A 54,044-nucleotide genomic window follows, 5' to 3' on the forward strand; every position below is an offset into this window, starting at 1 on the left:
GTTCTCGAGTACGACGATCGACATCGGTACCGGTTCCTCTCGAGGTCGAACGAGTTCCGGCCGAGGTGATCAGCACGGAACTCGCACTTTGTGGGGCGTGTGTGAGCAAGTGTGCGCTGACTCACAAGTAAAGGCAGCTGCCAAAAAGGTGAAATCTTTGATCCCCGACGCGCCGAGTTGTACAGTACTGCCCATGACGATCGCTGTGCGGTGGATGTTGGCGCAGCCGGATCTCGCGCTGGAACTCAAAGGTGGGGCGCAGGGTGTCGGTCGCGAGATCACATTTGCGCACGCCACGGAGCTGCTCGACCCGTTTCGATGGTTGACCGGCGGCGAATTCATCCTCACCACCGGCATCCGATTGCCGTCCACTCAGCAAAAGCGCGGCCGCTATCTCCGGATGCTCGATGCGGCGGGTGTGGCGGCGGTGGGATTCGGAACCGGGCTGTCGTACCCCGAGGTCCCGGCCGATCTGGTGGCCGTCGCCGACGAGATCGGACTCCCGCTGATCGAGGTGCCGCTGCCGACGCCGTTTGCCGCCGTCGTCAAGCGTGTGATGAGCCGGTTGGCAGAGCAGGAATATGAAGCTGTCCTCCGGGCGTCGCGGGCGCAACCGCGGATGACGCGTGCCGTCATTTCCGGCGGAACTGCCGCAACCGTGCGTGAACTGGCGATCGCAACCTCGGCGACGGTGCTTCTTCTCGACGTCGCCGGACGAGTTCTCGAGAGCTCACCTCAACTGCCGACGGACGACGTGATCGACGAACTGCGAGCAACTCTCGGGGGCGGCGCATCCAGCAGCGTGACGCTTGCAAGGTCTGGAGCGTCGATCGCGGTGCAGCAGATCAGCGTCGGGCGAACGCCGTACGGATACCTGGCGGTGATCAGTGCTTCGGCGCTCAGCTACGTCGATCAGATACTGCTCGGTCACGCGAACTCGTTGCTGGCGTTGGACTTCGAGAAACCTGCGCGCTTGCGCGCCACTCAGGATCAGTTGAATTCGCACGCCCTCGGGCTGCTGCTCACCGAAGACCGCGACCCGGCACCGGCGTGGCAACAGATCCGGCAGGCCGCCGACGGCGAGGGAATGATCCGAGGGTTGACAGTTCTTGCCGACACGTCCGACGTAGCGGGACGCGTCGGAGTCGAGATTGCCGAGTTCATGAACAAGGCAGGGCGGCAGTTGTTCTCGCGAATCAACGACACTCGCGTCACGGTGCTGCTGCGTGGAACCGACGACGTCCAGTTCGCCCGAGAGCTACTGGGCGGGGTATCGAGGTCGGATCTTCGCTCACTTCGTGTGGGCCTGAGTGCGCGGCGCGTGGTCGCAGCGCTGGCGGTCGCCGTCGAACAGTCCCAGCTGTGTGCGTCTGCGGCGGAAATAGGTGGCGAGCCTTTGGAATTCGCGGCGCTGACCGGAAGTGTGCTGCTGTCTTTCGATTCGACGCGTGAAGTACTCAACACGCTGGCGGAAACGATGATCACACCGATCGAGGACTACGACCGTGACAACGGCACCGAACTGCTGGCGTCGCTGCGGGCATTCCTCGAGGCCAACGGGCACTGGGAAGCGGCAGCCATCACGATGAGCGTCCACCGGCACACGCTGCGAAGCCGAATGGCGAAGGTGGAGAGCTTGATCGACTGTCGACTCGAGGTAGCGAGAGTTCGTGCGGAACTGCTGCTCTCGATCATTGCCCGGCAGTCGTGACTGCCGGGCAACGATCGAGACTTGGCAAAGCGGCCGTCAGGCCTTGCTGCGGGCGATGATGTCGGCGGCGGTTCGCTGCCCCATCCGGACAGCACCGTCGACGTGCTGGTACCCCTCGGCCGCGATGTCGGAGCACGAGAAGTGGATCGGGCCGACGGGTGTGCGGGAATCCGCGCCGTATCGGTGCAGGCCACCGAGGTCGAAGCTGGCCGCGTACGCACCGCGGGTCCATTCCTCCGAGCCCCAGTCGGATTCGTAGTACACAACCGGTTCTTCGGCCTTCGGGCCCAGATAGCGGGCAAGTGAGGCCAGAATCGTGGCCTTACGCTCCTCGACGGAAAGCTCGAACATCGCGTCGGCCTTCTCGTCGGAGACGAAAGCGACCAGGGTGCCGCGATCGTCCTCGTGGTTGGTGTTGTCGTACACCTCCTGTACTACCTCGGACGCGCCGAAGCCGGTGCCGGAGAGGCCGTCTTCGCGCCAGAAAGGCGTCTCGTACACCGCGTGCACCTTGATGACGAGGCCGAGGGACTGGTGCTGGTGCATCTGGTGCTGACGACGCGGCAGCGGGGGATCGTACGAGATCCGGGAGTAGAGGTTGGGCGGTACGGCCAGGATCACTCGGCTTGCCTCGACGCGAACATCGCCGTCCGCCAACACCGTTGCACCGGACTCGTTCCACTTCACCGTTCGCACGGGTGCGTTGAGGAAGACGTCGTCACCGAGGGCCTCCGCCATGCGGATCGATACCTGCTGCATTCCGCCGATCACTCGCTTGTCGAGGATGAAGTCCTCGTCGACGAGGTGGGAGAACGAGCCTGCGGAAGCGGCCATGAGTACGGCCTGCAGGGCAGAGAACGAGTGGGCGGGCTTGGTGAGCATGCCACCGGCGATGAAGAGGCCGATGTTGTCACGTGCCTCGGCGTCGTCGGACTGATTGATCAGCCACTGCTTGAAGGAGACTGTGTCGAGATCGCGGGCGAGGGGATGTGCCCACGGTTCCTCGGCGCCGATCTGTGCTGCGAGATCGTCCATCTCGTCGATGAGACGGTCCATCTCCTTCTTCGTGGTGTCGTTCGTGGGGAAGGAATCACCGGTGTACTGCGTCCGCTCACCTGCCGACGAGATGTAGACGGACTCGCCCTCACGGTAGCGCTCGAAAGTTTTCAGGCCGAGTTCGTCGAGCAAGGAGATCAGCGCGGTCTGGTCGGGGGAGACCCACTGGCCGCCGATTTCCAGAACTGCTCCGTCGATGGTGTCGGTCCACGTGCGGCCGCCGACGCGGTCGCGCGCTTCGATCACAGCGACGGTCAAACCGGCCTTGCGCAGCGCGGTTGCAGCTGCCAGGCCAGAGGGGCCGGCGCCGACGATTGCAACGTCTCTCTGGAGAGTAGGCACTTGCGAGCTCCTTCATGTTGAGCACCGCTCGAGTCGAAAGCTGCCGACGAGCGAGTGCACGGGTGTCGGTTTTCAGTCTGTCCCGAGGAGACGCACACCACACCTGACGAAACGGAGTGTTCGATCGGTGATCTTGTGCCGTTTAGGCGCGGCTAGCCGTTGATGACGTGGCGATCGCCGAGCGGTCGACTCAGCGGAACGTCCAGGCTGCCGAACACGGCAACCAAGATGCACATCTTGTCCGCGGCCTCCGGCAATGCTCCGGTTCGGAGCGTGACGATCACCGTCGTATCAGTCTCTTCGACGGTTGCGTACGCGCCGTAGCACTCCGGAGTGCCGGTCACGAAGTGGACTGCCACCGTGTGATCGTCGACCTCGGACCACGATTCGAACATGGTGGCCGTCGCACCCACGATGTCGGTGCGGCTGTCGAACTCCGTGCCCATCTCGCTGTCGTCGACCTCGTCGGGAACGGGGGTTCCGAGCGACCAGTCGGCGGGACTTGCTTCGTTGGCCGCCATCGGATTCGGCGCAGCAACCGGCCCCGTTGTCTGGGCCCCGACGGAGCATCCGGCCACAGCAAGGCAGGCCAGAACGGCGAGGGTTAGTACACGCATGAATCCACCGTAACCCTGCTCAAGCGAGTAGCGCCGTGACCAGCGCAATCGCCGGTATCGACGCCAAAGTGGTGACAAAGGCGCTGTCTCGGGCGAGGACCATTCCGCGCCTATATCGGCTTGCGTAGATGAAGACGTTCTGTGCCGTCGGCAACGTCGAGACGACCACGATGGCGAACAACTGATGGCCGTCGATGCCGAGGAGGAAGTGCGCCATCAGGTAAGCCAGCACTGGTTGGACGACGATCTTGAGGGTCGACGCAAGCGCGACGTCCCGGCGCGGACTGGAGCCCTTCTCGAGTACTCGTACGCCGTACAACGAGAGCCCGAATGCCAGCAGTGCGCCGGGGACCGACGTGGCGCCGATCAATTCGAAAGGCTGCATCAAGGGTCTCGGCGGTACCCAACCGATCAACGCCACGATCAACCCCGCAGCGCCCGCGAGCACGATCGGATTCTTGAACGGAGCGGTGACAGTGTCGATCAGTGACAGTTTTTCGGCTTCGCCCCGCAATGCCGTGAGATCGAGGATCGTCAAGGCGATCGGGGAGTACACGACGATCTGGAAGAGCAGGAGCGGCGCGACGAACGTGGCATCGCCGAGCACGAACACCGCGATCGGGATCCCGAGGTTGGCCGAATTCACGTACGACGCCGACAGCGCGCCGATAGTCAGTTCGGGCAGCGGCCGGTTGAGCCAGATCTTTGCAACGACGACGTACAGAGCGCCGACGGCAAAGGCAGTAGCCGACGCAACCGCGAGCGTCGGCGAGAAGATCACCGACAGATCGGACGACGCGAGGGTGGTGAACAGCAGGGCAGGCGTCGCGACGAAGAAGACGAGTCGACCGAGAACGAACTGTCCTTGGCTACCGAGGGTGCCGAGACGGCCGAGCAGATACCCGACCGCGATGACGACAAAAATGACGGTGAAACCCGCAACAACTCCCGACACGCTGCGGGCACCTCTCGACTGGAATGAACGACTTCGGGAAATCTTAGTCCGGGCAACAAAAAGGCCGCGCAGCCGATTGACTGCGCGACCTCTTCGGTACTTCTACGTGTGACTACCGTGCGGCGGTGAAGGGGAGCAACGCCATTTCGCGTGCGTTCTTCACTGCAACGGCGACCTGACGCTGCTGCTGCGGGGTCAGGCCCGTGACGCGACGGCTGCGGATCTTGCCGCGGTCCGAGATGAACGTGCGAAGCAAGTTGATGTCCTTGTAATCGACATGCGTGATCTTCGCTGCGAACAACGGGTTCTTCTTGGGCTTACGACCCTCTACGGGGCGTGGCTTCTTCGACGGTGAACGCTTGACTGCCATCCGACTTCCTTACCAGCTCGACTTGTGTACGCCAGGCAGTTCCCCACGGTGCGCCATTTCTCGCACGCGAATCCGGGAGAGCCCGAACTTCCGCAGGTGGCCGCGCGGACGTCCATCCGCAGCGTCTCGATTGCGCAATCGTACCGGACTGGCGTCGCGTGGTAGACGTTGCAGGGTCGCTTGGGCCTTCGCGCGCTCCTCGGGTGAGCTTTTCGGGGAGCGGATTGCCTCCTTGAGCGCCGATCGCTGCTCCGCGTATCGCTCGACGATGACCCGTCGCTGGTTGTTCTTGGCGATCTTGGACTTCTTGGCCATGCCTACTTCTCTTCTCGGAAATCGACGTGCTTGCGCACCACGGGGTCGTACTTCTTCAGTACGAGGCGATCGGGGTCGTTGCGACGGTTCTTGCGGGTCACGTACGTGTACCCGGTGCCCGCCGTGGACTTGAGTTTCACGATCGGGCGGATCTCGTTGCGTGCCATCTGCTCAGACCTTCTCGCCGCGCGCGCGGATCCGGGCGACGACGGATTCGATGCCGTCGCGGTCGATCGTCTTGATGCCCTTGGTCGAGAGGGTGAGCGTGATGCGACGACCCTCGCTGGGCAATACGTATGTCTTGCGCTGGATGTTCGGGTTCCAGCGACGATTCGAACGCTTGTGGGAGTGCGAGACGGATTTTCCGAACCCCGGCACACGTCCGGTCACTTGGCAGTGAGCCGACATGGGTGTTCCTTTCAACTTGCAGATGACAATCATTTTCGACAATGCGGTGAGATCAATGTAGCGTTCATCCCCGGTAATGACAATCATTCCCAGAAAGGTCCGCTGTGAACACGATCCTGGACGGCAGGACTCCGCTGGTCCTGGTCGCCGGCATGAGCGAATCCACTCCACACACCGCACGAGCGTTGCTGCGAACCGGAACTGTTCTGGTTCACCACGACCTGAGCCACGTCCGTGAAGGGGTGGTCCGGCGGACGGTCACCTCGATGACCGGGGGCACCGGGTCTGCCGGGACGGTGTCCGAACGCGAGACGATCCTCGAGCTCGCGCACGGCTGCGTCTCCTGCACCCTGCGCGAAGACTTGCTGCCGCTGCTGCGTCGCCTTCACTCGCACAGTTCGGTTCAGCGGATCGTCTTGCTGCTTGACCGCCAACTCGAACCCGAAGCGCTGTGCTGGGCGATCGAGCATGTCGTCGTGACGGGCGTCGTCGGCCAATTGGACGGACCGGCGCAGCGTGACTGCCGCGTCGACGCCGTCGTGACGTGCATCGACGCCCAGACCTGGCTTGCCGACGCCACCGGCGACGACGCCCTCGACGACGACCGCACCCTGGCTCAGGTCATCGTCGGGCAGGTCGACTTCGCCGACGCTCTCGTACTGCGCGGGTCCGATGGACTCGACGGCTGGCAGCGGTCCCGCTTGAACGCGGTTCTCGCGCGCATTGCTCCGCGCGTACCCGTCTTCGATGAGGGAGACGACATCGAGGCACTGCTCCTCGAGGTGCCTGCGGATGCGCGACGCGGTGAGCTGGCCGACGCTCACTCACCGCTGTTGCGTCGTCAGCCGCCGCTCGACGACGACGGCGGAGTGATGCTCGTCGAGTTCACCGCGAACCGGCCGTTCCACCCCGAGCGTCTGCACGAGGCGATCGACGTCCTGCTCGAAGGTGTCGTCTATTCCCGCGGGCGCGTCTGGGTGGCGACTCAACCGGGCGAAGCGCTCTGGCTCGAATCGGCGGGCGGTGGCCTGCGAGTTGCCAGCGCGGACACCTGGCTGGCCGCGATGACGCCGCAGCAACGCGAGCGCGTTCCAGCCGAGCGCCGTGCGCTCGCGGCCCTGAAATGGGACGAGCGTTTCGGCGACCGTGACACCTCGATGGTCGTTCTGACGTGCGGTGCGAACCCGCTCGAGATCGACCGAACACTGCAGCACGCCCTGGTCACCGACGAGGAGTTGGCCGACGAAGCGTCGTGGACCACCTGGGAAGACCCGTTCGGAGAGTTCCACGAAGACCCGTGCGACGAATCCGAATCACCCTATGCCGAAACCGAATCAACGCGAGAGGGAAACGAATGAAGAAGCAGATGCACCCCGACTACCACCCCGTGGTGTTCCAGGACGCCAGCACCGGCAAGAGCTTCCTGACCCGGTCGACCGTGACGAGTGAGCGCACCGTCGAATGGGAAGACGGCGGCACATACCCGCTGTTGGTCGTCGACGTCACGAGCGACTCGCACCCGTTCTGGACCGGAGCACAACGAGTGATGGACACCGCCGGACGCGTCGAGAAGTTCGAGCGTCGCTACGGAAAGCGCAAGGCACTCTGATGGCCGTTCCCAAGCGGAAGATGTCGCGTTCCAACACTCGCAGTCGCCGTGCCCAGTGGAAGGCGACGGCGCCCGATCTGGTCGAGGTCACGGCCTTCGGCCAGACCCACCGGGTTCCTCGGCGACTGGTCAAAGCAGTTCGACTCGGGGTGATCGACCCGAGCCGCATCTGACCGTGCGATCCTTGGCCGGTGCTGCTGAGGATCCTCGAACTGGTGGGCATCGTGGCGTTCGCGGCCTCGGGTGCCCTGGTGGGCGTCACCAAGCGACTCGACATCTTCGGGGTGTGCTCGGTGGGTGTGTTCACCGGCATCGGCGGCGGTATCGTCCGCGACGTCCTCCTCGGCGTCCATCCGCCCAGCTCGCTGAGCAGTTGGCCGTACTTCGGAACGGCCGCCGCCACCTCACTCGCCGTGTTCTACCTACACGAGCCGCTCAATCGACTGCGTCGTGAAATCCTGGCGCTCGACGCACTGGGGATGGGCTTGTTCGCGAGTACCGGCGCCGTCATCGCGCTGGACAACAACGCCAGTTCGCTGGCGGCGACATTGATCGGCGCGACCGCGGCGATCGGCGGCGGAGTGATCCGCGACGTCCTCGTCAACGAGGTACCGCTGCTCCTGCACAAAGACCTGTACGCGGTTCCCGCACTGCTCGGTGCTGCGTTGGTGGTCACAGTCTCGCAAGCCGGACTGTCCACCAACGCCGCTCTGGTGTGCGGCACGGCGTTCGCCGCGGTGTTCAGACTGCTTGCGTTATGGCGTCATTGGAGCCTGCCCGGGCCCAGGCGAACCCGGGACTGACCGCGACACGCCGGAGGCCGGAATCGGACCCTCTCAGCCGCATCTCAGCACTTCAGTCCAAACTGTCGGTATGCGTATTTTGGTGGTCGACGACGACCGGGCGGTTCGCGAGTCGCTTCGGCGGTCGCTCAGCTTCAACGGCTACACGGTCGAGCTCGCGGTCGACGGGCTCGACGCACTCGAGAAGATCCTCGCCAACCGGCCAGACGCCGTCGTGCTCGACGTCATGATGCCGCGACTCGACGGACTCGAAGTGTGCCGTCGTCTTCGCAGTGCCGGCGACGACCTGCCCATCCTCGTGCTCACCGCCCGCGATTCGGTCAGCGAGCGAGTCGCCGGCCTCGATGCCGGAGCGGACGACTACCTGCCCAAGCCCTTCGCTTTGGAAGAGTTGCTTGCCAGGTTGCGTGCACTACTTCGCCGCACCGCGCCCGATCTGGACGCCGATTCCGAAATGATGGCGTTCGAGGACCTCACCCTCGACCCGGTCACCCGTGAGGTCAAGCGCGGTGAACGATCGATCAGCCTGACCCGCACCGAGTTTTCCCTCCTCGAAATGCTCATGGCCAACCCGCGTCGCGTGCTCACCCGTGGACGCATTCTCGAAGAGGTGTGGGGGTACGACTTCCCGACGTCCGGCAATGCGCTCGAGGTGTACGTCGGCTACCTGCGTCGCAAGACGGAAGCCGACGGCGAACCGAGGTTGATCCACACCGTCCGCGGAGTCGGCTACGTCCTGCGGGAGACGCCTCCGTGATCACCGCTCCGTTCGGCAAGAACGCCGAACCGAAGAAATCCTCCACCACCCAAGCGTCCGTCGAAATGCGCCCGCCGATGCCACTGACCCGTTCGGTGTCATTGCGTTGGCGTGTGACGCTCCTCGCTGCGTCGGTGGTGGCCATTGCCGTCGCAGTCATGGCGATCGCGGCGTACGCGGTGGTTTCGCGTGCGCTCTACGCGGACGTCGATCACCAGTTGCGTACCAGGGCGGCGGTGCTCATCGACAGCAATGTCGTGCGATTCGATCCTCGCTACATCTCCGGTGCGACGCTGTACACCACCGACATCAGTGTGGCCCTGATCTTCTCGGACCTGAGCACGTACCAGCCGCCCGGTTCCGACGTGCCGATCGGTGAAGCCGAAGATGCCGTAGCGCGTGGCGAATCGGATTCTTCGCTGCGAACCGTCGACGGTCAGCGAGTGCTTGCTCAACGGACGCATGACGGAAGCACTTTGGTGATCGGTCAGCGGCTCGCGCCGACCGTTGCGGTACTGGATCGGCTGGCCTGGGTGCTCTTCGTGGTCGGCGGGTGTGGCGTCATACTTGCTGCGGTGGCGGGTACTACCGTGGGCCGCACCGGTTTACGGCCCATCGCCAGGCTGACTGCCGCCACCGAACGCGTTGCACGGACCGACGATCTGACGCAGATCCCCGTTACCGGCAGCGACGAATTAGCGCGCCTGACAGAGAGTTTCAACACGATGCTGCGGGCGCTCGCCGAGTCCCGTGAGCGTCAGTCGCGCCTCGTCGCGGACGCCGGACACGAGTTGCGCACACCGTTGACTTCGTTGCGTACCAACATGGAATTGCTGATCGCGTCCAGTCGCCCAGGTGCGCCGCAGATTCCCGACGAGGACATGGCGGAACTTCGTGCCGACGTCGTCGCGCAGATCGAGGAACTGTCGACTCTGGTAGGTGACCTTGTCGATCTGGCCCGCGAAGACGCGCCCGAAACCGTGTACGAGCGCGTAGACGTCAGCGACGTCGTCGAGCGTGCGCTCGAACGAGCGCGGCGCAGGCGCAACGAAATCGAGTTCGAAGCGGTCACCACTCCGTGGTACGTCTACGGAGATCAAGCGGGCCTGTCGCGTGCGGTGCTGAACGTCCTCGACAACGCTGCGAAATGGAGTCCGAAGGGCGAACAGGTACGCGTCGAAATGCGTCCGGTCGGCCAAGGATTGTTGGAATTGACCGTAAGTGATGCGGGACCCGGCATTCCGGAGGAGGATCGGGAGTTGGTGTTCGATCGTTTCTACCGGTCGACCGCGGCACGTTCGATGCCGGGATCGGGTCTGGGACTTGCGATTGTGCGTCAGGTTGTCGTCAAGCACGGCGGCACCATCGCGATCGACGAATCCGATCGTGGGGGAGCGCTTGTTCGTATCGTGCTTCCCGGCGAACCAGGGCCGAGCGCCGAGTAGCGCGTTCTGTAGACCCGTTGGTCCCGTGCTTCGGTGACTGACGTCACGAGTTAATGCGTTCGGCCCGAGAGTCTTTCGGGCCGAGCCGACAACACCGGATTTTCACGTCGAACTCTGGGTAAAGTGACAGGCACGTCTCAGCGCCTTCTCAGCAGCGCAAGGCAGCATTGTCGGCAGAACAGTTGTGACTGCCCGTCCGGTGGTCACCGTAGACGAAAGCGAGCCGATGACCGAGGACCGTAACGTCGGGCCGACCCGGCCCGAGCAGCCCAACAGCGAGCCCACCGCCCAAGCGCAGCCGCAAGCACCTCAAGTGCAGCCGCAGCAGCCTCAGGGGCAGGCGCCTCAGCAGCCGTACCAGCCGACCGAATCCTTTTCTCGACCCACCGAAGCCTTCGGGCAGGCGCAGCAGCAGCCCACGCAGGCTTTCGGCCACCCGCACGGTGCCCATGAGGCCGCGTACCAGCAGAGCGCCCCGTACGGCGCACCCAACCCTGGTGGCCCCAGCGGTCCGAACGGCCCGGGCGGCCACAACCAGATCCCCGCACCGCTACAGGGGCCGAACTCCGGTTCGACCACCACCAAGCCGAAGTCGGGACGCATGGCGCTGGTTGCCGGCGCTCTCGCCCTGGTCCTGGTCAGTGGTGGTGTCGGTGGCGTGGTCGGTGCCGTCGTCGCGGACCGCAACGGTGGAACCGCGACGGTCACCAACTCTCTGAACGCTCCGAAGCCTACTGCGACCAACACGTCCAACGCTCCCGCCGGCTCGGTTCAGGCCGTTGCCTCGAAGGTGGTGCCCAGCGTCGTGCAGATCGAGGTGGCCACCGCGCAGGGACAGGGCGGTGAGGGTTCCGGTGTCATCCTGTCCTCCGACGGTCTGATCCTGACCAACAACCACGTTGCCGGTGCTCAGGGAGCGCAACTTCGCGTCGCGTTCTCCGACGGAACCAAGGCCTCGGCCACCCTTGTCGGTGCCGATCCCGTCTCCGACATCGCCGTCATCAAGGTCGACGGCCGCAACGACCTCACGCCCATCGATCTCGGGAACTCCGGCGACGTTCAGGTCGGACAGCAGGTTGTGGCCGTCGGGTCCCCGCTCGGCCTGGCCGGCACGGTCACCGAGGGCATCATCTCCGCACTCGATCGCCCGGTGTCCACGAGCGGCGAGTCCGGCAACCAGAACACCGTCATCGACGCGCTGCAGACCGACGCAGCGATCAACCCCGGCAACTCCGGCGGCGCCCTCGTCAACATGGACGGCCAGCTGATCGGCATCAACACGGCGATCGCCTCGCTCGGAGCCTCGTCGGGTACCCAGGGCGGTTCGATCGGCCTCGGGTTCGCCATCCCGATCGATCAGGCACGCCGCGTCGCCGACGAACTGATCAAGACCGGCAAGGCGACTCAGGCCATGATCGGCGTGACCGTGCCGTCGCAGGACAACGCCGACGGCGCAACCGTCATGGATGTCACTGCTGACGGGCCGGCCGCCAAGGCCGGTATCCCGAAGGGTGCAGTCATCACCAAAGTCGACGATCGTGTTGTCGCAGATGGCGATTCGCTGATCGCGGCAGTGCGTTCACATGCTCCCGGCGACAAGGTCTCGATCACGTACAGCGACGGCGGGCAGACCAAAACCGTCGACGTCACGTTGGGAACCGCGGCAGCGCAGGGCGGCCGATGATGTTCGGCGATCAGCAGACGATCGACCCGATCTTCGGCCAGATCGCAACGGCGTCGGGATCGGACACTACGGTAGGTGTCATGGAACTCGAAGCCACATCGGCCGGCCGCGCTCTGGTCGTCATCGTCGACGATCGCACAGCCCACGGCGACAACACCGACTCCATCGGTCCACTGGTTACGGAACTGCTGAACGAAGCGGGTTTTCTCGTCGATGCGACGGTCGCCGTCGCCGCCGACGAAGTGGAGATCCGCAACGCTCTCAACACCGCAGTCATCGGTGGCGTCGACCTCGTCATCTCGGTCGGCGGTACCGGGGTATCCCCGCGTGACGTCACTCCCGACGTGACCGCAGAGGTTCTCGATCGCGAGATCCCGGGAATTGCCGAAGCACTTCGCGCTTCCGGTCTGTCGGCCGGATCGCTCGAAGCAGGCTTGTCCCGCGGCCTCGTCGGGGTTTCGGGAAGCACCGTGGTCGCCAATCTGGCGTCGACCAGGCCGGCAATTCGCGACGGCATGGCAACCCTGACGGCATTGGCGAGTCACGTCATCGCCGAGCTGTCCAGCCTCGAGGGCTGAGACAGCTTGTCGGAGCAACCAGATACCCCGAAGAAGCCGCCAGTCGACAAGAAGCGCCTGGCGCACATCTTCGGGGACGTCTTTCCCGAGACGACGTCGGACGAGCGGGGTCCTGAAGGTTCCTCGCGATCCTCGGACGACGACTGGCTGCGCAGTCAGCGGCCCCCGCACCACGGCGGTTGAGAAGTAAATCAGGCCCTCGGACACAATGTCCGAGGGCCTGATTTGTTCTGTGAGCGCTGCCTATTCGAGCGTCTTGGCGTGAGCTCCCGTGTCGGCGCCACCGGCATTGGCGGAGAGGATGTCGCGGATCTGGATGAGCAGATCGGTTTCGCTGGCTTCCTTGTCCTCGGGCTCGGAGACGAACTTCTTCTTCGCCGCATTCGCGGGAACGATCAGCACGAAGTAGACGACCGCCGCGATGATGATGAAGTTGATGATCGCGGTGACCACGGCGCCGAAGTTCAAGAACGTCTCAGCGGTGTCACCCGTCAGCTGAATGCCCCACCCGTATTCGTTGCCGCCGCCGATCGAAGCGACGAGTGGGTTGATGATGTTGCTGGTGAATGCCGTGACGATGGCGGTGAAGGCTGCGCCGATGACCACGGCGACGGCCAGGTCGAGCACGTTTCCGCGAAGCAGGAAATCCTTGAATCCCTTGAGCATGTCGGTGTCCCCTCGAGTCTCCGATGGCAAGTGCCAGATGGTCCGTTGATACCGAACCGACTGGAAAAATCCTAGAGGAGCTTCGGACGCTTTGTGCGGTCAGCGGAATGTCACGGTGATCGCATTGGACAGGGATGCCGCGGCAACGACGTTGGCTGCCGGTGTCGGCAGAGCCAGCAGAATCACCTGTTCCTGCTGGTTACGTGTACTTTCCGACGTGGTGACCAGAGCGACTACTGCTCCCGCCGCAAGAATCTGCGGGGCCTGGTCGGCAATTGATTCGTTGGGTGTGTCGGGGCGGGATGTGTCAGTGCGGGATGTGTCAGGGCCGACGGTCAGGACGTCGACGACATCCCCGCTGCGCAACATGTCCGCGACGGCTGCATCGGCCAATCGAACGGGGACGATACGGGCGTCGTCGGTTCCTACCGACAACCCGGCCAGCCGTGGGCTGAGAACGCGCACGTCGGTAACGGTTTCTCCGGAGCGAATCGGGCCGGCAACGGTTCTCCCGACTACCAGGTCGGTATCGGAGACAATTCCTTCGGGAAGTTGTTTCGAGTCGATCTCTCGGATCTCGACATCCGAATCCGCGATCACCTGTCCGGGAGTGAGATCGCGACTCGAGACAACTGCAGAGACGGTATCGGTCGCTGGATCGCCTCGGAAGAAAAGAACGACGCCGAGTGCGGCCAGGGCAACGGCTGCGATCTTGCGGACTGTCGCCGTGCGGAACCGAGTGCCGCGCGTCAGTTCGACGACGCGATCGAAGGTGCTCGGGGTGAGATCGAGCTGGGCGCGCAGTGGATCGGAGCGCCTCGGCGAGCGAGAACGTGCTGACGGCATTCATGCACGTTAGGGCCGGAAGCGGTGCTTCCGGCCCTAACGATGTGAAACTGTGGACAACCCGGAGGTTGTGGAAATCAGCTTGCGGCAGCCTTCGCGGGCGCCGGCGTGCTGGTCGACGAACTCGATGTCGAAGAGGAGTCCGACTTGGACTCGGACTTCGCAGCGGGTGCCGAATCACTCTTGGCGGGCTCGCTCGCAGTCCCGGAGCCGCCGCGGCTGTCGGTGCGGTAGAAGCCGCTGCCCTTGAACACGATGCCAACAGAGTTGAACAGCTTGCGGAGCTTGCCTGAGCAAGCTGGGCAGACCGTCAGCGAATCTTCGCTGAAGGACTGGACGATGTCGAAACGGTTGTCACATTCCGTACATGCGTATGAGTAGGTGGGCACCGGGCTTCCTCCGCACTGTGATGTTCGAGCAGCCGCGTATTTACACCGCAGCCTTTAGCACTCTACAAGTGACAGTGCCAACAGCGCTAATCAGGGATCTATTCCCGCAGATCAATCGCCTTGGAGCCGCGTGAGACCGCCGCTCGGCGTCAATGCCCATCCCATCGGAATGTCGTGGTCGTCGGCAGGCAAGGTCTCGACGAGTTCGGAGTCTCTGACAATTGCCACGAGCCGAGTCTGCGGTCCGACCGACCCGAGCGTCCGGTCGTAGAAGCCTGCGCCGCGGCCGAGGCGTGTTCCACGAAGATCCACCGCGAGAGCAGGGATCAGCATGCATTCCACGTCGGACAGGGTTTCCGGTGGTAGGACGGGTCCGGCGGGCTCCCGAATGCCGTACTTCGCGGGGCGTAAACCGTCGGCACCGCTGTATTGAACCCAGGACAACGGTCCGGGTTCCCCGGTGATCGGAAGTAGTACACGCTGCGCGATCTCGGCAACGGCGTCGAGCAAGTCGGTGGATCCTGGTTCGGTGCGGGTGGGGACGTACGCACAGACGGTTGAGCCGTCGACAATCACTGAACGTATGTGCGTGATCAACGCCGCAGTTTCCGTATTTCGAGTGTGCTCGGAGACTGCATCACGTGCTGCGAGTGCGATTTGTCGCCATTGTGCTTTTGTCTGAGGTGTCACCCCGCAACGATATTCGTCGTGCTGACCGAGCGGTAACAAGCGGCGGCTAAGGTGTTGGCATGACAGACGTTGTCGCTAGCAGCACGAGGGCCTTCCGTACGGCCGTGGTTCCCGCAGCCGGACTTGGTACGCGTTTCCTGCCTGCCACCAAGACGGTTCCGAAAGAATTGCTGCCGGTCGTGGACACACCGGGTATCGAACTGGTGGCGGGTGAAGCTGCGGACTCGGGAGCCGAGCGGCTCGTCATCGTGACGTCCCCGGGCAAAGACGGAGTGGTTGCGCACTTCGTCGAGGATCTCGTGCTCGAAAGCAAGCTGGAAGCGAGCGGAAAACTTGCTGCCCTGGCAAAGGTGCGCAAAGCGCCGGGTTTGCTCGAAGTCGATTCCGTGATTCAGGAGCAGCCCCTCGGCCTCGGGCATGCAGTCGGTTGCGTCGAGTCGGTTCTCGACGACGACGAAGATGCCATCGCGGTCCTTCTGCCCGATGATCTCGTACTCCCGCGTGGCGTCCTGGAGATCATGGCGCGAGTTCGGGCCAAGCGCGGCGGGTCCGTTCTCTGTGCAATCGACGTTCCCAAGGACGCAGTGAGCGCTTACGGCGTCTTCGACGTCGAAATCGTTCCCGACGCGGTCAATCCCGACGTCCTCAAGGTCGTCGGCATGGTCGAGAAGCCGGCTGTGGAAGACGCGCCGTCGACCTTTGCCGCTGCGGGTCGCTATCTGCTCGATCGTGCGATTTTCGACGCACTTCGTCGCATCAAGCCGGGAGCCGGCGGTGAGTTGCAACTCACCGACGCCATCGCTCTCCTGATTTCCGAGGGTCATCCGGTTCACGTGGTGGTGCACCGCGGAACGCGTCATGACCTGGGCAACCCCGGCGGGTACCTCCGCGCTTCGGTTGACCTGGCACTCGACAGCGACGATTACGGTCCGTCCTTGCGTAAGTGGCTCGCGGATCGGCTCGACCGCTGAGCGTGTCGCCACGGTGGTTGATCGCCCGATAACGCAGTATCAATGTGCTTGTCCCTTTTCGAAGGCAAGGCATCATGAGCTGACGGATATCACCGAATTTCCAGACACAGGAGGACGCGGACCAGATGCGGTCGGTTGAGGAGCAGCAGACCAGGGTTACCGCTGCTGCAGTGGCACCCCGTCCGGTTCGGGTCGCCATCTCGGAGGCGCAGGGACTGCTGTGTGCCGAGGAAGTGGTGACCGAACGCCCATTGCCGGGATTCGATCAAGCTGCCATCGACGGTTACGCGGTTCGCAGTGTCGATGTCGCCGGCGCTGGAGCCGACCTCCGCGGCGAGGACGGCGAGCCTACGGACCTCAGCTTGCCGGTGGTCGGCGAGGTGACGGCGGGCTCACGCCAACCGATCCGGTTGCAACCGCGTCAGGCCGTTCGAGTCGACACGGGCGCGCCGCTGCCCACGCTGGCCGACGCCGTGCTCCCGCTCGAAAACACCGACGGTGGTCGCGCTCGCGTTCGGATCTTCGAGCCGGTGCGTTCGGGCGATTACGTTCGCCGTGCAGGTGACGACGTCCAGCCGGGCGACGTGGCCGTTCGGGCAGGCACCATCATCGGAGCCGCACAGGTCGGTTTGCTTGCCGCGGTCGGTCGCGACAAAGTGCTCGTCCATCCGCGTCCGCGTCTCTCCGTCATCAGCGTCGGTGGAGAACTTGTCGACGTGGATCGCACGCCGGGGCCTGGTCAGGTCTACGACGTCAATTCGTATGCCCTCGCCGCCGCAGCGCGCGATGCCGGCGCCGACGTCAACCGTGTGGGAATCGCAGGCAACGACTCGCGCCGTCTTCGCGAAGTAGTCGAAGGACAGCTGATTCGCTCGGAAATCGTTGTCATCGCCGGTGCCGTGGGCGGCGGAGCGTCCGACGAGGTTCGTGAGGCGCTTGCCGACCTGGGGACACTCGAGGTGGAGCGCGTTGCCATGCATCCGGGATCAGTGCAGGGCTTCGGCAAGCTGGGACGAGACGAGGTTCCGACCTTTCTCCTACCGTCCAACCCGGTCAGCGCACTGGTGGTATTCGAAGTCATGGTTCGCCCGCTGATCAGAATCGCGCTCGGACGCCGCCAACCGATGCGGCGAGTAGTGAAGGCGCGCACGGTGGGAACGATCACGTCGATTGCCGATCGCAAGGGTTTCCTGCGTGGTCAGCTGATGCGTGACGAAGCGACGGGGGAGTACCTGGTGCAGGCACTCGGGGGTGCGCCCGGTGCGTCCTCACATCTCCTCGCGACCTTGGCGGAAGCCAATTGCTTGGTTCTTGTCGATCGAGACGTCACCGAAGTGCACATCGGTGAAGAAGTCGACGTAGCTTTTCTCGCCCAACGTGGGTAACGCCGACCCGAGTGGGGTGTGATGTCAGTCCATCCAGGATGGCCGGAAGATCTCGGCCCACTGCGAGTGCCCGCGGGAGTGGTGACCGTCCGCCCCGTGAAGCTCCGTGACGCTGCTGTGTGGAGTCGCCTCCGCATTCGCGATCGCGAGCACCTGGAGCCGTGGGAGCCCACCGGAGAGTCGCCCTGGGATGCTCGCCACCACATCACTGTCTGGCCGTCCCTGTGCGGGAATCTTCGCTCCGAGGCGCGCAAGGGCCGGATCCTTCCCTTGGTGATCGAACTCGACGGGAAGTACTGCGGGCAGGTCACCATCGGAAATGTCGTGCGCGGCGCTCTGCGGTCCGCCTGGGTGGGCTATTGGGTCGCCTCGCACGTCACCGGTGGGGGCGTAGCCACAGCGGCCGTGGCGCTCACACTCGATCACGCATTCTCGAAGGTCGGTCTGCATCGAGTGGAGGCGACCGTTCGGCCGGAGAACGCGTCGAGTCGCGCAGTCCTACGAAATGTTGGGTTCCGGGAGGAAGGTCTTCTCAAGCGCTATCTCGATGTCGACGGCCAATGGCGTGATCATCTTCTGGTCGGAATGACCATCGAGGAAGTACCCACCACCGTCGTCGACAGATTGGTGCGGTCCGGACGCGCTTCGTGGGTGTGACCAATACGGCGCCACGAGCGTGAGAAACGCGAGCTAAACGGCAGTTACCGCTGAGTAGTCCTACTTTCGGCCGGAAAAATGTGGTTTTTGATTCAACCAGAACTTGAGACTTTTGGGACTGAACCGGAAGTTCAGTTCGGTACGCGTGTGACACATGAGTATGGTGGGGTTCGGCGCGTCGGCAACGATGCGAGGGCGTCGGCCGTTAACCTTGACTCGTCAACGGCTGGCATAGGTGCTGGTAGGTGATCGGGAGGAGGCCGCGGCATGCCTAGCTCATTCGTGTGGATCGGGCTGGTGGCCGTGTGGCTGTTCGTCCTGGTGCCGATGCTTGTCAACAAGCGCCCCAGGATCCGGCAGACGAGTGACGCGGCGCTCGCGACTCGAGTACTCCACCGCGGCGACAGCAACCCTGTTCAGCGCGGGCCGGCAGCAGGACATCGAAGCGATCCGAACTGGCAACCAGAACCAGTGCGCAGCAGCTACGACGCGGAGGACCAGATGGACACTCACGCAGAAGACGACTACACCGGCGGTCGTGCACCGGTCGGAGAATTTGTTCCCGTTCGGCGCGGCCGAGGCGGATTCGACCCCGAGGCGGATGCCATCGCCCGGGAGGCGCGGTACGCATTCCGTCAGCGGACATTGCTGGGCCTGGCATTCGTCGCGATTCTCTCGGGCGCTCTCGCATTGATCATCTCGCCGATGGTGTGGTGGTTGTTTGTGCTGACCGTGTGCGGCCTCGGTGGGTACATGGCGTACCTACGTCGGCAGGTTCGGATCGAGCAGGAGATTCGCCGTCGTCGCACCGAGCGCCTCAACCGATCGCGACTCGGAGTCGAATCGCACACCGACGAAGAGCTGCGCCTGATTCCCGCGCGATTGCGCCGGCCAGGAGCGGTTGTTCTCGAGGTCGACGACGAAGATCCGGCGTTCGATCACTTGGATCACTACGAAGAAGAGGTCAGGCACACCGAGATGCGTCGCGCATCCGGTCAGTGACCTTCTGGGCCGATCTTGTCAGGTCGAAAGTTCGTGTCGGGTGATTCCAACGGGAGTATTCGTTCCTGTTAGAGTTGCCGAGCACCGCTGAGGCGGTGGCACGGGGCTGTGGCGCAGTTGGTAGCGCGCTTCGTTCGCATCGAAGAGGTCAGGGGTTCGATTCCCCTCAGCTCCACCAAGAAGTACCAGCAAAAAGGGTCTTTCAACGAAAGTTGAACGGCCCTTTCCTGCATTTTCAGAGCCTGCCCGAATTGTGAAGATTTAGCTCGAGTGTGCGCCGTTTCATACGATTGCGACCGCTGATCCGGACCGTTGAGCTTCCAAGTGAGGGATGATCCTTGGGCGGATACATGTTTGCCGGAAATGTAACGAGGGTGTGTCCGGTGCGATAGGCACGATGAGTCTGCCGCAGTTTTCCGCAGGTCGGACGTATGTGTCGGGGAGGAATGTCGATGAGCCAGCCACGACGGCTAGCGATGATGCTTGTTGCTGTGATGTGCCTGATGGGTATCGGCGTCCTTGCCGTATCGGTCTTCCCTGCCATCGTCGCCGCCCAACCTGGCGGCAACAGTGGCGGTGGAAACAATGGCAACGGAAACGGCAATTACGGCAACAACGGTGGCAATAACAACGGCAACAACGGCAACGGTGGCGGTAACAACGGCAACGGTGGCGGTAACAACGGCAACGGCAACTATGGCTGGCATTGCCACCATCACAACTGCGGTACAACCGTAATTCCGACGCCGACCACGACGACTGAGCCCACGACCACTGAGCCCACGACGACGACTGAGCCCACGACGACTGAGCCCACGACGACGACTGAGCCCACGACGACTGAGCCCACGACGACTGAGCCGACCACGACGACTGAGCCGACCACGACGACTGAGCCGACCACGACGACTGAGCCCACGACAACTGAGGCCTCGACCAACCCTTCGGCGTCGCAACGTCCGAGCAGCAGCGCTTCCCCTGCGACCAACGCAACTTCGCAGACTGAGAGTTCATCTAGCGAAGCAGCCTCCGAGACGACGCAGTCCCCTTCCGAGTCGCAGTCGAGTTCCGAGCCATCCTCGGAGGCAGCGGTTCCGCCGGCTGGACCGTCTGATCCGCAGGGGCCGTCAGCAGGCGGCGGAGCACCTGCACCCTCTGCCGGTGGACCGGCGAACGCTGCGCCGGGCGCAGTCGCAGCACCGTCCGCGCCCGAGGTTCTGGCCGCACCGGCTCCCGTAGCTCCCCAGGTACCGTCGAACGCTCCGAACGTCGCGAGTCCCAGTGAGAACCCGCAGGCATTCCCGACGGCGTTCACTCAAGGCCTTCCACCGATTCTCAACGCTGCCGCCGTCGCAGGCGGTGTGGGCGGAATGGCAGTCGTAGCGGCCGGTGCGGGAGCAATGACTTTCCGCGGAGCATCGTTGCAGAAGGCACGTATGGCTGCCGCACGTGCCGAATTCCTGGCACCCGGATCACAGGGAGGTGCGTGAGTCGTGCCGGACAGACGTTCACATCGCCGCGTTCTGGCCGCGGTGGATGCCGTATGTGACGCAGCAGCGTCGTCGGAGGCTGTGTCACTGCTTACGGTGGTGCAGACAGTCGCCCGAGAGCGCGGGCGCCCGATCGAGATCGATCTGGAAACCCCTCTCGCCACCGGAGTGTGCGGTCAGCGCCGGGCCTACGACGACCACGACGTCATCGTTTTGGCTCCCGGGCTACCCAATGTCGAGCGGACTCTGGCACATGAGTTGGGGCACATAGTGTTTCGCCACGAGGGTGCCGAGATCGCCGAGGCGACGCTCGAGGTCAGTGATGATTTGATCGCCTACATGTTGAGTCAACGTTCTCTGCGGCGCAACGAACCCGTGCCGATGGATGACATCGCGGAGTGGGAAGCCGAGACGTTCGCGTCGATGTTGATCATGCGTCTGCGAACGATGAGTGGCCGTGGGACACCGCTGTCGGTGTTGCGGTACGACGAGGCGATCGGATGATCTTTTGGGCTGTGGCCCTTCTCGTCTGGGTTGCAGCCGGCGCGAGACTGGGTCGAGTTGTCGCGCGCACCGCGACGCCGTTGCGAATGTCGATGGTCTTCGCAGGCTTCTCGGTCGCATTGTCGTCGACGGTCATGGTGCCGGCGGTGTGGGACATCGTCGATCGAATTGCGCCGGAGCAACATGCCGCAGCGATGATCGTCATCGTCTTGTGGACCGCGTTGTCTGCGGCCAGTGCAGTCGGCGCCGTGTCTGCCTGGCCGGTGATGTCGCGTCCAGCTATGCGCGGCCTCGCCACGGTGCTGTACTCGGTGGGGCTCCTGGTGGCGATCGCGGTTCTTTTCGGATACCCAGCGCCGGCCCTGATCTTTATCATTGTCGCTCTGTCCCTTGTCATTTCGACGGGGCTACGGCACGTTGCCTGGGCGCCGTTGGGTCGCGGTATCGCATTGATCGTGACAGGTTCGTCGGTCTTGCTTGTCGTGGTCGTCGTGATGCTGGTCGAATCGATCGGTGGCACCAGCGCACTCGAATCGGATATCTGGACGGGCGCAGGGGTGTGGTTCATCGCTGCCTCGAGTGTTCTGATAGCGCTGGGCATCACGTGGGTGCTTCTCGAGACGTGGTTGCGCGCACGACGAGACTTGTATCGCCTACGGCGGATGCATGCGCTTCTGGTGAAGCGATTCCCCGAGGTTGTCGACGCGGACAGCGCCGGAAGTACGTCAGTACTCCGGGCATCGGACATGATCGCCCAGATCATGGATGCGATGTACATACAGTCCGGCGCCGGGATGTTCGACGTCGGTGGTCAGGAACCGCCCCGGGCAGTTACCGCCCATGCAGGAATACTTGCGGGGTGGATCGCGGATCCATTGGCCTCGGATGTGTTGGACACCAGATGGATTGCGCCACCGGAGAAGATGTCGGCGCGCCGATGGGTGTTGTTGTTGGCGAAGGAACTCGATGAAACGACAAAAGTAGGTCGACGTTCGTAGTCGACCTACTCCATGTCAATTCAGTGCTTCAGCACATTTGCATCAGCGTGACGCGTCGGGCGGAACCTCTGGCAAACCCTCACTCGCGCGGAGCTTTTCAGCCATCGTGGTGAGCAGATTCTGCGATTCTTCCGACAGGTCGAATGCGCGGCTCGAGAGGCGGCGAAGGCCGTAACCTTGGAGCTGCGAGAGCAGTTCGAGGTCGTGATCGATCTTGGCAGCGTAGATGTCGTTGAAGAAGTAGTCGGGCTTCACCTTGAAGAACCGGGCGAACGCAGCGACTGTCTCGTCCGAGGGGTTGGTGCGCTGTCCCGAGCGGAGCTGCGAGATGTACGGCTTGGAGATCTGATGGCCGTCTTCGATGAGCGCTGCCGCAACCTCGGCGTTGGTGTGGGGTTTGCGCCCCGGAGGATGAACACTGTCGAACAGTTTGTTCAATCGTTCTGCAAAGTCAGCCATTGTGAACCGCCCCGTAATCCTCTCTAGCTAGCAATTGTCCGTTCAGTGAATCCTACGGTATCACGCGGATAACCGATCGGTAGCTCACCGTAGTCTGTTTAGTGGACCAGTTGTCAAATGTGTCCGAGATTCGTTTCGTTCGGCCATTGAGTGCTCAGCTATGTCTCAGCGCACATTGAGTATCGGCCGCACGAAGATTGTGCAGCTACGGTCGCGCTATTTGAACCTTCCATTACTTGGTTAATGTGCCCAGTATCAAACCTTTTACCCGTTTTGGCGATATTAGCTAAGCGTTAGCCTGGTTTTTCATATGTGTTCCGAAAGGAAAACCGCAGTTCAGTGACGGTGTGGAGTGATGCGGTTGCAATTATGGCGACTGTTCGCGATGTTGCTCGAATCACTTCGGGGTTGAACCTTGAACGGTTTGCCGGAATGCAATCTGCGCTAGCTAAACCCCCTGCGTAGGTGCAGAATTGTGATATGAAACACACGATGAGCGATGACGAACTGCGCCGCGCGATCCGTGAAATCCAGGATCGAGCCCACGACGCACGCAAGCGTGGGGACGATGTAGCGGCGGAAGAACTCGACCGTACGGTCAGGGGCTATCAAGAGCAGATGGCTCAGCGTCTGTAGCTGTCGGTGGGTTCGGCGGCTGCCGCCGAGGTCGTGGGTTCTGGCATGCTCACGGCCGCAATGCGTGTTTCGGGGCGGCCGCACAACGCGTGCGTAGACTTTCCCGCATGTCCACAGTACGAGTGCGGGGGAGTGTCGATCCATGTCAGTAAGGTCGCTCGAGGGTAAGAAATGCCTGATCACCGGCGCTGGTAGTGGGATAGGACGCGCAACTGCACTGCGGGCATCCGAGGCCGGAGCCGAATTGTTTCTCACTGATGTCAACGACCGTGGATTGCAAGAGACTGCCGCAATGGTTGGTGCCGGAGGCGGCACGGTCAGTTTGGCCAAGGCACTCGATATCTCGGATTACGACGAGGTCGTGAAATTCGGTACCGAGATTCACACTCAATTCTCTCCGATGGATGTCGTCATGAATATCGCCGGCATTTCAGCGTGGGGAACTATCGAGAACCTCGAGCATCGGCACTGGAAGTCGATGGTTGACGTCAACCTGATGGGACCGATCCATGTCATGGAGACGTTCGTTCCGCCCATGATCCGCGCCGGCAAGGGTGGGCACCTGGTCAATGTTTCTTCGGCCGCTGGGCTCTTGGCACTGCCGTGGCATGCCGCTTACAGTGCGAGCAAGTTCGGCCTTCGCGGGGTCTCCGAGGTGCTGCGATTCGATCTGAAGCGGCACGGAATCGGCGTCAGTCTGGTTGTGCCTGGTGGGGTGAAGACGCCTTTGGTGGGAACCGTGGAGATCGCGGGTATCGACCGGGATGACCCGCGGGTCAAAAAGCTCACGCACCGGTTCGAGAAGCGCGCGGTCTCCCCGGAGAAGGTGGCCTCGTGCATTCTGCGGGGAATCGAGAAGAACACGTACCTCGTGTATACGTCCAATGACATTCGATTCGGATACTGGTGGGCCCGCAAATTCGCCCCGCCTTACGAGTTCGTGATGCAAAAAGCGAACGACCAGTTCAGTAAATTGCTCAAGCGATGAGCATTAACTCCGACGGGACTTTTATCTAGTCGAATAGGGACCAAAGTCATGCCGAAGAGTTTTCACTTCGATATCGAATTCAAATATCCGATCGACGACGTGCATCGAACTTTGACAGACCCGAGTTATTGGAAAGTCCGACTCGGAGACCTTTATGCCACCTCGGACATCGAAGCTGGAGACGGATCGATCGAAGTATCCGTGTCCGAGGAAATCGACTCCGCCTCCCTCCCGACCCTGGTCGCCAAGGTTGCGCCGAGTCGACTGGGTCTGACACGGGTCGACCACTGGGGGCCTCTGTCTGACGGGAAGGCCGCAGGGTCGGTCACCGGGATCGCGCACGGACTGCCGATACGAATCGAGACGACGCTGGGCCTCACCGCCGCCGAGTCCTGCACGCGACTGGTCGTCGACGGGACGGCCGAAGTGAAGATGCCGATTATCGGCGGCCAGATCGAGAAGTTGCTGAAGAAGACCGTCGAGGACTTGCTGGGGCGCGATCGGGACGCTGTCGAGTCATTTCTCGCCTGAGTCGGCGCCGAAATCCACCTCCAGAACGCGTGCACCTGGGCCGGCGGCAGCGAGTTGATCGTGAGGGTTTGCGAGGGCGCATCCCTCCAGTGAGAGACACCCGCAACCTATGCAACCGGTGAGATTGTCGCGTAGTCGTTCCAGTTGCTCGATGCGGAGATCGAGGTGGCGCCGCCATCCGGTCGACAACCGTTCCCAATCTGCGCGGTTCGGGGTACGGCCTTCAGGAAGTGTGCCGAGGGCTTCCCGGATTTCCGACAGTGGAATGCCGACGCGTTGCGAGATTCGGATGAAGCCGACGCGTCGAAGCGTGTCTCGTTGGTATCGACGCTGGTTGCCGCTGGTCCGGCGACTGACGATGAGGCCTTCTCGTTCGTAGAAATGCAGGGCCGAGACGGCGACACCGCTGCGCTCGGAGAGCTGGCCGGGCGTAAGTTCCTTGGCTTTCCACGACGGCATCTCCATGGCGACTACCGGTCCGTCGCCCGGTGGAGGGTGGCGTGGAGATGATGCGTCAGCGGGGTGTCGCCGTGCGCCATCCACAAGTCGTAGGTCAGGGTGTCGCCTTGGACGCGCATGACTCGCCGGACGTCGTGAACCGGTTTTGCGTCGGGCGATGCTGCGAGCGTGAGACGGGTCAAGGCGAGAGTGCCTTCGGAGTCGACGGTGCCGCGATGGATCTCGACAAAACCGGTGGGCTGGCTGACCAGCAGTTCGAGCTCACCACCAGGTGTCGGGCGCAGGTATCCCGATTCCATGTGAAGTGGTCGGCCGTCGGGGAGCCCTCGAGTGCGCGACGAGTAGGTGACAAACGGTTTCGGAGTCGGAGCGAACTCGATCTCCTCGGAGTACTCGAAGTCGTCGATGGTGGGGAAATGTCCGGCTCCAGCGCCGACCCAGCGCCCGGTGAACCTGTCGATTCCGGCGCCGCCCAGCGCCGCCTGATCCGTGCTACTCATTGCGTGGTCCTCTCGCCTGCGTCGGATCAGACGTTACGCGGGAAGATATGGCAGCTGCTCATCCCTGCTGGGTGGGGCCTACGGGATTAGTGTTCACTCATGAACGCTTCTGGCTCCGTCCCCCTCGGTGTCGATTCCGAGGTGGGCCGATTGCGATCGGTCATTCTTCATCGTCCGGGCGACGAGTTGAAACGATTGACTCCGCGCAACAACGACGAGCTGCTGTTCGACGCGTTGCCGTGGGTGGACCGCGCGCAGGAAGAACACGATCAGTTTGCGACCGTCCTTCGTGAGCGCGGCGTCGAGGTACTGCTTTTGTCCGATCTCCTCACCGAGGCGCTCGAGGTCAGTGGCGCAGCGAGGATCCAGGGAATCGCGGCCGCCGTCGACGCACGCAAGATCGGCCACGCGCTCGGACAACACCTGGCTGCGTACCTGCGAAAGGTAGAACCGAAGGAGCTGTCGTCGATCCTTACTGCCGGAATGACGTTCGACGAGCTGCCGATCGACGCCGGCTCGACCTCGTTGGTGCGCAGGATGCATCACGGCGGTGACTTCGTGATCGACCCGCTGCCCAACTTGCTCTTCACCCGCGATTCGTCGTTCTGGGTCGGGCCACGGGTCATCATCACGTCCTTGGCGTTGTCAGCGCGAGCTCGCGAATCCTCGATCACGGATCTGGTCTACGCGCATCACCCTCGATTCAAGGGAGTGCGCCGCGCGTACGAGTCGCACACGGCTCCTGTCGAGGGAGGTGACGTGCTGCTTCTCGCGCCTGGGGTGATCGCGATCGGTGTCGGTGAACGTACGTCACCCGCCGGCGCAGAAGCATTGGCGCGTAGCGTGTTCGACGATGGTCTCGCCCACACGGTGTTGGTTGTTCCGATCGAGCAACGCCGAGCGTCGATGCATCTCGACACGGTCTGCACCATGGTCGAGGCCGACGCGGTCGTCATGTATCCGGCCATTCAGGACACATTGGCAGCGTTCACCCTTCGCAAGGAAGACGACGGGGTGAGTATTCGCGGTGCGACGCCGTTCCTCGAAGCGGCAGCCGACGCCATGGGAATCGGAAAACTTCGAGTGATCGACACCGGACTCGACACGGTCACTGCCGAGCGTGAGCAATGGGACGACGGCAACAACACGTTGGCCGTCGAACCGGGCGTCGTCGTCGCTTACGAGCGCAACGTCGAAACGAATGCCAGGCTGGAGGCCTCGGGTATCGAGGTTTTGCGAATCGCGGGTTCCGAACTGGGCTCCGGTCGCGGTGGACCTCGCTGCATGTCCTGCCCGATCGCCCGCGATCCGCTGTGAGCGGTAGACGTCAGAGAATCTCTTCCACCTTGGCTGCCGGACGCGCGAGCACCGTGCCCTTGTCAGTGACGACGAATGGGCGTTCGATCAGAATTGGGTGCTCGATCATCGCGTCGAGGATCTCGGATTCGGAAGCGTCGGCGAGTCCGAGGTCCTTGTACTGCGTTTCGCGCTTGCGAACCGCTTGACTGGGCTCGAGGCCGGCGTCGGCGATGAGTTTTTCCAGCTCGGATCGGGTAGGCGGAGTATCGAGGTACTTGACGATGGTGGGTTCGATGCCGGCTTCCCGGATGAGCCCGAGAACGGTCCGCGAGGTGTTGCACCGTTGATTGTGGAAGATGGTTGCAGATGCCATGTTCGTCATTCTGCCTCTGCGTCCGAACTCGTGGGACAAACAGGGGAACAACGGGCCGCTCCGGAGTGCTGCACTTGAAGTACCGACGTGTGAGGAGAAAACGATGACGGAACATCGAAGTGTGGACGAACGACGCGTGGTCATTGCCGGTGGGCACGGCAAGATCGCGCAGCACCTGACGTACCTGCTGGCAGGGCATGGTGATCGGCCGGTAGCGCTGATCCGCAACTCCGCGCACGAGGGTGCGGTCCGCACACTCGGCGCGTTCCCCGTGGTGATCGATCTGGAATCCTCCACGGTCGAGGAAGTTGCGAAGGTACTCGACGGTGCCGACGTCGCGGTCTTCGCCGCGGGCGCCGGACCTGGTAGCTCGATCGAGCGCAAGGACTCCGTCGACCGAGCTGCGGCGGTGCTGTTGGCCGATGCCGCCGAGAAAGCGGGAGTACGTCGGTTCATACAGATCAGCGCCATGGGTGCCGGTGACGAAATACCGGAGAACACCGACGAGGTTTTTGCCGCCTACCTGCGGGCGAAGACGGCAGCGGAGGAAGACCTGAAGACAAGGTCTTCGCTCGATTGGACGATTCTTCGGCCAGGACTTCTGACGGACGACGACCCGACCGGTGAAGTATTGCTTGCGCAGCCGCCCGTCGATCGAGGCTCTGTGCCTCGAGCCGATGTCGCCGCGGTCGTCGAAGCGCTCATCGATGCGCCGTCCAGCGTCGGCAAGACATTGGTTCTGACCTCCGGCCCGCATACGATCCGCGAGGCGATCGAGGGCCTGTGACCGAGAAGATACGACGAGGGTGACGATGAAGATCGCAATCGAACACGATTCCTCCACAGCTCCGTACGACCAACTGCGGCAACAGATTATCGAGCAGGTTCACGGCGGCGGATTGATCGCGGGAACCAAGATCCCGACGGTGCGAGCGTTGGCCTCGGAGCTGGGATTGGCGGCCAACACCGTCGCGAAGGCTTATCGCGCGCTCAGCGATCAGGGCGTCATCGAAACGAGGGGAAAGCAAGGGACATTCATCGCTTCGGGGACCGATCCGGTGCAGGCGCAGGCCGAGCAGGCGGCGACCGCGTTTGCGCATAGGGTCCGCTCGCTCGGGTACTCCGACAGTGAGATCGTCGCCATGGTGGAGTCGGCATTGAGAGGTGCGTGACACAATGTTTAAGTTGACGCTTCAACTTAAAGCTGTCAGTCTTGGCTCATGAATTCGTCGATTGCTCGTGACCTCGGACTCCTCATCGCCCGTGTCGGCCTCGGGATCATCTTCATCGCCCACGGTTGGCAGAAGTTCTTCACCTACAAGATCGCCGGAACGCAGGCCGCGTTCGAAGGGATGGGCGCCCCGCTCCCCAAGATTTCTGCGGTTGTGGCTGCATCCATCGAACTCGGCGGCGGAATCCTGCTCATCGCGGGTCTGTTGACCCCGCTCGTCGGCGCGCTGCTGTTCCTCGACATGGTTGGCGCGTTCTTCATCGTGCACGCGGACAAGGGTGTCTTCATCGACAACGGTGGCTACGAACTCGTCGTCGCACTCGGTGTCGGATCGCTCTTGATCGCTGTGATCGGCGCAGGACGCATCAGTATCGACGGATTGATCGGCAAGGGCAACGGTTGGGTTAAAACCCCAGCTTGATCGGGGTGAGAAGGCGGGTTCAACGGACGTTGAGCCCGCCTTCCGGCTTGCTTTTGGCCCATAAAGTGACGAACGTAGTCATCTATGGTGACGAAATCTGATCGATCCGAACAAGATTCCGGGGCCAACGAAGAGCGCCCGGAGACGGGCTTTACTCGAGTAGGCGTTCGGACCGACTACGTGGTGTTTTCCGTGGCGGCTGCCGCGGTGCTGGCTATTGTCGTGTGGGGCCTCGTAGCTCCCGACAACCTCGATTCGGTAACCGGAAGTGTTCTCGGCTGGTTGGTGACGAACATCGGCTGGCTCTTCGTACTCGCAGCTTCGGCTTTCGTGCTGTTTTCCATCTACCTCGCGGTCAGTCGATTCGGCGACATTCCGCTGGGCAAGGACGGTGAGAAGCCCGAGTTCCGAACCGTCAGCTGGATCGCGATGATGTTCAGCGCCGGCATGGGGATCGGCCTGATGTTCTTCGGTGTCGCGGAACCGCTTGCGCACTACGTGACTCCGCCTCCCGGCACCGACGGTGGCGTCGGAACTGCCATGGCCACCACCATGTTTCACTGGGGTCTTCATCCTTGGGCGATGTATGCCGTTGTGGGCCTTGCCATTGCATACGGGTCGTATCGCCGAGGACGCAAGCAACTGTTCAGTTCGGCCTTCATTCCGTTGCTCGGTCGCAAGGCCGAAGGGCCGATCGGCAAGGTCATCGACATCCTGGCGATCTTTGCCACACTTTTTGGTACCGCAGCATCTTTGGGGCTCGGCGCACTTCAGATCGGCTCCGGTTTCGAGGTAGTCGGCTGGATGGAAGAAGCCGGCGTTTTCCTGCTCGTGGCCATCGTTGCGGTGCTGACCCTGGCATTCGTCGCTTCGGCAGTTTCCGGTGTGGCCAAGGGAATTCAGTGGCTCTCCAACATCAACATGGTGCTCGCGCTGATCTTGGCCCTGTTCGTGTTCGTTCTCGGGCCGACCGTGCTGATTCTCAATCTGCTCCCGACGACCATTGGCGCATACGTTTCCGACCTCGCCCAGATGTCCGCCCGCACGGGTGCATCATCGAATCCTGAAACGGGCGCGTGGCTTTCGTCGTGGACGATCTTCTACTGGGCATGGTGGGTGTCTTGGACGCCGTTCGTCGGCATGTTCCTGGCACGCATCAGCCGCGGCCGCACGATCCGCCAGTTCATCGTCGGCGTCATCGCCGTTCCCACGACTGTCAGCTTGCTCTGGTTCGCGATCTTCGGCGGCGCGGGCATCGGCGAGGAACGTGACGGAATCGGCTTGTCCGGCCGAGGCTCGGAAGAGGCTCAACTGTTCGGCATGCTCGACAATCTGCCGTTGGCCGGAGTGACGACTGTCCTCGTCATGCTGCTCGTGGCAGTGTTCTTCGTTTCCGGCGCAGACGCTGCGTCGATGGTGATGGGGACGCTCTCGCAGCGCGGAACGCTCGAACCGAGTCGCTGGGTCGTGGTCTTCTGGGGCATGTTGACCGGTGGCGTCGCGGCGCTTCTGCTGTGGACCGGTGGCTCTGAAGCGCTCGACGGCTTGCAGACCATGACGATCATCGCTGCGGCGCCGTTCGTGCTGGTCATGATCGGACTGTGCTTCTCGCTGTACAAGGATCTTTCGCACGACCCGATCATCATTGCGGCGAAGGAGCAGAAACGTGCTCTCCTACGCCCGAGGCGGGGACGTCGCGTCGGTAAGCCGACAGAGTAATCGTGAAACGAAGGAGGCACCGAACCAGGTTCGATGCCTCCTTCGTCTGTCCCACTATTTCCAGCTAGGCAGCCACAGATGGTTCTGCCACGATTCCGGCGTGATCGGCATGGCGGTGAGTATCGGCCAGAGGTAGACGAAGTTGGCCACGACCAGACCGATGTACAGACTGACCGCAAGAAGTCCGGTGGTACGACGCTCGACGGACGCGCTCGCCTTGCCCAGAACATCGCCGAGGACCAGCGCAAATCCCATGACCATGAACGGGGCGAGTGCAACTGCGTAGAAGTAGTACATCTGGCGGTCGAGCGTCGCGAACCACGGAAGGTAAGCGGCGCCGTAGCCCGTCAGGACCACGGCGTATCGCCAGTCCCTGCGCACGAACGTCTGCCAGATCGCCCACGCCAACATCGGTAGTGCCAGCCACCACATCGCCGGTGTGCCGATCAGCATCACGGCCTTGACGCAGCTGGCGGCCCCGCAACCGGTGACCTGCTCGCCGTCGGCGTAGTAGTAGAGCATCGGTCGTAGCCCCATCGGCCACGTCCACGGTTTCGACTCCCACGGGTGGTGGTTTCCGGCGGAGTTGGTCAGACCGGCATGGAACTGGAGAACGTTTCCGCTGTAGTACCAGAGTGAACGCAGTGCGGAGGGAATGAAGCTCCACGTGCCGCCCTCACCGATCTCGTTACCGACGGCATGGCGGTCCACGCCGGTCTCGCTGGTGAACCAGGCCCAGTAGCTCGCGAGGTACACACCGAGCGGAATGACCACCAGCGCATACAGAGCTGGACCGATGTCGCGAACTGCGGTGCCGACCCACGGGCGCTGCACGCGGTATGCGCGGCGCGCTGACAGGTCGAAGGCAACACTGAGCAATCCGAAGAACAGAATGAAGTACATGCCGGACCACTTGGTTCCGCATGCCAGACCGAGCAGGATGCCGGCGCCGAACCTCCACCACCGGAAACCCAGCCGTGGACCCCAGGCGGAATCGCCGATTCGACCTTCCTCGTACACCTTCGCCATTCGTTCGCGGACTTGATCGCGATCGACCACCAGACATCCGAGGGCGGCGAGGACGAAGAAGGCCAGGAAGATGTCAAGCATCCCCAGGCGTGAGGAGACGAAGGTGACGCCGTCCACGATGAGCAGGATTCCGGCAATCGCCCCGATCAGCGTGGACCGCGTCATGCGGCGGACGATCCGGATGATCAGCAGGACCATCAGCGTCCCGACCAGGGCTGACGAGAATCGCCACCCCCAACCGTTGTAACCGAAGAGTGCTTCGCCGATCGCGATCATCTGCTTACCGATCGGCGGGTGCACCACCAATCCGTAACCGGGATTGTCCTCGATGCCACCGCCGGTCAGAACTTGCCAGCCCTGCGGAACGTAGTGCTTCTCGTCGAATACAGGTGTGCCGGCGTCGGTCGGGTAGGCGAGCATCGTGAAGCGGGTGATCGCCGCGATGGCGGTGATGAAAGCGGTGACGATCCAGCCGCGCAATCTGTCGGTCGGGCCGAAATCAGGATCCGGTACCAGCGGGCCGGGACTACGCACTACCCGATCGCTCGTGGCGGGCGTTGGCCGCTCGTCCGTCTGCACAGTCACCTGGCAATCGTAGGCTGTCAGGTATGACTGGTCGTTTGGTACTCGCCGCAACACCCATGGGAGATGTCGGTGACGCGTCCCCGCGTCTTCGGTCTGCTCTCGCAACCGCCGACGTCGTCGCTGCGGAGGACACACGACGCACCAAGTCTCTGGCGTCCGCGCTCGAGGTCACCATCACGGGGAAGATCGTCAGTTTCTACGACCAGGTCGAGATTTCGCGGCTGCCCGCGTTGGTCGCCGACGTGGCCGAAGGCAAGACCGTCCTGCTGGTCACCGATGCAGGCATGCCGTCGGTCAGTGACCCCGGATATCGCCTCGTTGCCGCCTGCGTAGCCGAGAACCTCGCCGTCACGTGTCTCCCGGGCCCGTCGGCGGTCACGACGGCGCTGGCACTCTCGGGTTTGCCGGTGGAGCGGTTCTGCTTCGACGGATTCCCGCCGCGAAAGCAGGGGCAGCGCAAGACCTGGCTTTCGGCCCTGGCAACCGAGCAGCGAGCGTGTGTGTTCTTCGAAGCACCCCATCGCCTTGCCGACTGCCTCGCAGATGCGGTGGAAGTTCTCGGGCCCGATCGCCGCGCCGCCGTGTGCCGGGAATTGACCAAGACCTACGAGGAAGTGAAGCGCGGCACTCTCGGAGAGTTAGCTACTTGGGCGGCCGAGGGCGTTCGCGGAGAGATCACGGTGGTGCTCGAAGGCGCAGTACTGGTGGCATCTGATCCTGCCGATCTGGTCGACGAGGTGGAAAGGCTGGTCGAGGGGGGAGCACGATTGAAGGACGCGTGTGCTCTGGTCGCAACGGCCGGAGTCTCCAAGCGTGAGTTGTACGAGACGGTCCTGGCCGCTCGAAAGGACTAGCGGGAGCGGTTCACGGCGGGTGCGCCGGGACGCAGGTTGGCGTCGTCGGCTGCGGCCTGGCCGGCGTGCCAGCCTTCGGCGTCGACGGACCGTCCGCGAGTTTTGCGGGTTGTCGGGAACAATCGATCGAATTCGGCGTCGACGGCCTCGGAAGTGGTGGCCAGGATCGGCAGAAGATCCGCGACGTCCATCGATGCCGCGTCGGCCGCTTCGGCGGTGGCTTTGGTGCCGGCGTCACGCAGGCGGTGTCCGATGCGGCTGGCGAACCCGGCCAGGAATCCCTTGCGGAACGAGGTGGTGCGTGAGCCGCCACGATTGCTCGAGTCGGCGAATTGCATTGCACGGGTTGCCTGTACGAGCAAGGAAGTGAACAGCATATCGACTTGCTGAAGGTCGACCGGAGTGCCGACGACGGTCGCGAGTGCAATGTCGCTGAACCAGACAGTCCTGACTCGATTCGATTCGCCGATCTCGGTCAGGAGGTGAACCTTTTCCTTCACGTACGGGTTCTCGATGTGAATGCGTCGGGCATTCACGGATGTGTCGGTGACCCCGGCGCGAGAGTGGAGCAGCGCGGAATCGATGGCGTACCGGGTCATCAACTCCTGAGCCTTCGCGGTGAAAATCTCGGCTTCTTCCGCGAAGTTGGTGGCTTCGGCTTTGGCGAGTAATCCACGAATTCGCTTGAGTACCTTGGCGTCGACCTCGGTATCACCGACGCCGGCATAGGTGGTGTCGGTCCGTTGCGACGGCCAGGTGGATGGTGGCGCGAGCAACACCGTCCACTGAGGTAGGCGCATCCACGATCGCGCGACGTCGACGATTTGCGAAACAAGGAAGTAGGGATCCTGGAACAGAAGGCCGGCCGCGAGGGAGCGAAAAACGTCGTCGTCCACGGTGATTCGAGAAGCGATGCGTCGAGACTTCGCATACTGCTCGCCGATCGTCTGCAACTGCCCCACCCATTCGAGCGGTGCGCGATCGGAGGCGCGCGACGCTTTCGCATCGAACAGGATGGTGGTGGCGGCGAGATCGGCGTCGGACGCTTCTTTGCTTCGACGCGCCAGATGAATCAGATCCGCCGGCTGCCATCCGCGGTCGTACGCCGCGGACAGTTCGGAAACGAGATCTCGCACCGCGGAAACGGATTGAGGGCTGACCTCCTGAGTGGACACCCGCGCTCCGTTCCATGGCAGTGTCTGCGCCGAAGCGCTGGTTCGAATGTATGTTCTATTCGTCGTCATGGCTGGAGTGTGCACGTGGGGTCCGACACATCCGCCTGTAACCGGATATCTCGGACCCCACGTGCGGCACTCTCGCTTAGCTCATTCCTCGACGAAGCGGGGGAAAACTGGCGCCGGAGCAGGCAGTTTCCGGTTGGCGTCGATGCGAACCGCGATGTCGGCGAACTGCCGGTTCTCTTCGCTCTGGCCGAGCAGATCGAGGATGCGTGACGCCGCGTCGGGCATCACCGGCTGAACGAGAAGCCCGACGATACGGACCACTTCGAGCGTCACGTACAGAACCGTCGCCATGCGTGCCGGATCGGTCTTACGCAGAACCCACGGTTCCTGCTTGGAGAAGTACCGGTTGGTCTCGCCGAGAACGCCCCAGATGGCTTCCAGTGCGAGATGCAGAGCCTGCACGTCGAACTCGCTGCGGCACTTGGCGAGCAGGGCATCCACCGATGCCAGCATCGCCAGGTCGTCCTCGGTGAACTCGCCGGGGGTGGGTACCTGGGCGTCGCAGTTCTTCGCGACCATCGTCAGCGAACGCTGCGCGAGATTGCCGAGTTCGTTCGAGAGATCAGCATTCATGCGCGTCACGATCGCTTCGTGACTGTAGCTGCCGTCCTGACCGTACGAGATCTCGCGGAGCAAGAAGAAGCGGACCGCGTCGAGGCCGTACTGATCGACCATCGCGATGGGGTCGACGACGTTGCCGACGGACTTCGACATCTTCTCGCCCTTGTTGTACAAGAAGCCGTGGACGAACACCCGCTCCGGCAGTTCGATGCCGGCAGACATGAGGAATGCCGGCCAGTACACGGTGTGGAACCGCGTGATGTCCTTGCCGATGATGTGCAGGCTCGCGGGCCAGAACTTCTTGAACTCCTCCGAATCGACGTTCGGGTATCCGACGCCCGTCAGGTAGTTGGTGAGGGCGTCTACCCAGACGTACATGACGTGGTCCGGGTCGCCCGGCACCTTGACGCCCCAGTCGAACGTGGTGCGCGAGATCGAGATGTCCTTGAGGCCGCCCTTGACGAAGCTGACGATCTCGTTGCGGCGTGTCGTGGGGGCGATGAATTCGGGGTGCTCTTCGTACAGCGCGAGGAGACGCTCCCCGTACGCCGAGAGACGGAAGGTGTAGTTCGACTCCTCGGTCCACTCCACCGGGGTGCCGGTCTCGGTGGACTGACGGGTGCCGTCCTCCAGAAGCGTGGTCTCGGCTTCGGTGTAGAAGGCCTCGTCCCGAACCGAGTACCAACCCGAGTACGTGTCGAGGTAGATGTCGCCCGATGCGGCCATCTTCTCCCAGATCGCCTTGCTGGCGACCTGGTGATCAGCGTCCGTGGTGCGGATGAACCGGTCGTACGAGATGTTCAGGACCTTGTCGAGGTTCTGGAACACGTCGGAGTTTCGAGCCGCGAGTTCGCGTACGTCGATGCCCTCTTTGATCGCTGTCTGCTGCATCTTCAGACCGTGCTCGTCGGTACCGGTCATGAAGAACACTTCATGACCGTCCAAACGCTTGAAGCGGGCGAGCGCGTCCGAGGAGATGTACTCGTACGCGTGGCCGATGTGCGGAGCGCCGTTGGGATACGCGATCGCTGTCGTGATGTAGAACGGCGATCGTTCCGCGCCTTCCGGGGCGGCGGAGTCCGGGCGCGGGGTCTGGGAGGGTGAGGCAGGCACAGTCATGGTGGGCTTACTCTATCGGGCGTGAGCAAAGACCGTCCCGCCCCCGATGCCCCTGAGCCCTTGTCGCCTCTGATCGACGCCCATACGCACCTCGACGCGTGCGGCGCACACGACGCTGCGACCGTGGCCGAAATAGTCGATCGAGCCGAGGCCGTCGGCGTCGGACGGGTCGTCACGGTGGCCGACGACCTCGATGCTGCACGCTTTGCCGTCGACGCTGCGAACTGGGATTCGAGGGTTTACGCAGCCGTCGCAATCCATCCGACCAGGGCGAACGTCCTGGATGCCGACACCAGGGCCGAGATCGAACGGTTGGCGTCCGATCCGCGGGTCGTCGCGGTGGGGGAGACCGGGCTGGATCTCTACTGGCCAGGCAAGCTCGAAGGGTGCGCCACGATCGAGGAGCAGGTCGACGGTTTCCGGTGGCACATCGATCTGGCGAAGCGTCTCGGTAAGACGCTGATGATTCACAATCGCGAAGCCGATCAGGATCTGCTGCGGGTGCTGCAAGAGGAAGGCGCGCCGGAGACAGTGGTCTTCCACTGCTTCTCCTCGGATTCGGAGATGGCGCGGGAGTGCATCGCAGCCGGGTACGTGTTGAGTTTTTCGGGAACCGTGAGTTTCAAGAATGCGAAGGCGCTGCGTGAGGCCGCGCTGTTGGTGCCGTCGGATCAGCTGATCGTCGAGACGGATGCGCCGTTCTTGACGCCGCACCCGTTCCGCGGTGCGCCTAACGAGTCGTACTGCCTGCCGTACACAGTGCGTGCACTCGCAGACATCCGCGGCGAGGATCCGCAGACGCTGGCGGCAGCGTCCACGGCGACAGCGGAGCGCGTCTACAAGATCTGACGCTATTCTGGTTCGACAGGTAACTCCGCGCCCGGGATCGTCGTGTCCCGGTCCGTCTACTGCGCGGGGTATTTCAGATGAATGACTACAACGTGGTCACAGTCCGCATCGAAACGTGGGAATTAGAGTGCTGTGCACCGTTGCCGGTGGTCGGCGAAAAATCTTCGTGGGCTTTGCACCCGATACCTGACTCGCTGTGGTTCGACGGGTCGGTTCATGGAGGAATCTTTCCCGACGACGTGGAACCTACTGCCGGGATCGTTCTCTCGATCCGACTCGAGCGCGGGGAATTTGTCGAACAAGAACCCAGACACTGGGTGTTGGTGCCTGGAAGCACCGATCATGTTCGAGTCGAGAAGGTCCCACCACATTTTCGCGGAATGTCGTCGCTGGTTGCCGGTCGGCGTGGCTGGATGGAGACGGCCGTTGTCGTCGAATTGGCCACCACCCGTGCGCCTTTCCGGTAGTCCCCACTACCAAAAAGGCGCACAGGGGGCTTGCCCCTACAGGACCTTCGCCAGGAAGTCCTGGGTGCGCTGCTGCTGGGGGTTGCCGAACAGGTTCTCCGGCTTGCCTTCTTCGACGATGTATCCATCGGCCATGAAGATGACTCGATCGGAAACCTCACGGGCGAAGCCCATTTCGTGGGTTACGACGACCATGGTCATGCCCTGCTTGGCGAGGTCACGAAGCACCTGCAGAACCTCTCCCACCATCTCCGGGTCGAGAGCGCTGGTGGCCTCGTCGAAGAGCATGATGTCCGGGCTCATCGCCAGTGCGCGGGCAATGGCCACGCGTTGCTTCTGCCCACCGGACAGGCTGGCGGGCTTGGCATCTGCCTTCTCCGCGAGACCGACCTGGCCCAGCAGTTTGACGGCGATCTCGCGAGCCTGATCCTTGGTCGATCGCCCGGTCTGCACCGGGGCGAGCATCACGTTTTCGACGACGCTCATGTGTGGGAACAGGTTGAAGTGCTGGAACACCATCCCGATGTGCTGGCGCACCTTGTCGATGTCGACGTCCTTGTTCGTGAGGTCGAACTGGTCGACGCGCACGGAGCCGGCGGTGATGTCTTCGAGGCGGTTGAGGCAGCGCAGGAAGGTGGACTTACCCGAACCGGAAGGCCCGATGACGCAGACCACTTCACCGCTCTTGATGTCGACGTCGAGGCCTTTGAGGACCTCGTTGTCGCCGAACGACTTCTTCAGTCCCTTGACCGAAATCTTGACCTCGGTGTCGGACTTACCCATGTTGACGGCTGTTTCGGTCACTTGTTGATCCTCTTCTCGAGGCGGTTCGACAGCTTGGTGAGCGCCATGATGATGATGAAGTACATGACGCCGATGATCAGCCACATGTTGAACGACTGGAAGTTGCGCGCGATGATGATGCGCCCTGTCTGAGTGAGCTCGGCGAGTCCGATGACCGACAGGATCGACGTGTCCTTGAGGGTGATGACGAACTGGTTGATGTACGACGGGATCATCGTGCGAATTGCCTGCGGCATGATGACTTTTCGCATCGACTTCATGTAGCTGATGCCCAGGCTTCGTGACGCCTCCATCTGTCCCTTGTCGACGGACAAGATGCCGCCGCGGACGATTTCAGCCATGTACGCGCCGGCGTTGAGCGAGAGCGTGATGATGCCTGCGGTGAAGGCGGACATCTGGAAATGCAGGGCTGCCGGGATGCCGAAGTAGATGAAGAACGCCTGCACCAACAGCGGTGTGCCGCGGAAGATGTCGACGTAGGTCGTGCCTATACCTCGGACGAACATGTTGGTGGACACGCGGCAGAGACCGAAGATCGCACCCAGGACCAGAGCGATCGCGATCGAGACGACCGAGAGAACGATCGTCAACCACAGGCCCTTGAGGAGCTGGGGATAGGTGCTCTTGATCAAGCCGATGATGGAGTTGTCCGACGTCGACGCGCCCTGACCGAGGTAGGTCGAGACGATTTCGTCGTACTGGCCGTCGTCGCGCAGGTTCTGCAGTCCAGCGTTGAACATCTGGAGCAGTTCGGCGTTCTGGCCCTTGTTGACTGCGAAGCCGTAGCTCGCGCCCACCTCTTTTTCGGTGACCGTCTTGAGGCCGTTGCCCTGGGTGATGCCGTAGGCGAGGACGGGGTAGTCGTCGAAGACTGCGACGGAGTTTCCGGTGCGGACCTCGTCGTACATGCTGGCGGAGTCGGCGAAATAGACTGTGGTGAAGCCGTATTGGTCCTTGATGGACTCGGCGAAGCTGGCGCCCTCGGTGCCGTTCTTGACCGCGACGCGCTTGCCCTTCAGATCCTCGTACGACTTCACGTCGTTGTCGGTCTCGAGGACCGCCATCTGCACGCCCGACTCGAAGTACGGGTCGGAGAAGTCGAAAACCTGCTTGCGGGCGTCGGTGATGGACATGCCGGCGATGACGCCGTCCGCCTGCCCGGCTTGCACGGCCTGAAGCGCAGCGTCGAAGCCGAGCTGCTTGATGTCGACCTTGAAACCTTGGTCCTCGGCGATCGCGTTGAGGAGATCGATGTCGATGCCGACGAGTTTGCCGTCTTCGTTCTCGAATTCGAACGGGGCGAATGTCAGATCGGTGGCGATCGTGTAGGTGCGACCGGGTTGCGCGCTCGCGATTCCGGGGGCGAACAGCGCTGCGATCAGCGCCAGCAGGATGGCCAGGATCGGCCACCTGGCATTACGTGGTCTGTCGAATCTTCTTCGCACTATCGCCCAGCTTTCTTCTGTCGCGCCCGGGATCGCCGGACTGCTTTGAACCAGACGAGAACATACTGCGCCCAGAGCTGAATCGATACACGGGTATCGGAGCCGGAAAGTGCAGAACACACGACACGCCGTTGCCGTTCCGTGACAAAAGTCGCATTTCGTTGTGATTTGGTTGCCGATACAACGCTCGGTCGTTACCGTATTGTGATCGAACGTCGTCTGCCTTGGGATTTCCTGTGTCGCCTTTTGCCAAGATCAACTCCACGAAGTCACCACTTCTCTATTCAGTGGTGGGTGCGTTGCTTCTGACGCTCATTGTCGGAGGTGCGCTCGCCGTGGTTCGGCACAAGACGATCACCCTCGACGTCGACGGCGACATGATTTCGCTGTCCACGATGTCGAGCAGCGTCGGTACCGCTCTCGAGGACGCCGGATACCCGGTCGATCCCAAGGACGCGCTCGCTCCCAGCGCCGATTCCTCACTGTCCGACGGCGATACCGTCGTACTGCGACGTGCCCGTGAGTTGGCGCTGACCGTGGACGGTCAGCCGACGACCATCTGGACCACGGCATTGACGGTCGACGAGGCACTGAAGCAGGTAGATGTTTCCGACGACTTCGCAGTCTCGGCTTCGCGCTCGCATCGTCTGCCCCTCGAACGCACCGAGCTCGACGTCGTCAGCCCGAAGACCGTCAGCGTCAGCGACGGTGGTGCTCCGGCGGCCGAGATCAAGCTCGCCGCCGTAACCGTCGGTGATCTTCTCGCGGCCAAGAATGCGCCGCTCGAGCAGGCCGACTCGGTGGTTCCCACCGCTGACACACCCGTTACCAACGGCCTGACCATCCAGGTCACCCGCGACCGCACGGACACTCGCGTCGAGACGCAGCCGATCGCGCCGCCCGAGAACAAGGTCGAAGATCCCGAGCTCGAGAAGGACAAGACCGTCGTCGAAAACCCGGGTGTTGCCGGCGAGCGCACGGCCACCGTCGAGGTCAAGACCGTCAACGGCGTCGAGGCCGGACGAACCGAACTGTCCGCGACCGTGATCAAGGAACCGGTCGCAGCAGTGGTGAAGGTCGGAACCAAGCAGACTTCCGCGCCCGCTGTGTCCAACGCGTCGACGTGGGACTCCATTGCTCAGTGCGAAGCGACCGGAAACTGGGCCATCAACACCGGCAACGGTTTCTACGGAGGACTTCAGTTCACCCAGAGCACCTGGGAAGCATTCGGCGGCGGTCAGTACGCAGCGCGCGCCGACCTCGCATCACGTGAACAGCAGATCGCGATCGGCGAGAAGGTCCGCGCCGGTCAGGGCTGGGGTGCGTGGCCGTCCTGCACCAGCAAATTGGGCCTGCGCTGACGCGCCCACACTCCACACAGAACTCAGGAACCCATGTCACCGTTCGCCAAGATCAACTCGACCAGGTCGCCGTTGTTGTACTCGGCGATCGCCGCTCTTCTCCTGACGGTTCTCGTGGGTGGCGTTCTGGCCGTCGTCCGGCACAAGACCATCACCCTCGACGTCGACGGTGAGCAGATTCACCTGAGCACCATGTCGACCAACGTCGACGGCGCTCTCGAGGACGCGGGTTACCCGATCGGTGACAAGGACGCGGTTGCTCCGGCGGCCGACGCGTCGCTGTCCGACGGCGACACCGTGGTGCTCCGTCGTGCTCGTGAGATCACGCTGACGGTCGACGGTCAGCCGCAGAAGCTCTGGACCACCGCCTTGACCGTCGACGACGCGCTCAAGCAGTTGGATGTCTCAGCGGATGTGCACGTGTCGGCGTCGCGCTCGCAGCGTCTCCCGCTCGACGGCGCCGCGCTCGACGTCTTGACACCGGTCGTCGCAAAACTGGTCGACGGCGCAAATGCGGCGGCCGACGTGCGTATCGCGGCACCGACGGTGGGCGAGTTCCTTACGGCCAACGGCACTCCGCTCGAGCAGTCGGACACGGTGGTTCCCGCCGCCGACGCTCCGCTGACCGAGGGCCTCGAGGTCACGGTGACGCGCAACCGCACCGAGAACAAGGTCGAGACCTTGCCGCTCGATCCGCCGGATCAGCGCATCGAGGATCCGACGATGAACCAGAGTCGCACGATCGTCGAGAATCCGGGCGTTCCCGGCGTGCGTGACGTGACGTTCGCCGTGAATCTCGTCAACGGTGTCGAGGCCGGACGTACACAGGTATCGGAGACGATCACCACACCGGCGCAGCCGAAGGTCGTGCGCGTGGGAACGAAGCCGGGCACCGAGGTGCCGCCCGTGGAGAACGGTTCGACGTGGGACGCGCTCGCGCAGTGCGAGGCCACCGGCAACTGGGCTATCAACACCGGCAACGGTTTCTACGGCGGCGTGCAGTTCGACCAGAACACGTGGGAACGGCAGGGCGGGTTGAAGTATGCGCCTCGCGCCGACCTCGCAACCCGTGAGGAGCAGATCGCGATCGCGACGCAAACGCAGCGCACTCAGGGCTGGGGCGCATGGCCGTCGTGCTCGGGTCGCCTCGGACTGGGATAAGTTCTACTGGTGTCAGACGCCGAACAATCGAACGAACCCATCGCTACTCCGCGCGGGCAGGCAGCCCTGCTCGGTCCGGTCGAGGTGCGCGCTCTTGCCGAGGAATTCGGTGTCCGGCCCACGAAACAGTTGGGGCAGAACTTCGTTCACGACGCCAATACCGTGCGACGCATCGTCACCACGGCAGGCGTCACTCGTGACGATGTCGTTCTCGAGGTGGGGCCGGGTCTCGGTTCGCTGACGATGGCGCTGATGGATGTCGTCGATCGTGTGATCGCGGTCGAGATCGATCCCAACCTTGCGGCTCGCCTTCCCAAGACGGTGGCCGAGCGAGCGCCGGAGTTGGCCGATCGACTGACCGTCGTCGAAGCGGACGCGATGCGTGTGCTGCCTTCACAGATTCCAGGCGAGCCGACCGCGCTTGTCGCGAACCTGCCGTACAACGTCGCGGTGCCGGTGCTGTTGCATCTGTTCGCGTCGCTCCCGAGTCTGCGGACCGCACTCGTGATGGTGCAAGCCGAGGTTGCCGGTCGCCTGGCGGCTGATCCGGGAAGCAAGATCTACGGCGTTCCCAGCGTCAAGGCCAACTTCTTCGGCGAGGTTCGCCGCGCCGGGGCCGTCGGACGCAACGTCTTCTGGCCGGTGCCGAAGGTGGAATCCGGACTGGTTCGTATCGATCGGTACGCGGAGCCGCCGTGGCCGATGGACGAGAAGCACCGCAAGCAGGTTTTTGCTGCCATCGACGCCGCATTCGCGCAGCGCCGCAAGACTTTGCGTGCCGCGCTCAGTGGTTGGGCAGGTTCGCCTGCCGAAGCCGAGCGACGGCTCCTCGCTGCCGGCATCGAGCCACAGACGCGTGGCGAGATGCTCGACGCAGCAGCCTTCGTTCGGCTGGCTGGAGGCGAATAGCCCCGTGCGCGGTTAAGGAGTGCAGGGACTCCCTAACCGCGCACAGGGGCTCGCCCCCTTACTTGAACCGCCGCAACCTCAGGCTGTTGCTCACCACGAACACACTGCTGAATGCCATTGCGGCACCAGCGAGCATCGGGTTGAGCAGGCCGGCCGCAGCCAGCGGGATCGCTGCCGTGTTGTAGGCGAATGCCCAGAACAGGTTGCCCTTGATGGTCTTGAGCGTCTTGCGGGACAGTCGAATTGCATCGGCTGCCGACCGCAGGTCACCTCGAACCAGGGTGATGTCGCTGGCCTCGATTGCAACGTCGGTACCCGTGCCCATCGCCAGACCGAGATCGGCCTGAGCCAGGGCCGCCGCGTCGTTCACGCCGTCGCCGACCATGGCTACGACGCGTCCTTCCGCCTGCAGCTTCTTGACGGCGTCGACCTTGTCCGCCGGCATGACCTCGGCGAAGACGGTGCTGATCCCGACCTGATCCGCCACGGTGCGGGCAACGGTGGCGTTGTCACCGGTCAGCAGAACCGGTTCGAGGCCGAGTGCCTTCAACTGCGCGATTGCTTCGGCGCTCGTGTCCTTGACCGCGTCGGCGATCACGAGGACGCCGTGCGCCTTACCGTCCCAGCCCACCGCGATTGCGGTGCGCCCGGCCTTCTCTGCTTCAGCTTTCGCGTCACGGAGATTTTCCGGCAACGGCATCGACCAGTCGGCGAGCAGCGCGTCTCGGCCGGCAACAACGGCATGACCGTCGACCATTCCCTGCACGCCGCGACCGGCGACGTTCACGAAATCCTCGACCGCAGGCAATTCGCCCACGGCTTCGGTCGCACCCTTCGCGATCGCAGCGGCGATGGGGTGCTCGGAGCGATGCTCGAGTGCACCGGCCAGCCGAAGGACCTCGTCGACGGTTGTTCCTTCGCCCACCACGGTGTCCAGCAATGTCATCTGACCGGTGGTGACGGTCCCCGTCTTGTCGAGCACGACGGTGTCGACTGCGCGCGTCGATTCGAGCACCTCGGGTCCCTTGATGAGGATTCCCATCTGGGCTCCGCGGCCGGTGCCCACCAACAGAGCTGTGGGCGTTGCCAATCCGAGAGCACAGGGGCACGCGATGATCAGGACGGCGACCGCAGCGGTGAACGCCATCTCGATGGGGTTGCCGGTACCGAGCCAGTAGCCCAGTGTCGCAACGGCAATCGCGATGACGACCGGTACGAAGATGCCGGCGATTCGATCGGCGAGGCGCTGAACTTCGGCCTTGCCGTTCTGGGCGTCTTCGACCAGTGCCGCCATCTGGGCGAGTTGGGTGTCGCTCCCGACTCGGGTGGCCTCGACGGTCAAGGTTCCACCGACATTGACGGTGGCCCCGACGACGGTGTCTCCGACACCGACCTCCTCCGGGACGGATTCGCCGGTCAACATGCTCATGTCGACGGCTGAGCGGCCTTCGGTGATGATGCCGTCGGTGGCGATCTTCTCGCCGGGCCGAACGATGAAGGAGTCGCCCGCTGCCAGTTCTTCGGCGGGGATTCGTACTTCGACGCCGTTTCGCAGTACCGCGACGTCTTTTGCACCGAGTTCCATGAGCGCGCGTAGTGCGGCGCCGGACGTGCGCTTGGACTTGTGCTCGAAGTAGCGTCCGGCGAGCACGAACGTGATGACGCCCGCGGCAACCTCGAGGTAGATGTTGGCGCTGCCGTCCATCCGGTCGACCGTCAGTCTGAACGCGTGTTTCATTCCCGCTTCGCCCGCGGTGCCGAAGAACAGTGCATACAGCGACCAGACGAACGCTGCGATGGTGCCCAGCGAGATGAGCGTGTCCATCGTTGCGGCGCCGTGACGCAGGTTGACCCAGGCAGCCCGGTGGAAGGGAAGGGCCGCCCACACGATGACCGGTGCGGCCAGCGTGAGGGAGAGCCACTGCCAGTTGTCGAACTGCAACGCAGGAATCATCGCCATCGCGATGACCGGCACGGAGAGCAGAGTCGAGATGATCAGGCGGGTACGAAGCTCGCGCAGATCACGATCCTGCGGGGTTTCCGCATCCGGGTCGACGGTGTCTGGCGCGCTGGGCGGTTTCGGGAGCGCGGCAGCGTAACCGGCATTCTCGACGGCGGTGACCAAATCTTCGACGGGTACCCCGTCCGGGAAGGTGACCTTGGCTTTTTCCGTCGCGTAGTTGACGGTGGCTGTGACGCCGTCGATCTTGTTGAGCTTCTTCTCGATTCGTGACGCGCAGGAGGCGCAGGTCATTCCGGTGATCGCGAGTTCGACGCTGCTCGAGTTGGCAGCATTGTCGACCGCAGTCGGTGACGTCATCAGTGCCCTCCCTCGTGATTGTCTGGAACTGAAGCTGCGGAAGTGCCTGCATCAACAGTGAATTCGGCGGTGCGAACCACGCCCTCGTGCTGGAAGTCGAGGAACAGTCGGTATGTGCCTTCGCTCGGCGCCTGTGCGTGGAAGGAAACGTCAGGACCGGGAGAAGTGACGCCGTCGCCCGGTTCACCCTCGGGGTGAACGTGCAGGTAGGCGAGGTCGCCGGTGCGAAGCGCAACAAGATGACCGTAGGCACCGAGGTACGGATCGAGATCGGTGACCGGGGCTCCGTCGCGAGCAACGCTCAGCGTGATCGGGCCGCCGGCAGTGGTCAGATCACCGTCGAGAGTCACGGTGTATCCGTCGACGGTTGCGGTCGCGCTCTTCGCGGGCAGCGGCGCAGGAGTGAATTCGCCTGCCACGTCGAAGTTTCGGCCGAGTGTCAGTTGGGTGCCGTCGGCGGGATCGAAGTCCGCGAAGACTCGGTAGGTGCCGGCGACGGGCCAGGTCCAGTCGATCGACCAGGTGCCGTCTGCGGCGAGAGAAGGATGTACGTGGCGGAATTCGCTGGTGTCGTTTCGGACGACGATGAGGTGGAGCTTCTTCTCGTGCAGGAGGTCGAAATCGACGACGGGCTTGTTGGTGCTGTCGAGAATCCGGAAGGTCAAGGTTCCCGGCTCCCCAGCTCGACCGGGTGCCGTCACGTCGGTGAGTGTGTATCCGCCGGAAGAGACTTCGAGCCCTGCGGGTGTCGCCGAATCCATGCCTGGCATCGATTCAGCGGTTGATTCGTGGGTGCTGTGCTGGGTAGTGGACATGTCTATCGGGCTTCCGATTGCGGCCCCCACGCCGAGGGCGGCGCCGAAGACGGCGACCAACCCTACGGCGTAGGTGGCAAGTGTTGTCGAGGTGCGCACGGCTGACTCAGCTTGGTACGACTGCGTAGCCGGCTTCGTCGACTGCTGCGACGACGTCGGCTGCGGAGACGGGGGCATCGCTGGTGACAACGACGCGTCCGCTCGCCAATTCGACATCCACCGCGGTTACGCCCGCGATGTTGCCGATCTCTTCCTTGACGGATCCGACGCAGTGTCCGCAGGTCATTCCGGAAACGGTGTATTCGGCGGTGGTCATCGCAGATCCCTTCGCTTGTGTAAAACTCATTTTACGGATACCCGGTGTAGGTATCTCCCTGGGACTGAAGGTACCCCCAGGGGGTATGCCTGTCAACGGGTTGGGCAGTGACGAAGGCCTCAGGGAAGACAACAGGGCGGATGTGTGGTCTACTTGTGTTGGTCGTAAGTGTTTGTGTTTGTGTTTCCACGCTCGCAAATGGTTAGGTTGCGAGCGTTTGGACATCCTCCACGGATTTGTCTCAGAACGGTCGTAGTAAGTGACCCGGGCGGTCGAAGCGACTGCCTGTTGACACTGTGTTAGAGGAGATTTACATGGCAGAGGGCATCGTGAAGTGGTTCAACTCCGAGAAGGGGTTCGGCTTCATCGCTCCCGAAGACGGCAGTGCTGACGTCTTCGTTCACTACTCCGAGATCCAGAGTGGCGGCTTCCGCACTCTCGAGGAGAACCAGCGCGTGGCGTTCGAGATCGGTCAGGGCAACAAGGGCCCGCAGGCCACCGGCGTTACCATCGTCTAAGACGTCCATGTGAGTCGGGCAACCGACGCATGACGTACTGACAAGACCCCAACTCTTCGGAGTTGGGGTCTTGTTGCATTTTGGGTGAAAAGTGCTCTCACGCATCGAGATAACGCTGAGCGGCCACTGCGGTTTCTGCTGCGATCGCGCGGCATTCCTCGCGGAGTTCGGGTGGATTCACAACGGTGAAATCGACGTCGAAAGCCCTGAGCCACATTGCGATCGACCGTAGGGAAGTGCCCGAAAGCACTATGACGCAACGCCCTTCGTCGGTGGACTCCACTGATCCCCACTGCTCACTGACCATGGGCGCTATCTGCTCGATGGGTGCATGCAGTAGAACTGTTGCGCGCGTGGAGGAATAAGCCCGGGCGACGCCGCGCGAAACGAAGTCTGCCGCACCACCGGCTGGTAGTTCCCGCGGCGTGAACCGCGGACCGGTGGGAATCTTGGGTTCCATCCGGTCGACGCGGAACGACCGCCAGTCTTCGCGAGATAGATCCCAAGCCACCAGATACCACCGAACACCCGACCGCACGAGCCTGTACGGTTCCACCTCGCGTCGGCTCTGGGTGCCGTCGTGAGTGCTGTAGTCGAATCTCAAACGCTCGTGGTTGTGGCATACGGACGCGATGGCGGACAGTACCGACGCATCGACTGCGCTCGCGGCGGGCTCGCGTGGCACGACGTCGATCGACAGCGACTCCAGACGGTGTCGCAGCCTCGACGGCATGATCTGCCGCAGCTTCGCCAGCGCGCGCATCGAAGCCTCGCCGATGCCGACCACAGAGCCGGTCGCTCCGGACTGCAAAGAGAGCGCCACCGCGAGCACTTCTTCGTCATCGAGCTGTAGCGGGGGCATCTCCGCGCCCGCTCCCAGGCGATATCCACCGCCGACGCCGACCGTCGCGTCGACCGGGTAGCCGAGATCGCGGAGGCGGTCCACGTCACGTCTGACTGTGCGCGGGGTGATCGCGAGCTTGTCTGCGAGTTCGGCACCGGACCAGTCTCGACGTGTCTGGAGCAGTGACAGCAACCGCAGTAGGCGAGCCGATGTCTCCTTCATGGCAAGAAGTCTGCCAAACATTTAGGACCCAATGCGTCCTCAATTGAATTTAGGTTGGTCCACATCCGACCAGTCGAGAAGAAATTGGGGCACATCATGAGTCGCATCAACAACGGCAGACCGATGATCGAGACGGAGGCGCTCACCAAGCACTTCGCCCAGGGCAAGAAACTCGTGGAAGCAGTCAAGGGAGTCACTCTCGACGTAGCGGAGGGCGAGTTGGTTGCCTTGCTTGGGCCGAACGGTGCCGGAAAATCGACGACGTTGCGCATGCTGACCACCTTGCTCGAGCCCACATCCGGTACTGCGCGGATCGCAGGATTCGACATCGCTGCGTCACGAAACGAGGTGCGCTCCAGCCTCGGATACGTCGGACAGGGGAACGGAGCCGGCCACAACCAGCGGGTTCGCGACGAGTTGGTGACGCAGGGGTTGTGCTACGGAATGCCCAAGGGCGACTCGCAGGTCCGGGCCGACGAATTGCTGCGTGATCTCGAACTCACCGAGTTGGGTACTCGAAAGGTCAGTACGCTGTCCGGCGGGCAGCGACGGCGGCTCGATATCGCTCTGGGCCTGGTCCATCGCCCACCACTCCTGTTCCTCGACGAGCCGACCACGGGCATGGACCCGCAGAGTCGGGCCAACCTCTGGGACCACATCCTGCGGTTGCGGCGAGAGATGGGCACCACGATCGTGCTGACCACGCACTACCTCGAAGAAGCGGATTCGATGGCAGAGCGGGTCATCGTCATCGACGAAGGCACTGTCATCGCGGACAACACCGCTGCCGCACTCAAAGCGGATCTCGCGGGGGATCATCTTCTGCTCACCTTCGACAGTGCCGAAGCGGCCGCCATCGCGGCGTCGGTGGCCGAGCAACTTGTCACTGTGCGTGACGTCACGGTCGAGGCAAGCTCGGTGAGTATCCGTGCCGGCGAGGGTGATTCGACGCTACCGGTATTGCTGCGTGAAGCCGATACCCACGGCGCCCGCGCAGTCACTGCGGACATCACCAGGCCGACTCTCGACGACGTTTTCCTCACTCTCACCGGCCGCAGCCTGCGCGAGAGCGCCGCCGCGGTTGCTTCCTAGAACTACGACGAAGAACTACGACGAACAGGAATCCGCCATGACAATCACACTCGATACCCCACGTAGCGCGCACGGCAACATTGTTCGAGACAGCGCGATCGTGATGGGCCGTGAACTGCGGCCGATGTTGCGTGACCCGGTCAGCGTCATCTTCAGCCTCATCCAGCCCCTGATCCTGTTGGCCCTGTTCGGGCCTCTGCTCAAAGGGGTCCCGGGTACCGGTGACGGCGTATGGAATTGGTTCATCCCCGGTGTATTGGTGATGATCGCGATCTTCGGCACGACGATGACCGGTTCCAACCTTCTGATGGAGATGCAGCAGGGATCCCACGAGCGAATGTTGGTGACTCCGCTCAGACGCTCGTCGTTGTTGATCGGGAGGGCATGCAAGGAGATGGTTCCGCTTGCCGCGCAGGCGATTCTGATCATTCTTGTTGCGCTACCGCTCGGATTGGACGTCAATGCAGCGGGCGCCGCGCTCGGAATCGTCCTGCTGGGAGTGTTCGGCGTCGGACTCGGTGCGCTCTCGTACGCTCTCGCTCTGGCTGTGCGGGAGCAGGATTGGATGTTCTGGGTCGTTCAGCAGACGCTGATGTTCCCGCTCCTGATCCTGTCGGGAACCATGCTTCCACTCGATGACGCACCAGGTTGGATGAAGGTCCTCGTGAACATCAATCCGCTGGGCTACGTCGTAGATGCCGAGCGGGCTCTCTTTGCCGGTGACTTCGCGTCGGGCAGCGTTTTGGCAGGAATCTTCGCTGCCGTCAGCGTGGCTGTGGTCGGGCTGGGGATAGGCGTGCGCGCGGTGAAATAGCGTGGGTGTGCTTGCTGTCGGATGGGGTGCGGCGGTCGCAGGTTTTCGCCCAGGTGTTCGCAGCGCCTATTGTTGTTCCTTGTGCTCTCCGTCGTTCCTCGCCCCGTAGTTGTCCGGGCCCCGTCCAAGGTGAATCTCCACCTTGCCGTCGGGGACCTGCGAGACGACGGCTATCACGAACTGACGACCGTTTTTCAGGCATTGTCGCTGGCAGACACCGTCACGGTGGCGCCTGCGGACACCTTGACAGTGCGGGTGATCGGCGACGACGCCGCGGCCGTACCGACCGATCGCACCAATCTCGTGTGGCGTGCCGCCGAGATGCTGGCCGCCGAGGGTGGCGTGGCTTCGAATGTCGAGATCGTCATCGAGAAGGGCATTCCCGTCGCAGGCGGTATGGCCGGCGGGAGCGCCGACGCGGCAGCCGCGTTGGTTGCGCTCAATTCGTTGTGGAAACTCGACTTCTCGCGGCCTGATCTCGACGCCTTCGCGGCACGTCTCGGGAGTGACGTTCCGTTCTCGCTGCACGGTGGCACTGCCCTCGGAACCGGTCGCGGTGAACAACTTGTCCCCGTCTTGACGCGCCGCACCTTTCACTGGGTGTTGGCGCTGGCCAAGGGAGGCTTGAGCACGCCGGTTGTCTTCCGGGAACTCGACAAGCTTCGCGCCGAAGGCACACCGAATCGATTGGGTACCGCTGACGAGTTGATTCACGCGCTCACCACCGGTGACCCTCATGTGCTCGCTCCGCTGCTCGGAAACGATCTGCAGGCGGCAGCACTCTCACTCAACCCGGATCTACGACGGACGCTGCGAGCGGGTGTCGAAGCCGGAGCTTTGGCCGGCATCGTCTCCGGCTCCGGACCGACATGCGCCTTTCTCTGCGCCGACGCACAGTCCGCGGTGGAAGTGAGCGCAGAACTTGCGGGAGCGGGGGTGTGCCGCACCGTTCGCGTGGCGAGCGGACCCGTTCCCGGAGCACGAATACTCGACAATGCGGCAAAGGGACAGCACTGATGGCGAATCTGATCAATCTGGAAAACGTGTCGAAGTCTTTCGGCGTCAAGCCGTTGCTCGACGGGGTCTCCCTGGGCGTGGAGGAAGGCGAGCGCATCGGTGTCGTCGGCCTCAACGGTGGCGGCAAGACGACCATGCTCGAAGTCCTCGCGGGTGTGGAGCAGCCGGATTCGGGACGCGTGAGCCGCGTCGGCGGATTGCGCATGGCCGTCGTGACGCAGCGCGGTGTGTTGCCTCCAGGCTCGACGGTCGGTGAAGTGGTCCTGGGGCCGCTCGGAGTGGCTCAGCACGAGTGGGCCGGCGACGCGCGCATTCGTTCAGTGCTCTCGGGAATCGGCATCGACAACTTGGGCGCCGGCGGCGAGCGGTCCGCATTGGACGCCAAGGTCGACGGCCTGTCCGGCGGTGAGCGTCGCCGCGTGGCTCTCGCTGCGGCTCTGGTTCAGGACCTCGATCTGCTGGTGCTCGACGAGCCGACCAACCACCTAGACGTGGAAGGTGTTCAGTGGTTGGCCGAGCACCTCGTCTCGCGTCGCAGCGCGCTTGTCGTCGTGACCCACGATCGCTGGTTCCTCGACACCGTCGCCACCCGCACCTGGGAGGTTGTCGGTGGCGGCGTCGAAAGCTACGAGGGTGGCTACAACGACTGGGTGTTCGCCCGCGCCGAGCGTTCGCGTCAGGCCGACGCTTCCGAAGAGCGTCGACGCAACCTTGCGCGCAAGGAACTCGCATGGCTGCGCCGCGGTGCGCCGGCCCGTACATCGAAGCCGAAGTACCGCATCGAGGCCGCGGAGGCCTTGATCGCTGACGTTCCGGCACCTCGTGACGCGGTGGCACTTGCGTCCTTCGCCCAGCGTCGACTCGGCAAGGTTGTCATCGAACTCGAAGACGCGCGTCTGGAGACCCCGGACGGCCGCGTACTCGTCGAGGATCTGACCTGGCGGCTCGCTCCGGGGGAGCGTGTAGGCCTGGTCGGCGTCAACGGCTCGGGCAAGACGACTCTGCTGCGGACACTGGCCGGTGAACTCGAGCCGGCAGCAGGCAAGCGCATTCAGGGGCAGACCGTCCACATCGGTTGGCTCAAGCAGGAACTCGACGATCTGCCGACCGACATGCGTGTACTCGACGCGGTCAAGGACGTAGCCGAGCGAATCACGCTGGGGGACAAGGAAGTATCAGCCGGTCAGCTGGCTGAGCGGCTGGGCTTCACACCGGCGCGTCAGCGCACCCCCGTCGGCGATCTGTCCGGTGGTGAGCGCCGCCGTCTGCAGTTGACGCGTGTCCTCATGGCCGAGCCCAACGTTCTGCTTCTCGACGAGCCCACCAACGATCTCGACATCGACACGCTTCAGCAACTCGAGGATCTGCTCGACGGCTGGGCGGGCACCATGGTGGTCATCTCGCACGACCGGTACCTGATCGAGCGCATCTGTGACACCACCTGGGCTCTCTTCGGTGATCGCAAGCTCACCAACCTGCCGGGTGGTATCGAGGACTACCTGCGTCGACGCGCAGCGATGGGGGATGGCGACAACCCGTCAGTGGCCTCGACCGCGAGTGGTGCGTCGAAGAGCAAGCAGGTCCGCGACGGTGCCGCGGATCGCGCTGCACGCAAGGAACTTTCGAAGCTCGAGCGGTCCATTGCGAAGTTCGACGACCGCGAGAAGAAGCTGCACGCTTCCCTCGCCGACGCAGCCACCGACCCGGACAAGCTGCAGAAGCTCGGGGCTGAACTCAAGCAGGTCATCGCGGACAAGGAAGCCGCCGAGGAGCAGTGGATGGAGCTGTTCGCCGAGCTGGACGGCTAGGGGAACTTCGCTCCGAATTTCTTGAAGATTCGCTCTGGATCCACGCCCTCCGGTGCTTGCTCGCGTAGCAGTGCGTCCAGAACGACCCCGTCCAATGCTGCGACCAACTCCGTTGCATCGGACGAGGTCATGCCGCGTTCGGCCAAGATGTCGACAAACCGATCCCGACCACGCACCAGTTCCACTGCGAGGTCGGGATCGTGGAATGACGCGATGATCAGTTCGTAACGCGCCCGGGTGCGGCCGGATTCAGGCCCCAGCCACCGGGCCACTTGTTGCTTCGGCGTCTCGCCTGGGCGAGGAAGATCGCCGTCCAGAAGGTGTCGCACCACCTCGACTATCAGTCCACGTTGATTTGCGAAGTAGTGCCGTGCGCTGCCGTGTGGCACGCCTGCCTCGTCTTCGACGCCTCTCATCGACCAGGCTCGAAACCCAACCCGGCCGTCTTTTTCGACATCCTGCTCGTGCTGTGTGTTGTTGCGATTGTGTGTTTTTGCGGGGTATGTCTTCTATCGCGTGATATTGGACGACTAGGTGAATGTTGATGTACTTCAACAGGTCTCGAGTCTTCATGTTCCCGAAGTTGTCCGCTTTGTCTCTGGCTATCGAAAATATGTTCGATTAAACTCTCGGTATGGATAGTCGGGAAGCATGGCAGCTGGATGGTGAGGGCCTCAAGGGTGAGGTTCTCGATCTGGTGCGCGCCCGGCACGAGTTGCAGTCGCGGTTGGTGTTGCTGATCGTGGAGATGTTTTCCCGGGAGGTTCTCGGTGGGAAGGGTTTTCGGGCGATCGCGCAGTGGTTGCATGGTTCGACGAATCTGGAGATCGGTGAGTGCAGTCTGCTGGTCGGGTTGGCGCGGTTGTTGATGCTCGAACCCGTTGTGGGCGATGCGTTTCACCGTGGCGATGTGGATGCGTTGAAAGCCCGGCAGGTGGCGTCGTTTTGTCAGCATCCGCCGAAGAACATGACCCTGGCGGATGTGGACAAGGCTCGCGAGATTTTGTTGTCGTTGGCGTCGAAGAA

Annotated in this window: 63 protein-coding genes and 1 tRNA gene (1 of these 64 running past the window's edge); 37 read left to right on the top strand and 27 right to left on the bottom strand. The window is 62.9% G+C overall.

Translation table 11 applies throughout. The features are described from left to right. Positions 1-193 precede the first annotated feature (193 nt). Positions 194-1,711: a PucR family transcriptional regulator gene (locus tag RE4_RS27670; RefSeq protein ID WP_020970344.1), complete on the top strand. Its 1,518-nt coding sequence runs from the start codon at positions 194-196 to the stop codon at positions 1,709-1,711. A gap of 36 nt (positions 1,712-1,747) precedes the next feature. Here the strand turns inward: RE4_RS27670 and RE4_RS27675 are convergent, their stop codons facing one another. From RE4_RS27675 to rpmB, 7 genes are all read right to left on the bottom strand, one after another. Further along, positions 1,748-3,109, bottom strand: a complete 1,362-nt coding sequence (locus tag RE4_RS27675; protein WP_007727552.1) for a flavin monoamine oxidase family protein — start codon at positions 3,107-3,109, stop codon at positions 1,748-1,750. A 152-nt stretch (positions 3,110-3,261) separates the two neighbouring features. Further along, complete coding sequence (locus RE4_RS27680; protein ID WP_007727550.1) at positions 3,262-3,726, bottom strand: hypothetical protein; 465 nt, start codon at positions 3,724-3,726, stop codon at positions 3,262-3,264. Between the two features lie 19 nt (positions 3,727-3,745). Beyond that, the gene (locus RE4_RS27685; RefSeq protein ID WP_019744736.1) at positions 3,746-4,681 is read right to left on the bottom strand and encodes an AEC family transporter; all 936 of its coding nucleotides are present in this window, start codon (positions 4,679-4,681) and stop codon (positions 3,746-3,748) included. A 112-nt stretch (positions 4,682-4,793) separates the two neighbouring features. Continuing rightward, a complete protein-coding gene (rpsR, locus tag RE4_RS27690; RefSeq protein WP_003946414.1) occupies positions 4,794-5,051 on the bottom strand; it encodes a 30S ribosomal protein S18 in 258 nt (85 codons plus the stop codon). A 9-nt stretch (positions 5,052-5,060) separates the two neighbouring features. Continuing rightward, positions 5,061-5,366, bottom strand: a complete 306-nt coding sequence (rpsN, locus tag RE4_RS27695; protein WP_019744735.1) for a 30S ribosomal protein S14 — start codon at positions 5,364-5,366, stop codon at positions 5,061-5,063. A 2-nt stretch (positions 5,367-5,368) separates the two neighbouring features. Beyond that, positions 5,369-5,533, bottom strand: a complete 165-nt coding sequence (rpmG, locus tag RE4_RS27700) for a 50S ribosomal protein L33 (RefSeq protein WP_019744734.1) — start codon at positions 5,531-5,533, stop codon at positions 5,369-5,371. 4 nt (positions 5,534-5,537) lie between these two features. Then, positions 5,538-5,774, bottom strand: coding sequence for a 50S ribosomal protein L28 (gene rpmB / locus RE4_RS27705; RefSeq protein ID WP_020908631.1), 237 nt, complete (start codon positions 5,772-5,774; stop codon positions 5,538-5,540). 104 nt (positions 5,775-5,878) lie between these two features. Here rpmB and mrf point away from each other — a divergent pair, with 104 nt between their 5' ends. The 9 genes from mrf (at position 5,879) to RE4_RS31370 (ending at position 12,833) form a co-directional block, all read left to right on the top strand. Then, complete coding sequence (gene mrf / locus RE4_RS27710) at positions 5,879-7,132, top strand: ribosome hibernation factor-recruiting GTPase MRF (protein ID WP_081098444.1); 1,254 nt, start codon at positions 5,879-5,881, stop codon at positions 7,130-7,132. Beyond that, positions 7,129-7,383 carry a type B 50S ribosomal protein L31 gene (locus RE4_RS27715; RefSeq protein WP_003946367.1) on the top strand — a complete coding sequence of 85 codons (255 nt, stop codon included), beginning with the start codon at positions 7,129-7,131 and terminating at the stop codon, positions 7,381-7,383. The genes mrf and RE4_RS27715 overlap by 4 nt, the downstream gene beginning before the upstream one ends. Next, positions 7,383-7,556, top strand: a complete 174-nt coding sequence (rpmF, locus tag RE4_RS27720; protein ID WP_007727540.1) for a 50S ribosomal protein L32 — start codon at positions 7,383-7,385, stop codon at positions 7,554-7,556. The genes RE4_RS27715 and rpmF overlap by 1 nt, the downstream gene beginning before the upstream one ends. Positions 7,557-7,574: 18 nt before the next feature. Continuing rightward, on the top strand, positions 7,575-8,186 hold the full coding sequence (locus RE4_RS27725; protein ID WP_003946409.1) for a trimeric intracellular cation channel family protein: 612 nt from the start codon (positions 7,575-7,577) through the stop codon (positions 8,184-8,186). Between the two features lie 70 nt (positions 8,187-8,256). Continuing rightward, positions 8,257-8,943: a response regulator transcription factor gene (locus RE4_RS27730; protein WP_003946387.1), complete on the top strand. Its 687-nt coding sequence runs from the start codon at positions 8,257-8,259 to the stop codon at positions 8,941-8,943. Positions 8,944-9,008: 65 nt separating this feature from the next. Continuing rightward, positions 9,009-10,388 (top strand): HAMP domain-containing sensor histidine kinase, encoded by a 1,380-nt coding sequence (locus RE4_RS27735; RefSeq protein ID WP_020908630.1) that lies wholly within the window; start codon positions 9,009-9,011, stop codon positions 10,386-10,388. Positions 10,389-10,614: 226 nt separating this feature from the next. Then, a complete protein-coding gene (locus tag RE4_RS27740; RefSeq protein WP_169801354.1) occupies positions 10,615-12,072 on the top strand; it encodes a S1C family serine protease in 1,458 nt (485 codons plus the stop codon). A gap of 80 nt (positions 12,073-12,152) precedes the next feature. Then, positions 12,153-12,650 carry a MogA/MoaB family molybdenum cofactor biosynthesis protein gene (locus RE4_RS27745; protein WP_176720912.1) on the top strand — a complete coding sequence of 166 codons (498 nt, stop codon included), beginning with the start codon at positions 12,153-12,155 and terminating at the stop codon, positions 12,648-12,650. A gap of 6 nt (positions 12,651-12,656) precedes the next feature. Beyond that, entirely contained in the window at positions 12,657-12,833 is a 177-nt protein-coding gene (locus tag RE4_RS31370; RefSeq protein WP_020908628.1) for a hypothetical protein, read from the top strand. A 60-nt stretch (positions 12,834-12,893) separates the two neighbouring features. Here RE4_RS31370 and mscL read toward each other — a convergent pair whose 3' ends face one another. The 4 genes from mscL to RE4_RS27765 all read right to left on the bottom strand — a co-directional run bounded on the left by mscL (position 12,894) and on the right by RE4_RS27765 (position 15,241). Beyond that, positions 12,894-13,316: a large conductance mechanosensitive channel protein MscL gene (gene mscL / locus RE4_RS27750; protein WP_029255923.1), complete on the bottom strand. Its 423-nt coding sequence runs from the start codon at positions 13,314-13,316 to the stop codon at positions 12,894-12,896. Positions 13,317-13,415: 99 nt separating this feature from the next. Continuing rightward, the gene (locus tag RE4_RS27755) at positions 13,416-14,162 is read right to left on the bottom strand and encodes an SAF domain-containing protein (RefSeq protein WP_060939734.1); all 747 of its coding nucleotides are present in this window, start codon (positions 14,160-14,162) and stop codon (positions 13,416-13,418) included. A 77-nt stretch (positions 14,163-14,239) separates the two neighbouring features. Next, positions 14,240-14,551 (bottom strand): FmdB family zinc ribbon protein, encoded by a 312-nt coding sequence (locus RE4_RS27760; RefSeq protein WP_003946378.1) that lies wholly within the window; start codon positions 14,549-14,551, stop codon positions 14,240-14,242. A 111-nt stretch (positions 14,552-14,662) separates the two neighbouring features. Beyond that, positions 14,663-15,241 carry a 5-formyltetrahydrofolate cyclo-ligase gene (locus RE4_RS27765; RefSeq protein WP_019744726.1) on the bottom strand — a complete coding sequence of 193 codons (579 nt, stop codon included), beginning with the start codon at positions 15,239-15,241 and terminating at the stop codon, positions 14,663-14,665. A 59-nt stretch (positions 15,242-15,300) separates the two neighbouring features. Between RE4_RS27765 and RE4_RS27770 the strand changes: the two genes are divergently transcribed. From RE4_RS27770 to RE4_RS27790, 5 genes are all read left to right on the top strand, one after another. After that, on the top strand, positions 15,301-16,212 hold the full coding sequence (locus tag RE4_RS27770; RefSeq protein WP_019744725.1) for a UTP--glucose-1-phosphate uridylyltransferase: 912 nt from the start codon (positions 15,301-15,303) through the stop codon (positions 16,210-16,212). A 125-nt stretch (positions 16,213-16,337) separates the two neighbouring features. Further along, on the top strand, positions 16,338-17,597 hold the full coding sequence (gene glp, locus RE4_RS27775; RefSeq protein ID WP_003946353.1) for a molybdotransferase-like divisome protein Glp: 1,260 nt from the start codon (positions 16,338-16,340) through the stop codon (positions 17,595-17,597). Positions 17,598-17,618: 21 nt separating this feature from the next. After that, the gene (locus RE4_RS27780; protein WP_007727523.1) at positions 17,619-18,254 is read left to right on the top strand and encodes a GNAT family N-acetyltransferase; all 636 of its coding nucleotides are present in this window, start codon (positions 17,619-17,621) and stop codon (positions 18,252-18,254) included. 267 nt (positions 18,255-18,521) lie between these two features. Then, positions 18,522-19,256: a divisome protein SepX/GlpR gene (sepX, locus tag RE4_RS27785; RefSeq protein ID WP_060939735.1), complete on the top strand. Its 735-nt coding sequence runs from the start codon at positions 18,522-18,524 to the stop codon at positions 19,254-19,256. A gap of 102 nt (positions 19,257-19,358) precedes the next feature. Next, positions 19,359-19,434, top strand: a tRNA-Ala gene (locus tag RE4_RS27790). Between the two features lie 292 nt (positions 19,435-19,726). Here RE4_RS27790 and RE4_RS27795 read toward each other — a convergent pair. Both RE4_RS27795 and RE4_RS27800 read right to left on the bottom strand, forming a co-directional pair. After that, on the bottom strand, positions 19,727-19,972 hold the full coding sequence (locus RE4_RS27795) for a hypothetical protein (RefSeq protein ID WP_060939736.1): 246 nt from the start codon (positions 19,970-19,972) through the stop codon (positions 19,727-19,729). Continuing rightward, positions 19,972-20,571, bottom strand: a complete 600-nt coding sequence (locus RE4_RS27800; protein ID WP_060939737.1) for a hypothetical protein — start codon at positions 20,569-20,571, stop codon at positions 19,972-19,974. Before RE4_RS27800 ends, RE4_RS27795 begins: the two co-directional genes overlap by 1 nt. Before the next feature lie 178 nt (positions 20,572-20,749). Between RE4_RS27800 and RE4_RS27805 the strand changes: the two genes are divergently transcribed. Then, the gene (locus RE4_RS27805) at positions 20,750-21,250 is read left to right on the top strand and encodes an ImmA/IrrE family metallo-endopeptidase (protein ID WP_003946241.1); all 501 of its coding nucleotides are present in this window, start codon (positions 20,750-20,752) and stop codon (positions 21,248-21,250) included. Next, positions 21,247-22,248 carry a hypothetical protein gene (locus RE4_RS27810; RefSeq protein ID WP_060939738.1) on the top strand — a complete coding sequence of 334 codons (1,002 nt, stop codon included), beginning with the start codon at positions 21,247-21,249 and terminating at the stop codon, positions 22,246-22,248. The genes RE4_RS27805 and RE4_RS27810 overlap by 4 nt, the downstream gene beginning before the upstream one ends. A 42-nt stretch (positions 22,249-22,290) precedes the next feature. Here the strand turns inward: RE4_RS27810 and RE4_RS27815 are convergent, their stop codons facing one another. After that, a complete protein-coding gene (locus RE4_RS27815) occupies positions 22,291-22,707 on the bottom strand; it encodes a helix-turn-helix domain-containing protein (RefSeq protein WP_003946231.1) in 417 nt (138 codons plus the stop codon). Positions 22,708-23,199: 492 nt separating this feature from the next. Here RE4_RS27815 and RE4_RS31210 point away from each other — a divergent pair, with 492 nt between their 5' ends. From RE4_RS31210 to RE4_RS27825, 3 genes are all read left to right on the top strand, one after another. After that, the gene (locus RE4_RS31210) at positions 23,200-23,343 is read left to right on the top strand and encodes a hypothetical protein (protein WP_162267916.1); all 144 of its coding nucleotides are present in this window, start codon (positions 23,200-23,202) and stop codon (positions 23,341-23,343) included. A 142-nt stretch (positions 23,344-23,485) separates the two neighbouring features. Then, entirely contained in the window at positions 23,486-24,331 is an 846-nt protein-coding gene (locus RE4_RS27820; protein ID WP_060939739.1) for an SDR family oxidoreductase, read from the top strand. 48 nt (positions 24,332-24,379) lie between these two features. Beyond that, entirely contained in the window at positions 24,380-24,862 is a 483-nt protein-coding gene (locus RE4_RS27825) for a DUF2505 domain-containing protein (protein ID WP_047888452.1), read from the top strand. Here the strand turns inward: RE4_RS27825 and soxR are convergent. Together soxR and RE4_RS27835 are read right to left on the bottom strand one after the other, a co-directional pair. After that, positions 24,848-25,327 carry a redox-sensitive transcriptional activator SoxR gene (soxR, locus tag RE4_RS27830; protein ID WP_060939740.1) on the bottom strand — a complete coding sequence of 160 codons (480 nt, stop codon included), beginning with the start codon at positions 25,325-25,327 and terminating at the stop codon, positions 24,848-24,850. The two genes, RE4_RS27825 and soxR, sit on opposite strands and share 15 nt — an antisense overlap. Positions 25,328-25,332: 5 nt before the next feature. Further along, the gene (locus RE4_RS27835) at positions 25,333-25,821 is read right to left on the bottom strand and encodes a heme-binding beta-barrel domain-containing protein (RefSeq protein WP_020970333.1); all 489 of its coding nucleotides are present in this window, start codon (positions 25,819-25,821) and stop codon (positions 25,333-25,335) included. A 99-nt stretch (positions 25,822-25,920) separates the two neighbouring features. On the opposite strand from RE4_RS27835, the gene arcA reads away from it, so the two are divergent. Then, positions 25,921-27,138 carry an arginine deiminase gene (gene arcA, locus RE4_RS27840; protein ID WP_019744713.1) on the top strand — a complete coding sequence of 406 codons (1,218 nt, stop codon included), beginning with the start codon at positions 25,921-25,923 and terminating at the stop codon, positions 27,136-27,138. 10 nt (positions 27,139-27,148) lie between these two features. Here arcA and arsC read toward each other — a convergent pair whose 3' ends face one another. Beyond that, the gene (arsC, locus tag RE4_RS27845) at positions 27,149-27,502 is read right to left on the bottom strand and encodes an arsenate reductase (glutaredoxin) (protein WP_020970331.1); all 354 of its coding nucleotides are present in this window, start codon (positions 27,500-27,502) and stop codon (positions 27,149-27,151) included. A gap of 94 nt (positions 27,503-27,596) precedes the next feature. Between arsC and RE4_RS27850 the strand changes: the two genes are divergently transcribed. The 4 genes from RE4_RS27850 to RE4_RS27865 all read left to right on the top strand — a co-directional run bounded on the left by RE4_RS27850 (position 27,597) and on the right by RE4_RS27865 (position 30,864). Further along, positions 27,597-28,280 (top strand): SDR family oxidoreductase, encoded by a 684-nt coding sequence (locus RE4_RS27850; RefSeq protein ID WP_020970330.1) that lies wholly within the window; start codon positions 27,597-27,599, stop codon positions 28,278-28,280. A 25-nt stretch (positions 28,281-28,305) separates the two neighbouring features. Continuing rightward, positions 28,306-28,665: a GntR family transcriptional regulator gene (locus RE4_RS27855; protein WP_020970329.1), complete on the top strand. Its 360-nt coding sequence runs from the start codon at positions 28,306-28,308 to the stop codon at positions 28,663-28,665. A 48-nt stretch (positions 28,666-28,713) separates the two neighbouring features. After that, on the top strand, positions 28,714-29,145 hold the full coding sequence (locus RE4_RS27860; protein ID WP_020908616.1) for a DoxX family protein: 432 nt from the start codon (positions 28,714-28,716) through the stop codon (positions 29,143-29,145). An 84-nt stretch (positions 29,146-29,229) separates the two neighbouring features. Continuing rightward, the gene (locus tag RE4_RS27865) at positions 29,230-30,864 is read left to right on the top strand and encodes a BCCT family transporter (protein WP_019744709.1); all 1,635 of its coding nucleotides are present in this window, start codon (positions 29,230-29,232) and stop codon (positions 30,862-30,864) included. A gap of 54 nt (positions 30,865-30,918) precedes the next feature. On the opposite strand, the gene RE4_RS27870 is transcribed toward RE4_RS27865, so the two are convergent. Then, positions 30,919-32,478, bottom strand: a complete 1,560-nt coding sequence (locus RE4_RS27870; protein WP_024487795.1) for a dolichyl-phosphate-mannose--protein mannosyltransferase — start codon at positions 32,476-32,478, stop codon at positions 30,919-30,921. Between the two features lie 23 nt (positions 32,479-32,501). Here RE4_RS27870 and rsmI point away from each other — a divergent pair, with 23 nt between their 5' ends. After that, positions 32,502-33,332, top strand: coding sequence for a 16S rRNA (cytidine(1402)-2'-O)-methyltransferase (gene rsmI / locus RE4_RS27875; RefSeq protein ID WP_021332320.1), 831 nt, complete (start codon positions 32,502-32,504; stop codon positions 33,330-33,332). On the opposite strand, the gene RE4_RS27880 is transcribed toward rsmI, so the two are convergent. Further along, positions 33,329-34,576 carry a DUF2786 domain-containing protein gene (locus RE4_RS27880; RefSeq protein ID WP_223257847.1) on the bottom strand — a complete coding sequence of 416 codons (1,248 nt, stop codon included), beginning with the start codon at positions 34,574-34,576 and terminating at the stop codon, positions 33,329-33,331. The two genes, rsmI and RE4_RS27880, sit on opposite strands and share 4 nt — an antisense overlap. An 81-nt stretch (positions 34,577-34,657) precedes the next feature. After that, positions 34,658-36,256, bottom strand: coding sequence for a methionine--tRNA ligase (metG, locus tag RE4_RS27885; RefSeq protein ID WP_060939741.1), 1,599 nt, complete (start codon positions 36,254-36,256; stop codon positions 34,658-34,660). Between the two features lie 21 nt (positions 36,257-36,277). On the opposite strand from metG, the gene RE4_RS27890 reads away from it, so the two are divergent. Both RE4_RS27890 and RE4_RS27895 read left to right on the top strand, forming a co-directional pair. Beyond that, positions 36,278-37,105: a TatD family hydrolase gene (locus RE4_RS27890; RefSeq protein WP_060939742.1), complete on the top strand. Its 828-nt coding sequence runs from the start codon at positions 36,278-36,280 to the stop codon at positions 37,103-37,105. Between the two features lie 77 nt (positions 37,106-37,182). Next, positions 37,183-37,572: a DUF6578 domain-containing protein gene (locus RE4_RS27895; RefSeq protein ID WP_060939743.1), complete on the top strand. Its 390-nt coding sequence runs from the start codon at positions 37,183-37,185 to the stop codon at positions 37,570-37,572. Positions 37,573-37,608: 36 nt separating this feature from the next. On the opposite strand, the gene RE4_RS27900 is transcribed toward RE4_RS27895, so the two are convergent. Together RE4_RS27900 and RE4_RS27905 are read right to left on the bottom strand one after the other, a co-directional pair. Continuing rightward, positions 37,609-38,376 carry an amino acid ABC transporter ATP-binding protein gene (locus RE4_RS27900; RefSeq protein WP_019744702.1) on the bottom strand — a complete coding sequence of 256 codons (768 nt, stop codon included), beginning with the start codon at positions 38,374-38,376 and terminating at the stop codon, positions 37,609-37,611. After that, a complete protein-coding gene (locus RE4_RS27905; protein WP_020908609.1) occupies positions 38,373-39,821 on the bottom strand; it encodes an amino acid ABC transporter substrate-binding protein/permease in 1,449 nt (482 codons plus the stop codon). Before RE4_RS27905 ends, RE4_RS27900 begins: the two co-directional genes overlap by 4 nt. 236 nt (positions 39,822-40,057) lie before the next feature. Between RE4_RS27905 and RE4_RS27910 the strand changes: the two genes are divergently transcribed. The 3 genes from RE4_RS27910 to rsmA are packed head-to-tail and all read left to right on the top strand — an operon-like array spanning position 40,058 to position 43,252. Continuing rightward, a complete protein-coding gene (locus RE4_RS27910) occupies positions 40,058-41,182 on the top strand; it encodes a resuscitation-promoting factor (protein ID WP_019744700.1) in 1,125 nt (374 codons plus the stop codon). Positions 41,183-41,215: 33 nt separating this feature from the next. Then, positions 41,216-42,343 (top strand): resuscitation-promoting factor, encoded by a 1,128-nt coding sequence (locus RE4_RS27915; RefSeq protein ID WP_020908607.1) that lies wholly within the window; start codon positions 41,216-41,218, stop codon positions 42,341-42,343. Positions 42,344-42,352: 9 nt separating this feature from the next. Beyond that, positions 42,353-43,252: a 16S rRNA (adenine(1518)-N(6)/adenine(1519)-N(6))-dimethyltransferase RsmA gene (rsmA, locus tag RE4_RS27920; RefSeq protein ID WP_060939744.1), complete on the top strand. Its 900-nt coding sequence runs from the start codon at positions 42,353-42,355 to the stop codon at positions 43,250-43,252. Positions 43,253-43,310: 58 nt separating this feature from the next. Here rsmA and RE4_RS27925 read toward each other — a convergent pair whose 3' ends face one another. From RE4_RS27925 to RE4_RS27935, 3 genes are read right to left on the bottom strand one after another with little or no spacing between them, the layout of a single operon-like run. Next, positions 43,311-45,572, bottom strand: coding sequence for a heavy metal translocating P-type ATPase (locus tag RE4_RS27925; RefSeq protein ID WP_060939745.1), 2,262 nt, complete (start codon positions 45,570-45,572; stop codon positions 43,311-43,313). Continuing rightward, entirely contained in the window at positions 45,572-46,486 is a 915-nt protein-coding gene (locus tag RE4_RS27930) for a DUF8832 domain-containing protein (protein ID WP_060939746.1), read from the bottom strand. The genes RE4_RS27925 and RE4_RS27930 overlap by 1 nt, the downstream gene beginning before the upstream one ends. Before the next feature lie 7 nt (positions 46,487-46,493). Then, entirely contained in the window at positions 46,494-46,703 is a 210-nt protein-coding gene (locus RE4_RS27935; RefSeq protein ID WP_003946267.1) for a heavy-metal-associated domain-containing protein, read from the bottom strand. 314 nt (positions 46,704-47,017) lie between these two features. On the opposite strand from RE4_RS27935, the gene RE4_RS27940 reads away from it, so the two are divergent. Next, the gene (locus tag RE4_RS27940; protein WP_003946232.1) at positions 47,018-47,221 is read left to right on the top strand and encodes a cold-shock protein; all 204 of its coding nucleotides are present in this window, start codon (positions 47,018-47,020) and stop codon (positions 47,219-47,221) included. A 97-nt stretch (positions 47,222-47,318) separates the two neighbouring features. On the opposite strand, the gene RE4_RS27945 is transcribed toward RE4_RS27940, so the two are convergent. Further along, complete coding sequence (locus RE4_RS27945) at positions 47,319-48,287, bottom strand: helix-turn-helix transcriptional regulator (RefSeq protein ID WP_060939755.1); 969 nt, start codon at positions 48,285-48,287, stop codon at positions 47,319-47,321. A 96-nt stretch (positions 48,288-48,383) separates the two neighbouring features. Between RE4_RS27945 and RE4_RS27950 the strand changes: the two genes are divergently transcribed. The 4 genes from RE4_RS27950 (at position 48,384) to RE4_RS27965 (ending at position 53,018) form a co-directional block, all read left to right on the top strand. Continuing rightward, complete coding sequence (locus RE4_RS27950) at positions 48,384-49,379, top strand: ABC transporter ATP-binding protein (protein WP_060939747.1); 996 nt, start codon at positions 48,384-48,386, stop codon at positions 49,377-49,379. A gap of 37 nt (positions 49,380-49,416) precedes the next feature. Beyond that, a complete protein-coding gene (locus tag RE4_RS27955; protein WP_019744694.1) occupies positions 49,417-50,193 on the top strand; it encodes an ABC transporter permease in 777 nt (258 codons plus the stop codon). 81 nt (positions 50,194-50,274) lie between these two features. After that, the gene (locus RE4_RS27960; protein WP_060939748.1) at positions 50,275-51,210 is read left to right on the top strand and encodes a 4-(cytidine 5'-diphospho)-2-C-methyl-D-erythritol kinase; all 936 of its coding nucleotides are present in this window, start codon (positions 50,275-50,277) and stop codon (positions 51,208-51,210) included. Then, complete coding sequence (locus RE4_RS27965) at positions 51,210-53,018, top strand: ABC-F family ATP-binding cassette domain-containing protein (RefSeq protein WP_003946255.1); 1,809 nt, start codon at positions 51,210-51,212, stop codon at positions 53,016-53,018. Before RE4_RS27960 ends, RE4_RS27965 begins: the two co-directional genes overlap by 1 nt. Here the strand turns inward: RE4_RS27965 and RE4_RS27970 are convergent. Beyond that, positions 53,015-53,434, bottom strand: a complete 420-nt coding sequence (locus tag RE4_RS27970) for a TetR/AcrR family transcriptional regulator (protein WP_060939749.1) — start codon at positions 53,432-53,434, stop codon at positions 53,015-53,017. The two genes, RE4_RS27965 and RE4_RS27970, sit on opposite strands and share 4 nt — an antisense overlap. Before the next feature lie 218 nt (positions 53,435-53,652). On the opposite strand from RE4_RS27970, the gene RE4_RS27975 reads away from it, so the two are divergent. After that, a protein-coding gene (locus RE4_RS27975; RefSeq protein WP_060939750.1) for an HNH endonuclease signature motif containing protein crosses the window boundary here: on the top strand, positions 53,653-54,044 show its start. It continues 847 nt past the right edge of the window; 392 of the gene's 1,239 nt are visible here — the first part of the coding sequence; it begins with the start codon at positions 53,653-53,655; its stop codon lies off the right edge, out of view.

This window comes from Rhodococcus erythropolis NBRC 15567 (assembly GCF_001552595.1).
GTDB lineage: Bacteria > Actinomycetota > Actinomycetes > Mycobacteriales > Mycobacteriaceae > Rhodococcus_F > Rhodococcus_F erythropolis.

What these genes read in the sequence shown, in the direction of transcription:
- RE4_RS27670 (WP_020970344.1), top strand. Translation starts at nt 194, where the DNA reads ATGACGATCGCTGTGCGGTGGATGTTGGCGCAGCCGGATCTCGCGCTG.
- RE4_RS27680 (WP_007727550.1), bottom strand. Translation starts at nt 3,726, where the DNA reads ATGCGTGTACTAACCCTCGCCGTTCTGGCCTGCCTTGCTGTGGCCGGA.
- rpsR (WP_003946414.1), bottom strand. Translation starts at nt 5,051, where the DNA reads ATGGCAGTCAAGCGTTCACCGTCGAAGAAGCCACGCCCCGTAGAGGGT.
- rpsN (WP_019744735.1), bottom strand. Translation starts at nt 5,366, where the DNA reads ATGGCCAAGAAGTCCAAGATCGCCAAGAACAACCAGCGACGGGTCATC.
- rpmG (WP_019744734.1), bottom strand. Translation starts at nt 5,533, where the DNA reads ATGGCACGCAACGAGATCCGCCCGATCGTGAAACTCAAGTCCACGGCG.
- rpmB (WP_020908631.1), bottom strand. Translation starts at nt 5,774, where the DNA reads ATGTCGGCTCACTGCCAAGTGACCGGACGTGTGCCGGGGTTCGGAAAA.
- RE4_RS27715 (WP_003946367.1), top strand. Translation starts at nt 7,129, where the DNA reads ATGAAGAAGCAGATGCACCCCGACTACCACCCCGTGGTGTTCCAGGAC.
- rpmF (WP_007727540.1), top strand. Translation starts at nt 7,383, where the DNA reads ATGGCCGTTCCCAAGCGGAAGATGTCGCGTTCCAACACTCGCAGTCGC.
- RE4_RS27730 (WP_003946387.1), top strand. Translation starts at nt 8,257, where the DNA reads ATGCGTATTTTGGTGGTCGACGACGACCGGGCGGTTCGCGAGTCGCTT.
- RE4_RS27735 (WP_020908630.1), top strand. Translation starts at nt 9,009, where the DNA reads ATGCGCCCGCCGATGCCACTGACCCGTTCGGTGTCATTGCGTTGGCGT.
- RE4_RS27740 (WP_169801354.1), top strand. Translation starts at nt 10,615, where the DNA reads ATGACCGAGGACCGTAACGTCGGGCCGACCCGGCCCGAGCAGCCCAAC.
- RE4_RS27745 (WP_176720912.1), top strand. Translation starts at nt 12,153, where the DNA reads ATGGAACTCGAAGCCACATCGGCCGGCCGCGCTCTGGTCGTCATCGTC.
- mscL (WP_029255923.1), bottom strand. Translation starts at nt 13,316, where the DNA reads ATGCTCAAGGGATTCAAGGATTTCCTGCTTCGCGGAAACGTGCTCGAC.
- RE4_RS27755 (WP_060939734.1), bottom strand. Translation starts at nt 14,162, where the DNA reads ATGCCGTCAGCACGTTCTCGCTCGCCGAGGCGCTCCGATCCACTGCGC.
- RE4_RS27770 (WP_019744725.1), top strand. Translation starts at nt 15,301, where the DNA reads ATGACAGACGTTGTCGCTAGCAGCACGAGGGCCTTCCGTACGGCCGTG.
- glp (WP_003946353.1), top strand. Translation starts at nt 16,338, where the DNA reads ATGCGGTCGGTTGAGGAGCAGCAGACCAGGGTTACCGCTGCTGCAGTG.
- RE4_RS27780 (WP_007727523.1), top strand. Translation starts at nt 17,619, where the DNA reads ATGTCAGTCCATCCAGGATGGCCGGAAGATCTCGGCCCACTGCGAGTG.
- sepX (WP_060939735.1), top strand. Translation starts at nt 18,522, where the DNA reads ATGCCTAGCTCATTCGTGTGGATCGGGCTGGTGGCCGTGTGGCTGTTC.
- RE4_RS27795 (WP_060939736.1), bottom strand. Translation starts at nt 19,972, where the DNA reads ATGGTGGCAATGCCAGCCATAGTTGCCGTTGCCGTTGTTACCGCCACC.
- RE4_RS27810 (WP_060939738.1), top strand. Translation starts at nt 21,247, where the DNA reads ATGATCTTTTGGGCTGTGGCCCTTCTCGTCTGGGTTGCAGCCGGCGCG.
- RE4_RS27815 (WP_003946231.1), bottom strand. Translation starts at nt 22,707, where the DNA reads ATGGCTGACTTTGCAGAACGATTGAACAAACTGTTCGACAGTGTTCAT.
- RE4_RS31210 (WP_162267916.1), top strand. Translation starts at nt 23,200, where the DNA reads ATGAGCGATGACGAACTGCGCCGCGCGATCCGTGAAATCCAGGATCGA.
- RE4_RS27820 (WP_060939739.1), top strand. Translation starts at nt 23,486, where the DNA reads ATGTCAGTAAGGTCGCTCGAGGGTAAGAAATGCCTGATCACCGGCGCT.
- RE4_RS27825 (WP_047888452.1), top strand. Translation starts at nt 24,380, where the DNA reads ATGCCGAAGAGTTTTCACTTCGATATCGAATTCAAATATCCGATCGAC.
- soxR (WP_060939740.1), bottom strand. Translation starts at nt 25,327, where the DNA reads ATGGAGATGCCGTCGTGGAAAGCCAAGGAACTTACGCCCGGCCAGCTC.
- RE4_RS27835 (WP_020970333.1), bottom strand. Translation starts at nt 25,821, where the DNA reads ATGAGTAGCACGGATCAGGCGGCGCTGGGCGGCGCCGGAATCGACAGG.
- arcA (WP_019744713.1), top strand. Translation starts at nt 25,921, where the DNA reads ATGAACGCTTCTGGCTCCGTCCCCCTCGGTGTCGATTCCGAGGTGGGC.
- arsC (WP_020970331.1), bottom strand. Translation starts at nt 27,502, where the DNA reads ATGACGAACATGGCATCTGCAACCATCTTCCACAATCAACGGTGCAAC.
- RE4_RS27850 (WP_020970330.1), top strand. Translation starts at nt 27,597, where the DNA reads ATGACGGAACATCGAAGTGTGGACGAACGACGCGTGGTCATTGCCGGT.
- RE4_RS27855 (WP_020970329.1), top strand. Translation starts at nt 28,306, where the DNA reads ATGAAGATCGCAATCGAACACGATTCCTCCACAGCTCCGTACGACCAA.
- RE4_RS27860 (WP_020908616.1), top strand. Translation starts at nt 28,714, where the DNA reads ATGAATTCGTCGATTGCTCGTGACCTCGGACTCCTCATCGCCCGTGTC.
- RE4_RS27865 (WP_019744709.1), top strand. Translation starts at nt 29,230, where the DNA reads ATGGTGACGAAATCTGATCGATCCGAACAAGATTCCGGGGCCAACGAA.
- rsmI (WP_021332320.1), top strand. Translation starts at nt 32,502, where the DNA reads ATGACTGGTCGTTTGGTACTCGCCGCAACACCCATGGGAGATGTCGGT.
- RE4_RS27880 (WP_223257847.1), bottom strand. Translation starts at nt 34,576, where the DNA reads ATGACGACGAATAGAACATACATTCGAACCAGCGCTTCGGCGCAGACA.
- metG (WP_060939741.1), bottom strand. Translation starts at nt 36,256, where the DNA reads ATGACTGTGCCTGCCTCACCCTCCCAGACCCCGCGCCCGGACTCCGCC.
- RE4_RS27895 (WP_060939743.1), top strand. Translation starts at nt 37,183, where the DNA reads ATGAATGACTACAACGTGGTCACAGTCCGCATCGAAACGTGGGAATTA.
- RE4_RS27915 (WP_020908607.1), top strand. Translation starts at nt 41,216, where the DNA reads ATGTCACCGTTCGCCAAGATCAACTCGACCAGGTCGCCGTTGTTGTAC.
- RE4_RS27925 (WP_060939745.1), bottom strand. Translation starts at nt 45,572, where the DNA reads ATGACGTCACCGACTGCGGTCGACAATGCTGCCAACTCGAGCAGCGTC.
- RE4_RS27935 (WP_003946267.1), bottom strand. Translation starts at nt 46,703, where the DNA reads ATGACCACCGCCGAATACACCGTTTCCGGAATGACCTGCGGACACTGC.
- RE4_RS27940 (WP_003946232.1), top strand. Translation starts at nt 47,018, where the DNA reads ATGGCAGAGGGCATCGTGAAGTGGTTCAACTCCGAGAAGGGGTTCGGC.
- RE4_RS27945 (WP_060939755.1), bottom strand. Translation starts at nt 48,287, where the DNA reads ATGAAGGAGACATCGGCTCGCCTACTGCGGTTGCTGTCACTGCTCCAG.
- RE4_RS27950 (WP_060939747.1), top strand. Translation starts at nt 48,384, where the DNA reads ATGAGTCGCATCAACAACGGCAGACCGATGATCGAGACGGAGGCGCTC.
- RE4_RS27955 (WP_019744694.1), top strand. Translation starts at nt 49,417, where the DNA reads ATGACAATCACACTCGATACCCCACGTAGCGCGCACGGCAACATTGTT.
- RE4_RS27965 (WP_003946255.1), top strand. Translation starts at nt 51,210, where the DNA reads ATGGCGAATCTGATCAATCTGGAAAACGTGTCGAAGTCTTTCGGCGTC.
- RE4_RS27970 (WP_060939749.1), bottom strand. Translation starts at nt 53,434, where the DNA reads ATGAGAGGCGTCGAAGACGAGGCAGGCGTGCCACACGGCAGCGCACGG.